Raw genomic sequence first — 46,221 nt, forward strand, 5'->3', positions numbered from 1 at the left:
GTGGAATTTAAAATAAAAGGGAGAAAAACCCCATGGCCGAGACCAAAGAAGTTAGCAAGAAGCAACAAGACGAGATCCTGCTGAAGTTCGGGGAAACGGGAAGCCTTGAGGAAATCAAGGAACAACGGATTTCCCTGCACCTCGCCCGCGGCCGGGTCTACGATATTTTGTCCAATGCGTTCAGCTACCCTTGGAACCGCAAGTTTTTCCGCCCCAAATCCCTGCTGGAACCGTTGGATGTCTTGTTGCTTAATGAAGAAGACTGGGGCACCGCCAAGGAAGCTGTCAATCGGTTCGGTAAATACCTGCCGCGCATGGCCCTCAAACAGGTGCAACAGGAATATGTCCGCGTTTTCGGTCACGCGGTCTCCCAGGAATGCCCCCCTTATGAAATGCAGTACGGCACCGAGGGTGGCATTCAGTCCCAAACCGACGTTTTGATCCAGTTGGGCGGTTTTTACGAAACGTTCGGCTTCGAGTTCCCGAAAAGCCGGGGCAAGGAGCGTGTGGACCATATTGCTGTCGAGCTGGCCTTCATGGGCTACTTGTGTTTCCGCGAGGCTTACGGTATCACTAATGACCACGATGAGAAAAAAATTGCCATCGTCCGCCAGAGCGTGAAAAAATTCCTGCGCAACCACCTCGGCCGGTGGACACCGCTGTTTTCCATCTTTACGGCCCGCAAGGCGGAACGGGGACTGTACAAGGACCTGGTCGATGTGCTGTCGCTTTTCATTCATAACGAATGTGTTCTTCTCGACGTGAAGCCGATCAAGGTGGAAGAGCCCGAATACCGTTCGTTGTCCTACAGCATGGAAAACGACCTTATCGCCAACGCTCCGGCGGAGTGTGAACCGGTCAAGTAAACCCGGTTATCCAAACCGGTGAACTGCCTATATACCATTCCCTCCGTCCGGAGAGGTTTATGGCAAGTTTGAAAGCCCTGGTGTGGGCATTTTGTTTTTTCCTTCTTCTGTTGATGGTCGCCCCGGCCGGGGCGGTCACCATAGAAGCCCTCCGTTTAAAAAAAGCCATCCCCCTCAACCCATCCGATCCGTTTTGGTCCCGAACCGGGGGCCAACCCAAGCCGGAAATCATCGACTTGATGCCCCAGATGATCACCAATCCCATGTGGCCGAATCCGTCCACCAAATGGGTCATGGTGCAGGCTGCGATTAATGAAGAGGATATTGCCATCCGGTTGGAATGGGTGGATGCCACCCGCAACGATATCCTCGTACAATCCCAGCAGTACCGGGACCAGGCCGCCTTGATGTTTCCTGTAGATCAGCAGGGGCCGGTACCGCCATTCACCATGGGTGCGGAGGGAGAGCCGGTCAACATCTGGCAATGGAAAGCAACGTGGGATAAAGAAGGTGCGGGCCAGGCCGGCAACGAGATGATGCAGGACATCGAGGACCAGTACCATTACATGGCTATGGGTTCCGGAAGTTATTACATCTATGAACCGGACGAGGGCTTGAAGCTTACCGACGAGCGCCACAAGCATTTCAGCGAACGGCAAACATTCATCGATTCGGGAATGGGTAAAAACGAAGGGGTTTACAATCCGGGGCGTGCAACGGGTAATATTCTTTCCGACAACACATTGCGCCATTCTCCGGTGGAAGACCTCAACGCCGAAGGCTTCAGCACACTCACCACGCAGGCGGAGCAGAACGTGGACGGCTACGGCAATTGGAGCAACAACCGATGGGCCGTGGTGTTCAAACGCTCGCTCAAAACCGGTGACACCAACGATACGCAGTTCGTGGGCGGCAAAACCGCTATCGCCTTTGCCATCTGGAACGGCCGCAACAAAGAGAGAAACGGCCAGAAAGGCGTCACTCCCTTCCATGACCTGGTTTACCGCTGACTATTTACAGCCCAAACGGGTTGAGCCGGCAGACCTTCCACGCAGGCTATTGACCCCGCCCCCCCGTTCCCGTGTAAAATTGAGATATGGGTGTTCATTCGACGTATAAAATGAACCTGTTGCGGATTTTTTGATAATCCGGCAAATAAAGAAATCCAGCTTGCATGGATTGCATCTTAATTTAAATGGGGTATGTGGCAACGCGGCACTATTACTTTGAGCGTGTTGCCCTTAATAAACTTTTCTACAATGCCTGTTTTGAATATTACGCTTCCTATTAAACTTTCGGCGACCTGGGATTTTTATTTTTCCTGCAACCGTTTGGAATTCCTGCAATGTGCATCGTCCCCAAAAAGAGTGAGGGGAAGGAACGGTTTTGCAGCAAGGTCGGTCATGAATGGAGGAAGGGTGATTTCCTGACGGGCCGGTAATGGCCACATGTTTGTATTCGATCCCCTCACCCAGGGTTTGGAGTTGCTTTCCAAACGCGATCTGCAACGCGCCGAAGCCCTGTTCCTGCGGGTCATCAATGACCCCTATGTTCAAGATGAAGAGCTTCGTCAGGCGCGCACCTACCTGAATGACATCCGCTCCTGTCAGGCGGGGTCAAAAAACCTCGACTTCGACAAATACAAAAAACTTTCCAGAAAAACAACGTTGTCGCTCGACAAGGTTTACGCCTTACTCGCAGACGTGTATTTCTCAGATGCGGAATCTTACACCGCGTTGGATGCGGAAATCGCGCGGCAGACACCGAACGTGATCAACCGCCTCAAGCAGATCAAGATCAGTGACATCATTGCCCGCGACAAGCTGTTCCAGCAGTTCGAAAAACAGGGAATGCTGGAAATCCGGCGACGTCTTTCCCAATTCAAGAACAACGGCAAAAACCAGACCCAGGTGGATCCCTACCGCTGGAAAACGATCTTCCGCAAGTTCGTCGAGGTGGTCAATCCGATCCTGCTCGAACGTCATCTGGAACTGCTGGAATACATTCTGGAGACCGGTGAGATACAACTTCTCGACGATCCCAAGCTTACAGTGCTGACGCCCAAATACAAATGGATCATCGAATCGACCATCAAGACAAAATGGTATTTACTGCGCAGTTATTTTTTCAAGGCGCGGTCGGAGATCGAAAACCAGTTCACCAAGAAAGAAGGAACTCGCAAGTATTGGGAGGAAGTCAAATACAAGAAGATCCGCATTTTCGAAAAGTGTGGCTTTCACGAGCGGCACATCCAGAAATTTCTCTACATCGACAAGCTGAATTTCAAAACCCTGGAGGAAATTCACCAGTTCGCACAATCGCTCAACCTCACGCTTGTTCCCCGTGACGTAAGCCTGGCCCTTCGTGGAGTGAGCAAGGCGAAAGACCATATCAAGGAACGCGGTGGTTACCTTATGGGGGCGCGACGCGAATTTCAGGATCAGTTGGTGGGTCTGGGGTTTTCCAAGGAAAATGCCTATAAAATTGCGAGGCAGGCCAAAAAGGCCAACAACCACCAGATCATCGAATCCTACAGGCAGGCCCTGCAAGTAGCGCGGGATGAAATTTACTGGTACCGTGTTCCGCCGCGTTCGGCTTCATTTCAACTCGATATCCAAAATCAATGTGTGAAGCATCTGAGTACGGTGCGCATCCACTTGTTTGATCGCGGCCGCCTCAACAAGCTTCTGCTCAAGACAGGAAAGTCTCTCATCCGTCGCTTCCTGGTGCAGGTTTACGGGCCTGAGGTGGAGGACCTGCACTGCTACTTCCGGCTGGAAACCATTCACCAGTACTACAAGCTGAAATTTTTCCAGTATCACCAGGAAAGCTATCCCAGTGTTTCCGAGCTCATCAAGATCAGCCGTAAGGAATTCAAGCCCATGTTGATCGATGGTTTCAATACCTTCCTTAAAAAACGGCGGCTCACGATACCCGACAAGCTTGTGCTGGGATTGGATAAGCACAAGTCGCAAACCGACTGGGAAGACGCCCAAACCACGGTGGAAGAGAAAATTTTACTGCGGTTCTGGTTTCTGATGGATCACGGGGTCAATATCACTCAGGGTCTTTTGAACAAAGGGGTGATGGAGCCGGGGGCCGATTTGCTGGAGTATCTGAATCTTCAGGATTCTGAGGAATGCCGAATCTGATTGAGGCGGTTCTGCATATCGCGAAGGGGCATGAGGTCCCCTTTCTTGGAGGCCGCGGCGATGCCCTGCTGGTACACTTCCGCGGCTTCTTCCTTCCTGGATAGTTTCTCAAGCGTTTTGCCGAGCAGAAGGTAGGCGGCGGAATAATCTTTGTAATGCTGGACCACGGTCTGGAGCGGTGGTACCGCCTCCTCGTACCGTTCGGTGTCGTAATAAATTGAGCCCAGCCCGAAGTTGGCGACCTGGTCTTCCGGATCGATGCCCAGAACCTTGATGAACATCTCCAGTTGACGCTCCCGTTCGGCTTGGTCGGCTTCCGCCTTTTTCTCTCGCGCTTTTTTGGCCTGACTTTCCTCGACCATTTTTTCGAACTGGAGTGCCGTTGCCTCCGCCTTTTCCTGTTCCGCTTCTTCAATACGCCCCTGTTCCATGTAGTAGATTGACAGGTTGGTGTGCGCCATGATCTCAGTGGGGTCGATCTCCGCCAGCCGTTTCATGAGCGAAATGGCCTCGTCGAGTTTTTTCTGTTTTGACAGCATGACACCCAGGGCCTCGTACCCCGCGGCGTACTTGGGGTCGAGCGCGATGGCCTGCCGTAAAAGTGCGATCGGCTGGTCCAGGTTTTCTTCTTTTTTGTAAATTTCGAGTGCCTGCTTGTGCAGGGCTTCCGCCCGTTCCGTCCGGCCTTTGGTCTGGTAAAACGGCAACAATGCGGTCTTCACCGTGTATGGTTCGCCGCCCAGAGTCACTTCATACGTCTGCCCCGGAGACCGGTGGTCTTTCTGCAGGTAGGCGAGCGCGATGTTTTTGTTGAGGTGCGGCGAGAACACGGCACTTTTGATTGTGCCGATCTTTTTATTGTTGAGTTTGATTTCCGCATTCAGGCTCGGCAGGGTGTCGCCTTCCAGGACCAGACCGGTCAGCGCGAACGCCGGGGAACCGTAAGTCTTGATGCGCGCGATGACTTCCTGCCCGGTATAGCATCCTTTGGAGTAACTCACCGCGCTGTGTTCCAGCCCCGTCTCCGGCAGAATCTGGCGGTCATCCATGTCTTTGCCGTAGGCGGGAATGCCCGCCTCGATGCGCAACACCTCGCGCGTTTCCGGGCCGATGGCCAGAATCCCGAATTCGCTTCCCACATCCTGCAGTTTGGCGACCAACTTTTCTTCGATCTCTTCAGGGTACGCCAGCACGAAGCCATCCTCGCCCGTCAGGCTGCGGCTGATGAGGCCGATTCTTTGGCCCTCAAACGACACCGTTTTGATGTCGTTGTGCTTCATCAGGTTGGTCACCTCGCCCGTCAAATCGTCCAGGACCACCGGGCTTTTGGGCCCCTGAACGGCGAGCAGGCGGTTCCATGCGATGTCTTTCGAGAATTCGACCTTTTCACGGATGTGGTAGGTTTCGAGGGTATCGATCATGCGATCGCGCTGGGAGGTTTCCACCAGCAGGAGGGCGGAGTCCTCCGAGTCACGGTGCACCGAGAAATTGGCAAGGAGTCTCGCCTTGCGGTCGGTGACGGCATTGTCCACGCCATCCCCCACCTCGATTTTCATCATGTCATTGGTGGTCTGCGTCTGGAGGAAGTTCAACGTGTCCGGGCCGGACGCCTTTACCAGACACCAGTCGTCCATCACAAACCAGGCGAGGGATTCGCGCAACTGTTTGTATTCTTCAGCTACGGAGACAGTGGTTTTCATAATAATGCGACTGGGTGGCAAGGTGAATCGGGAACCCGGCGTTTAGGGCCGCGGAGGCCATGCGCCTGGGGTCATTCTACAAGAAAAAAAGCGCATCGGCACAAACCGGATGCGCTTTGGGTGGACCGGTGGGTCCGGGAAACCTGGCTCAGGTCAGTGAGAACGACTCGCCGCAACCGCACACCGACTTGGCGTTGGGGTTGACGAACACAAAGCCCTTGCCTTGCAGGCCGCCCTGGTAGTCCAGTTGCATGCCTTTCAGGTAAATCAGGCTCTTGGGGTCCATGTACACATTGAAGTCCCCATGGTCGATTTCCGTATCCCCCTCTTCTTTCGGGGTGAAGCCCAGATCGTAAGACAGGCCGGAACAACCACCGCCCTTGACGCCGAGACGCAGCCCGATTTTCGGGTTGTTCTCGGCCTCGATCAGCTTCTTGACTTCCTCTGCCGCTTTCGGTGTAATGGATATGAATTCCGAGGTTTTGGTCATTTCCCCAAACTCCCTTTAAATTAAAAACCGGGTTTTAATATTAAGATTCTGAAACCACCCAATCGATTCATCATTATAGCAAAATGTGGCCGCCGGGGCCAACCGGCAGTTGGATTTTGTATGCACCCCGAAGATCCTGCAAAATATTGAATTTTAATCGATTATTGGCTGTGCTCCGGGGCGGTCCTGAAGCTTTCCACAGGGGGTGAAAAAATTAAATCTTTCGGGTATGATTTGAATCCAAAACACGAGCGTTAAAGCCGTAATTTCAGTAACTCATTTCCCTTAGGAAAGGTGGTTTCATGATTAGTGTTCCCGACCTGATCAAACTGGTGACCGATACCATTCCCGACGCCGAAGTTCAGTGCATGGACAAAACCGGAATGCGGGACCACTACATCATTCACGTGACCTCGAAGGAGTTTGAGGGCAAAAATGTGATGGAGCGTCACCGTCTGGTGCAGTCGTGCCTGAATCCTGCCATGCAGGACGGACGCCTGCACGCCGCGGAGATCAAAACTGCGACCCCGTGATACAATAAGCAACAGAAAACTTTTTATTCAACCCCCTCTCAGCACATTGGAGTTAGACGATATGTCGGACAATCTCGAAGAAGAAATCAAAGAAGAAATCGCAGAAAACAAAATCCTCATTTACGGCAAGGGCACCCGCCATGCGCCGCGTTGTGGATTCACCGTCGAGACGATCCAGTTTTTCGACAAGTACGGGTACCCGTTCGAGGTGATCGATGTACTCGACAACATGCCGAAAAGGGAAACTCTGAACAAATTGACCAACTGGCCGACTTTGCCAAAAGTGTTCATCGACGGCAAGTTTTATGGAGATACGGACATCCTCGATGAAATGGAAGCCAAGGGGGAAGTGGAGCCTCTGTTGAAAGAAGCGTTCGGCGAGAAGTAACTCTCCCGATTTTTGAAATTCCAACCAAAGAGGCGTTCATGGCTGACAAACTGGAGGTGGGAGACAGGGCCCCTAATTTTGAATTGCCCGCGGTTTACGGGTACAAGGCCGGGGCCACGAGCCCTTCCGCCGAGGAAGGCGTCACCATCAAGCTCAAGGACTTCGAAGGCAAGCAGTGGGTCATCCTGGTGTTTTACACCTTCGATGCCAGCCCCGAAGACACACGCCTGATGGTATCGCTCAACGGTTACAACCGCAAGTTCCAGACCAAGGAAGTGGAAATGATGGGCATCAGCTGGAACGGCGTCCAGTCCCACCGCCAATTCATCGAAGTTTACCAGTTGAACTTCACCCTGTTGTCTGATGAGAAAAAGGAAATGACCCAGAAGTACGGGGTGGTTTACGAAGAGGACGACATGGGCCAGATGGTCAAAAAGATCCGCCGCTCCACATTCGTGATCGACAAGACCGGCATGATCCGGGCCATCTGGGACGACATCGAAGACCTGCGCGAGCACCCGAAGGACGTGTGGGCCTTCATCCAGAAAGAAAAATCCTAAGCAGATGGATGCGGCGGATTTTCCGCCGCTTGCGTCTGGAAAGCGGTTTCCGGGGCATGGAGGCGGTAGTTTTCGCAGATGGTGTCGCGGATCGCCTCCAGCACCGATTCCTCCTTTTTAGCGGCAATTTCCTCATACTCCACCGGTTTGCCGATGATGATGCGGATCGGACCTGGGCGGATGATACCGCTGCCTTTACGGATGATGCGGCCGCTGCCGATGAGGGTCACGGGTACCATGGGGACTTTGGCCCGCACCGCCATCAGGTGTCCTCCCTTTTTGAAGGGACCGATCACCCCGTCGGGAGACCGCGTGCCCTCCGGAAAAATGACAATCGAATTTCCCTCTTTCAGTTTTTCGATTGAGGCCAGAAAAGCCTGGTGTGCTTTTTTTCGGCTTTCGCGCTCGACCGGGACATAGCCCGAGGCTTGCATCGACCATCCCACGAAAGGAATTTTGAACAGGCTCGCCTTCGCCACCCAGCGCAGTTGCAGGGGCAGGTAGCCGGACAGGCTGAAGATGTCGAAGAATCCCTGGTGATTGGCAATTAAAATTTGCGACTGATCGGACTTCAGGTGTTCCAGCCCTTCCACCTCGACGTCGATCCCGTTCCATCGGCACAGGAGGCGGCCCCACAAAGAAGAAACTCGATGCGACAGGTTCCCGGAGCGGTCCACCCAGCCCATCACAATGCAGGCCACACCCAGCATCAGGGAAAGCAGGACAATGACGACCCAGAATCGGATGGTATGATAGGCATGGCTCATGGGACTCCTTGTTGAATTCAGGGAAACAGTGGCATGAATAGGTTTAACGGGACAGGAAGGTTGGGGCTGTTCACCGGGATCCTCCTGACGGTAGCGGGGTTGGCGACGCCTGGTTGGGCGTGGGGGCCGGAGGGCCATCGTATCGTGGCCCATCTGGCGGAACTGCGGCTGGAACCGGATGTCCGCAATGCCATCCAACGCGAATTCAATATAAAGCATCTTGCCCCCATTGCCAACTGGGCCGATTACATCAAGAAAAAACCCGGTGCGCCGGACGTGCTCCACTACACCAATATCGCCGAGGGCGAACGGGAATACGTGCAAAGCCGTGACTGCCCGCGGCGCAATTGCGTTACTGAAAAAATCGGGGAATACCGGGGAATTCTGGATGACCGCACCCGCCCTCAGGACGAGCGGGAGGAAGCACTCCGGTTCCTGGTGCATTTGGTGGCGGATGTCCACCAGCCCATGCATCTTGGAAACGCGCGTGACCGCGGCGGCAACGAAATCGACGTCCACATCGGCAACCGCCACACCAACCTGCACGCGCTGTGGGACAGCAGGCTCATCGCCCTTGGTGGACGATCTCTGTTAGAATATGCCCGTTCGTTGAGTGGTGATGTGACGGCACAAGAAACCGCGCAATGGACCGATGGCGATCCCGTAAACTGGACCAATGAGTCGCGCGAGCTCGTCATCAAATATGGCTACGGCCTGTCATTGGACCCGCAAGGACGCCTGACCCGCCGCTATATTGAAAACGGCCGGGGGGTGGTGGCAATGCAATTAAAGAAAGCAGGGGTGCGTCTCGCTGCCTTGTTGAACCAGATTTTCCAATGAATCCGCAACCGGAGGTGATCCGTTGAGTGACAACAATCCATTTTATTTCCGGCAACTTCTTTCGGGGGTCGATTTCGCACGCTACGACAGCTCGGCACGCAGCATGGCCAATTTCGTTTACCTGCTGGGTGACGCCCAGACCCGCGAATGCGTGGTGGTAGACCCGGCGTGGGACATCGACACCCTCCTCGACATCGTCGCCGAAGACGACATGACCCTCAAGGGCGCGCTCATCACGCACTACCACCCCGACCATGTCGGCGGCCACATTTTCGGCATGGACATCCTGGGCCTGCCGGAGTTGATGGAACGCAGTCCGGTTCCCGTCTACGTCAACAAGCACGAGGCGGACGGCGTACGACAGGTGACGGGCATTTCGGACAGCGACATGAAGAAAGTGGACAGCGAGGACACGCTCAAAGTGGGTTCTATTGATATTTCCTTTCTGCACACGCCGGGTCACACTCCGGGCTCGCAGTGTTTCCGGGTGAAGGATTACCTGATTGCCGGGGACACGCTGTTTTTGCAGGGGTGCGGCCGGGTGGATCTGCCCGGTGGCGACAGTGAGGAGATGTACCGCACGCTCACCCAACGGCTCACTAAAATTCAGGACGAGGTGGTTCTGTACCCCGGTCACAATTACGGCGGCAAGGACAACGCTCCCCTGGGCGAGGTGAGGGAAACCAATACCTATCTTCAAATTGACAGCCTGGAGCAGTGGCGGATGTTGATGGGGTGAGAGCCTGTTGGACTGAAAACGGCGCATTGATCCGGCCGGGCCAAAATGATATAAGCTGTTAAGCAGTCATCAATCCTCCTTCTATAAAGGAAGTCTGCCATGCGTTCCATCCTTTCGATGTTCGCGAAGTCTCCGTTCAAACCCCTCGTCAGCCATATGGAAATGGTCCGCTCCTGCGTGGATCATGTCCACCCTCTGTTCAGTGCGCAGTTGAAAGGGCAGTTCGACAAGGTGGGGGAGATGTCGGAAAAGATCGTGCGCCTGGAGCACGAGGCAGACACCATTAAAAGCGATATCCGCAATCACCTGCCGCAGGGGATTTTTCTGGCTGTTGACCGGCGCGACTTCCTGCACCTGTTGTCCGCCCAGGACGACATCGCCGATGCGGTTGAGGATCTGGCTGTTCTGCTTCGTATCAAGAATCTCAAAACGACGGAGCCCATGAAGGAACCGCTCATGGAGTTGGTGGATCACGTCGTAAACATCGCCCAGAAAAGCTGTGACCTGATTCATGAATTGAACGCACTGCTGGAAGCCTCGTTCGGAGGGATGGAGGCGGAAAAGGTGGAAAAGGGCTGTCACAAGCTGGCTGAACTGGAATGGGAAGCCGACCGGAAACAGTTCCAGTTTGCCAAAACCCTGTTCGCGCAGGGTGAAGAGTTGAACTCCGCCGACCTCCTGTTATGGAACGAGGTCAGCAAAAAGCTGGGCGGGGTTGCCGACAGGTCCGAACAGATCGGCAAAGTCCTCCGTATTTTCCTGGCAAAATAACCCGTTCCGATTCATTCCAAACCCATAGGGGAGAGCCTTTTGGATTTAGGCACGTTCTTACTCGCCTTCGCCATCCTGGCCTGCGTATACATGGCCTGCAACATCGGCGCAAACGATGTGGCCAATGCCATGGGCACCAGCGTGGGCGCGCGTTCGCTCACGTTCCGGCAGGCGGTGCTGGTCGCTGCCGTCGCGGAATTCGCCGGGGCGCTGCTGGTGGGTGGCCACGTCTCCGACACCGTGCGCAAGGGGATGGTGGACCCCTCCCTGTTTGTCGATCAGCCCATGGACCTGGTGCTGGGCATGATCGCGGCCCTGGTGGCGGCGGCCATCTGGCTCCATGTCGCAAGCTACCTGGGATGGCCGGTATCCACCACGCACTCGATCATCGGCGCGGTGGTCGGGTTTGGCCTCGTGGCGCGGGGCATGGAGGCGGTCAAGTGGGCCAAGGTTAGCTCCGTGGTGCTTAGCTGGATCGTCTCGCCCGTAATGGGCGGTATTGTGGCCTTCCTGATATTCCGGTTTATTACCGTCAAAATTTTCGACAAGCACAATGCCGTGGCTTCCGCCAAGCGCGTTGTCCCTTTTCTCGTATTCCTGGTTTTTGTGATCCTCGCCAACTCCATGGTGTACAAAGGGCTCAAAAACCTCCATCTCAACCTGGGATTCACCCGGGCCCTCACGATTTCGCTGATCGTTGGCGCGATTGCTTTCGTGATCGCGAAATCGCTGGTGCAGAAAGTGGCGGTGCCTCCTGCCGATGACATCAACCGCCAGTTCCAGACCACGGAATACATTTTCAAATTTTTGCAGATCATCACGGCCTTCTACGTGGCCTTCGCCCATGGCGCGAACGACGTGGCCAATGCGGTAGGACCGCTCGCCGCAGTGGTGTCCATTTTGAACGACGGCGCAATCCACATGAAGGTGGAGATGCCCATATGGATTCTGGCGATGGGAGGGACGGGTATCGTTTTTGGGTTGCTGATCTGGGGGGCGCGGGTGATGGAAACGGTGGGCAAACGCATTACGGAAATCACTCCGTCCCGCGGATTTTCCGCCGAGTTCGGCGCCGCCACGGTGGTGCTGGTCTGTTCCAAGATGGGGCTGCCCATTTCCACCACGCACACCCTGGTGGGTTCGGTGATCGGCGTCGGGCTGGCGCGGGGCCTGGCCAGTTTGAACCTTAATATTATAAAGCAGATCGTCGTTTCCTGGTTTGCCACCGTTCCCTTCACCGCGGTGCTGGCGATGATGCTCTACGAAATCCTCACGATGTTCCTGGGCTGAGCCCTCCTCCCTCCCTGCGTCGTTCCTTTAAATCGTCTATAATTTAAGTATGGGGAGCAACCCCATCATCATCTTAAACAGGAATTTTCATGAAAGTTTCCGGACAACTTCGCAAAATGCGTCATGAAGTGGGCGACCCCATCCAGTATTTTCTCGATCTGGATGAAAGTCCCGTTGCCATCAACTCCGCACTCGACCGGCAGCTGACCCTCAGGTTCAGCGGGCGCCTCACCTGTGTCGAGTGCGGCCGGGTCATCAAGAAAACCTATGATGAAGGTTACTGCTTTCCCTGTGCCCGTGACCTTCCGGAAAACGCCATGTGCTCCGTGCGGCCGGAACGATGCGAGCACGAAAAGGGCAACGAACGAGATCGCGAGTTTTACCAAACGCACTGTAAGGTGGACCATTTCGTGTACCTGTCGCTGACCTCGTCCGTCAAAGTGGGTGTGACACGGCACTGGAATATTCCGTCACGCTGGATCGACCAGGGGGCGGTGAACGGACTGGTGATCGCCCGCACCCCGGAACGGAAACTGGCGGGACAGATCGAGGTGGCGCTTGCAAAAAACATGTCGGACAAAACCAATTGGCGGCGCATGCTGAAAGGGGAGGTGGATGAGGCGGACCTGGAAATCATGCGCAGCCAGGTGTACGACTGGTTTCCAGAGGATCTTCGTTCTTTTTTCCTGGACAGCGAACCGGTGCAATCGCTCACCTATCCGGTTCTGGAGGTTCCCGCTAAAATCGTGAGCCACAATCTGGACAAGGAAAACACCCTGTCCGGGCGGTTGACCGGGATCAAGGGACAGTACCTTATTTTTGACAGCCGGGTGATCAATCTGCGCAAATATGCTGGATACCACGTGGAGTTTGAGTGGGATGAATGAACGCTGAGCTTCGGGAGGCATGCGGCCTATGGACATCGAGTGGTGGATAGACGGAGAAGTTTTATTGCGGTTGCTGCTGGCAATTGTTCTGGGTGGTGTGGTGGGCATAGAACGGGAAATCCACGGCCGTCCCGCAGGGTTCCGCACGCACATCGTGGTGTGCCTCGGCGCGGCGATGATGATCCTCGGCACCGAATATTATTCGCAAAATATGGAGTCGGGTAACATTCTGGATGTCAACCGCATGTCGGCGGGCATCATCACCGGCATCGGTTTTCTGGGAGGCGGAGCCATTTTGCGGGAATCGGACATGGTGCGCGGGCTCACCACCGCCGGGTGTGTGTGGTTCGTCGCCGGGCTCGGTATTGTGATCGGGAAGGGCATCTACCCGCTCGCGCTTTGGGGAACCCTGTTCGTTTTCATCATGCTGTTCTTTTTCCGCTTTGTGGGCGACTGGATGCCGGTCGATCAATACAAGGCAATGGTTGTGCAAACCAGCCTGACGCAATACGAAAATGTACGGCAGAAATGCACGGAGGTCTTCCGACGCCATGGTTTTTCCGTGGAAGACATTCATTTCAAGCTGGACAACGAACAAAATGAAGCGGAGATCGATTACCGGCTGTCGTTCAGAAAGGGCGCCGATCGTGAAGCGGCGGTGGTCGGTGTTTCCAGGATTGAAGGAGTGAGGGAGGTGCGGGGGTGAAATCGGGCCTGGCCCGCAGGCGGCGTTACGCCGCCTGCTTGACCATTTCGCCCTGATAGTATTCGTCGGTTTCCGACTCCTTTGGCTGAAGCTGGACCACCTTCAGGTTGGTGGCGAGGCCCAGTTTCCGAAGCAGGCTGATGACCATCCACGTCGGGTCGATTTCCCATGCGTGCAGGCCGTGCCGTGCTGAGCTGGGGAAGGCGTGGTGGTTGTTGTGCCAGCCTTCACCGAATGCGAGCATGCCCACCCACCAGCAGTTGGTGGACAGGTCTTTCTGCAATTTGAAATTCTTGTAGCCGAACATGTGTGAGGCGCTGTTCACCAGCCAGGTCTGATGATAAACCAGAACCACGCGGACGAAGATGCCCCAGATCACCCACGGCAGGCCGCCGATGGCGAACAGCAGGCAACCGAACGCGATCTGGATCTTGATGAAGTGGTTATCCAGGAACTGGTAAAACTTGTCGTCGTTGAAATCCTTCGTGTAGTCCAGAAGCTTCTGCTTATCGTCAAAGTCGGAATGCACGTAAAACATCCAGGCCATGTGCGACCACCAGAAACCCCGCGCCGCGCTGTGCGGATCGCCATCGGTGTCGGAGTTGGCGTGGTGCATGCGGTGCTGGCCCACCCATTTGATCGGGCCGTTCTGGCAGGCCAGGGTACCGACGAACACGAAGAAGTAGGCCAGCCATTTGGGCATTTCGAAACTGCGGTGGGTCAGGTAGCGGTGAAACCCGAGGCAGATGCCGAGAGACGCCGTCATCCAGTTGAGCACCAGCATCACCGCCACGGCACTCCACGAAAAGGCAAAGGGAAAAACGGCAAGCAGCGCCATGGCGTGCAGGAAGCCGAAATAATAAACGTTGGCCATGCTGAACCGGTATTTGGGATTGAATTCTCTAATTTCGCCCATGAATTTCCTCTCCACCTGAGAATGCGTTAGAATGAAAATGAAATTGAATTAATGGAAAGCACTCTTGCGCTCCTATATAAGATATATTTAGTTGGTTTTATTGGGTGTAAAAGATTTGTAACATTTCAAAAAGACGCAATTTGAAGGACTTGCACACCCTGTTTCGGGGAATTTCTTACAGGGGTTGTTCCCCCAATTCTGGAGACGCAGTTTGGCCATCATGAGCAAATTGAGGACGCTGTTCCACCCCATCATGGTGTTCATCGGGGTGCAGATTGCCTGGGTGTTCCTGATGGCGATCTGGATCAACTGGTACCTGAAGAACCGCCAGGATTTTCAGGAGTTCGCCCAGCGTCTTCGGCCGGAGTTGTTCTCGCCCGACCTCAACTGGGTCATCCTCATTGAGGGGTGCGTCCTGATGTTGTTCATTCTGGGCGGGGTGATGATCATGTTCGTCTATTACAACAAGCAGGCCCGCCTGAACCGGATGCAAAGCGACTTCATTTCCAGCGTCTCCCATGAACTGAAATCGCCGCTGGCGTCGATCCAGCTATACCTGGAGACCATGAAATACCAGAAGCTGTCTCCGGAGGAGGCCCGCGATTTTGTGGAGACAATGCTCTCAGACACCGAACGCCTGTCGGCATTGATTGAAAATATCCTTGAAGCAAGCAGTCCGGAATCCAAAAACATGCAGTTGCAGTTGAAGCCGGTGGAAATGAAGCCGTTTCTCGAGGAACTGGTGCAGAGCCACCGCCGCCAGTTCGAGGAAAAAACTGTGCTGCGCATTTAGAGATAGAGGACGCGCCGACGTTGAACCTGGACAAACGGGCCATGCGCATGGTGTTCAATAATCTCATCGGCAACGCTCTTCGCTATTCCTCCTCTGGCAAGCAGTTCAAGATACGAATGGGGGTGGAAGGCAGGTATTGCCAGATTGATTTCATCGACCAGGGAATCGGAATGGATGAAAAGGACCGCAAAAAAGTATTCAAGAAATTTTACCGGGTGCGCAATCCTCAAACCCAGAACATCGAGGGGGCCGGGCTCGGGTTGTACATTTGCAATGAAATCGTGAAAAACCACAAGGGACACATCGAAGTGAAAAGTGAAGGGCGGGACAAGGGGTGTGTGTTCACTGTGCTGTTACCCGCAAATGGAAAGGCGCCGGAGTCCGACAATCATTCGTAGGAAGAGTTTTAGATATGGCAAATGGAAAGAAATTACTGCTGGTTGAGGATGAAAAACACCTGGCGAAAGGACTTGCTTTCAATCTGGAGAAAGAGGGATACCGGGTGACGATTGTCGAGGACGGGGAATCGGCTCTCAGGGAATATGAGGAAGGTTTCTACGAAATGATGATCCTCGACCTCATGCTGCCCGGGTTGGGCGGGTTGGAAGTGGCCCGCAAAATCCGTGAAACCGATTACCGCTTTCCCATTCTCATGCTGACCGCGAAATCGACCGACGACGACCGCACGGAAGGGCTGGAGGCGGGTGCCGATGATTACCTCACCAAACCGTTCCACCTGCCGGAACTTCTTTTACGGGTGAAGGGCATACTCCGCCGAAAGCAATGGTACCAGCAGGTTTCGCAAAGTGAAGATGTGTACCGCTTCGATGATATGTGGATCGATTTCAAGACTGGCAAGGCGCGAGGACAAAACGGTGAGTTTTATCTGACGTCGAAGGAAATCATGATCATGAACCTGTTGATCGCCAACGAGGGGCAGCCGGTGTCCCGTGAAGAGTTGCTGGAGAAAGTCTGGGGTTACGCGCCGGACACGGAGACACGCACGGTGGACAATTTCATTGCGCGTTTGCGCAAGCATTTTGAGAAGAAGCCGCAGAAGCCCTGCTTTATCCAGACCGTGCGTGAAAAGGGTTACCAGTTTGATGCGAAATGACAAATTCGACACGGATGAGGAACCGGAACCCGGTTTGTGGCCCCGCATCTGGGGCCCCGCCTCCGAGCCATGGAAGCCGGTATCGGGTTTGGGCCTTGGGTGCACCTCGGTTGCGTTTGCATATCTCCTGTACCTGATGGCCGCAGATCCGGGGATGATGGACCGCGCGGCCCTGCGCTTTCTTCACCAGGTCAACCTGGTGTTTCATGAATTCGGCCATCCGGCATTTGGAATTTTCGGAGAGACCATCGGCATTCTCGGCGGCACGCTCGGCCAGTTGTTGATCCCGTTGATCGTGACCATCGCTTTCTGGCGGCAACGCGACACCATCGGATTCGCCGTCGGCGGATTCTGGTTTTTTGAAAACTTTCTGGACATCGCCGTGTACATGGCAGACGCCCGGGCCCTGCGCCTGCCTTTGATTGGCGGACTGGGCGCGGAGGCGCACGACTGGCGCAACCTTTTTTTTCAATGGGGCCTGATCATGCAGGATACAAAAATCGCCGCCATCACCCGTACGCTTGGGTGGATCGGCATGATCTGGACCTGGATCTGGCTGGGCTGGCGCTGGCTCACCAGTGATCGCAAACCCTACCCGCGAGGCAAGTATGGATGAACAAATTGAAAAACTTCTGGTAGCACTGATGGTGATCATTGATAAGCAGGGTGGGGAGTACCGCCTGGATTCCACTGCGTTTGAAACCATGTTCGAGGCACGTCATCAAAAAGGAATCCAGGTGCAGGAGCGGGGAGAGGAAGGCATTTTCCTCAAGCTCGGAGACATGACCGTTCGTCCGGATGAAGCGCAGAATAATTGATTGCCCCAACCGGGGTTGGAGGGGAAACTCAAATACATTTAAGCGTGATCCTCACGCGGAAAGTAATTTATGGAATTGAGCCAGTTCATGGAAGGATTCGTCAAACGCAATCCCGGCGAACCGGAGTTCTACCAGGCCGTGCAGGAAGTCGCGGCTTCGGTCATTCCCTACATCAACGACCATCCCAAATACATCAAAGCCCGCATTCTGGAACGGTTGTCGGAACCGGACCGCATCATCATCTTTCGGGTCTGCTGGGAGGACGACCGGGGCAAATACCGTGTGAACCGCGGCTACCGCGTGCAGCACAGCAACGCCATCGGTCCGTACAAGGGCGGTCTGCGGTTTCACCCGTCGGTCAACCTGAGCGTGCTCAAGTTTCTCGCCTTCGAGCAGACGTTCAAGAACAGCCTCACCACCCTGCCAATGGGCTCCGCGAAGGGCGGGTCCAATTTCGATCCCAAAGGCAAATCCGAACGCGAAATCATGCGCTTCTGCCAGGCCTTCATGACCGAGCTGTGCAAGCACATCGGCAACAACATTGACATCCCCGCGGGCGACATCGGCGTCGGCACGCGGGAAATCAGTTTTTTGTTCGGGCAGTGGAAACGGTTGCGTAACGAATTCACCGGCGCGCTCACGGGCAAGGGATTGGAGTTCGGCGGCAGTCACATCCGCAAGGAAGCCACGGGCTACGGTTGTGCCTACTTCATGGAAAGCATGCTCAAACATCGCGGCGATACCATCAAGGGCAAGACCTGTGTCGTCTCCGGTGCCGGCAACGTGGCGGTGTTCACCGCCGAAAAATTAATGGATCTGGGAGCCAAGGTGGTGACGTTGTCGGATTCTTCCGGCACGATATACGACAAGGACGGACTCAATGAGGAAAAACTGGAGTTCGTCAAGGACCTGAAGTTGTTTAAAAAAGGACGTATTGCGGAGTACTCGGATAAATTCGACTGCGAATATCATGAAGGCAAAAAACCCTGGGGCGTGAAGTGCGATCTGGCGTTTCCATGCGCAACGGAAAACGAACTGTTCCAGGACGACGCAAAGGAATTGATAAAAAACGGTTGCATTGCCGTTGCAGAGGGTGCCAATATGCCCTGCACACCGGAGGCAATCCGTGTGTTTCAGGAGGAGCGCATGTTATACGCTCCGGGCAAGGCATCGAATGCGGGTGGTGTTGCGGTTTCCGGATTGGAAATGACGCAAAACACCACTTACATGGCCTGGTCCGGGGAGGATGTGGACCTGCTATTGAAGGGGATCATGGCGGACATCCATCAACAGTGCATCGACTACGGTGTTGTGGATGGCGGCTACATCGACTATGCGAAAGGCGCCAATCTGGCGGGATTCAAAAAAGTGGCTGACGCGATGATGGCTTATGGAGTTCTCTAACATGAAATACGAAATGAAGCGCTATGCGACAGTCAACTTGGATCTGGTGGGTGATTGCCACCCTGACACTCTACGTGACACCGGCCCTGGCGGCGAAAGAAGCCGACCGGCCTCCCTATAATCTTTCCCGGTATAAAGAAGACTATTCGTTTTTGCGGGACGCCTCCCGGCGGACCGATTACCTGGATCCCCTGAAGTTCATTCCTCTCGACAGGCAGGGAGATTTCTATTTTTCCCTGGGCGGCGAAACCCGCCAGCACTTCGAATACATCGACAACGAAAACTGGGGTGCGGGTTCGCAGGACGACAACGGCTGGTTCCTGCAGCGTTACCTGTTGCACGCCGATTTTCATGCCCGTGACAGCTTTCGCCTGTTCTTCCAGCTGCAAACCGGCACGGAGTCGGGGCGCGCGGGTGGACCCCGCGGTGTCGATGAAGACCGCATGGACATCAACCAACTGTTTGCCGATTTCAAAATTCCGGGAGCGGGTGCGTCCAATTTCACCCTGCGACTCGGCCGGCAGGAAATCATCTTCGGTGCGAGGCGGTTTTTCAACTACCGCGAGCGGCCGAACCTGCGCCTCAGCCACGACGCCGCCATGCTGACATGGCAGGGCGAAACGACCACCGTCACTGGATTCATCGCGCGGCCGGTGCAGATCTCACGCGGTTTCTTCGACAACAACTCCGGCAACGAGCAAAGCTGGTGGGGTCTCTACGGCGTGCACAAAACCGGCTGGAGGTTTCCCGCGAATTTCGATCTGTATTACGTTGGGCTCAATCACGAAGCGCACGCATTCGACCAGGGAATCGCCAACGAAACCCGCCACACCGTCGGTACGCGGATTTGGGGAAAGGAAGGCCCTCTCGATTACGATTTCGAATTTGTTTATCAGTTCGGCACGTTTGGCGACTCGACTATCAGTGCCTGGGCCGCCGCGTCCGAAACGGGGTGGAACATTCCTCTGGCGGGTGAACGTCTGCTTCGCTTCAGCGTGCGCGCGGATGTGTACAGCGGCGACAACAACGCCGCCGACGGCGATCTCAATTCCTTCAACCCGATGTTCCCGAAAGGCAAGCACATCAGCCAGAGCGCGCCGGTGGGACTCATCAACACCTACCAACTGCAACCGCGCGTCAGTTTCAAATTGGACCGCCACTGGTCGGCGACGGCGAGCACCCTGTTCGTCTGGCGCGAATCGTTGAACGACGGCGTGTATTCCATCGGAAACGGGATTTTGAGAACGGGGCAGTTGAGCAACACGCGTTACGTCGGCACGCAACAGGAGGTGGAGATCAAGTACACGTTTGACCGGCATCTCGACGTTCGCGCCATCTACAACCACTTCGAGGCGGGATCGTTCATCGAGCAGACGCTTCCTGCGAATGATATTGTGTATTGGAGCGGTCTGCTCACTTACCGGTTCTAGCGGGATTTGGTTTCGTCGCCTTCGTAAAACACGATGGTGACCTTTTCTTCGGTGATCAGTCCGGAGGTGACGACGCCTTCCAGCTTCGGCAGGACGCCTTCGATTTTCTCGCGCGTGTCCACCACTTCGAGGACGATCGGCAGGTCCGTTGACAGGCGCAGGATGGAGGTGGTGTGGTAGTGGCTGGTTTTGCCGAAACCGTCGATGCCGCGCAGGACAGTTGCCCCGGCCATTCCCTCCTTGCGGAACAGCTCGACCAGATATTTGTAAAGGGGACGGCCCTCGTGGCGGTCGTCTTCGCCAATAAATATCCGTAACAAGACCGCTTCGGTTTCTTTTTTCATGATTACAGGTTCACCGAGATGAGGCGTCCGAGGTATACACCAAGGAGTGCCAGGGTCACCGACCCCACGACGTTGAGGCTGAACAGGCCGAGTTCATTCTGTTCGAGAAGTTTGAACGATTCGTAGCCGAAGGTGGACATGGTGGTGAAGGAACCGAGCACGCCGATGGTGAGGAACACACGCGTCTCCTCGGTGAACACGCCCTTGAACTCCGACAGGTACATGACGAGGCTGAGCAGGAAACTGCCGATGAAGTTCACGCCCAGAGTGCCCAGCGGAAACGTAACGAACCCGTTCTGGATCCAGCCGCTCACCCAGAAGCGCAGGATCGCACCGGCGAATCCTCCCGCTCCGATCAACAATACCAGTTGCATGCCCGCGTGGCCTCCCGGTTTCGAAGTCTTCCGTTTGATGTCTCATTGCAGGACGAGGCATTTTAACACCCTTTGATTCCGTTCGGGCAACTTACGGGATGATTTGAGTTCCAGCTTTTTCCTCCACCGCCCGTTGCAAATCATTGAGATGGGCGATGATAACCCTCTTTCCACCGTGTTTTAAAAAGTAAACAGCCGCTTCCACTTTTGGCTTCATGCTTCCCTCGGCAAAATGCCCCTCGTTCAGCAGGGTTTCCATTTCACTGCAGGTTGCTTTCTCAATGGGTTGTTGTTCCGGAGTATTGAAATTCCGGTACACATTTTCCACCTGGGTGAGAATAAGGAGGATATCGATGCCAATCCCCGCACCCAAAAGAGCGCTGGTCCGGTCCTTGTCAATGACGGCTTCAATTCCTTCCAGGTTTCCATCCGGTTTTCGAACGACCGGCACCCCGCCTCCTCCTGCGCCGATGGCGATGATTCCCATTTCCAGCAGTCGGTGAAACAGGTCCTGTTCGACAATCTCCAGAGGTTGAGGGGAAGGGATCAACCGCCTCGAGCCCCGGCCGGCGTCCTCTTTCAGAACCCAGCCCCTTTCCTGTTCCAGGAACCGCGCCTCTTCTTCGGAATAAAACACACCAATGGGTTTCGTCGGGTTATCAAAGGCCGGGTCATTCGGGTCGACCACCACCTGGGTGATGACGGATATGCAACGCTGATCAATGCCGTTCTCGCGACAGACGTTGTCGAATACGTTTTGCAGGATATAGCCAATGCGACCCTGGCTGTCCGCGACACAAACATCCAGCGTCACCTGCCTTTTGATTTCATGGATGGTCAATTCCTGCTGCAGAAAAATCTGGCCCACCTGCGGACCGTTTCCATGGGTGAGAATGATTTTTTCAAACCCCTGTTGAAGAAGCGGTACTACCTGTTCCATGCTTTTGCGGGCGATGAGGAACTCTTCTTTTTGGAGAGGCTTGTGATTTCCGGGGATGTTGAGGGCGTTTCCGCCGAAGGCGATCAAGAGGCTGGGTTTTCGGCTGATCGCATTCATTGTGTAAAAGCTCCTCCCGGATCAAAGGCGGTGCTTTACGAGAAAACGGTCGAGAACCGTTTCCAGGTTGGGAGTTCCCCGTTCGGCCAGGTCGTACCGAACCCGCACAGCCGGTTTTTCAATGCGTACGATGCGCGTCAGGTCGATGGGTGTGCCGATCACCACCAGGTCGCACTCCACGGAGTTGATGGTTCGTTCCAGATCCCGGATCTGTTGCGGCCCATACCCCATGGCGGGAAGGAGCGCGCCGATGCCCGGATAGCGTTTGAAGGTTGCCCGTATTGTTCCCTGCGCCCATGGTCGGGGATCGACAATTTCGCGGGCTCCCTGTCGCTGAGCGGCGAGGGTGCCGGCTCCGTACTTCATTTCACCGTGTGTCAGCGTGGGGCCATCTTCCACCACCAGCACGCGTTTTCCATCCATGGACACGTTTCCTTCGACCGTGATCAGCGAGTCGGCCTCAATGATTTCTGCGCCCGGATTGTGAGTAGCGATCGATTTCCGCAATTGCCGGATTGCAGTCTCCTCGGCTGAATCGAGTTTATTGAGGATCACCACGTCGGCGCGTTTCAGGTTCACTTCACCGGGATGGTATTGCATCTCGTGACCCGTTCGATGCGGGTCGGCCACCACAATTTCCAGATCGGGCAGGTAAAATGCGAAGTCGTTGTTGCCGCCATCCCAAAGAATCATTTCAGATTCTTTTTCAGCTTGCCGCAGAATGGCTTCGTAATCCACTCCCGCATAAACCACCGCACCGAGATCGAGGTAGGGTTCGTACTCCTCCATTTCCTCGATGGTGCATTCATGCTGAATCAGGTCTTCGAGGCAGGCGAACCGCTGCACCTTTTGTTTTTCCAGGTCGCCGTAAGGCATGGCATGGCGGATGGCAACAACCCGTTTGCCGCGTTCCTTAAGAAGGCGCACGATTTTCCGGGATGTCTGGGACTTTCCGCATCCGGTGCGGACGGCACAAACGGAAATGATTTTGCGGGAGGACGTTAACATGGTGGACCCCGGACCCATCAGCCAGAAATCGGCGCCCGCCGCCAGGGCATCCGATGCCCGGTGCATGACGTGTTCATGACGCACATCGCTGTATGCGAACACGACGCGGTCGACGTGGTGCTGATCGATCAGGTCGGTCAGCTTCTCTTCAGGAAGAATGGGGATTCCCTTGGGGTATAGCTTGCCTGAAAGCCCGGGTGGGTAACATTTGTCCTCGATCCCGGGAATCTGGGTGGCGGTGAAGGCCACCACCTCGTATGCCGGATTGGCGCGAAAGAACACGTTGAAGTTGTGAAAATCGCGTCCCGCCGCGCCCATGATAATGACCCGCGTTTTCGCATCCGCCATCTTGTCACCGGTTTTCCATCCAGGAGAGGGGGAACACGTTCCGTGCCTTGAGGCCCCGCCTATTCTTCATGGTAGCGCCGGGCAGCGGGAAGTCAACCGGAATGGCGTGCGAGCGCTTTCATGATCTGGTGCGAAACCGGTGAGTTCCATTCCCGCGGACCGGATATGTAGCCCGCGAGTTTACCGTCGGATCCGACGAGGTAACTGGTGGGCAGTCCCATGATGAAGTACTTGCGGCGCACCTCCTGCCTCGGGTCGAGCAGGATCGGAAACCGCAGGCCGAAATCCTTCTGGAACTCTTCCACACGGTCCTTGTTCCAGCGATCGATGTTGATGGTCAGAATCTGCACCACCTCACCGCCCAGATTCTCGTGCAGTTTCTGGATGGTGGGCAGCTCTTCCTTGCATGGAACACACCATGTGGCCCAGAAATGAATGAGGATGGGTTTGCCTTCGTATTCCTTCAGGCTCACCTTTTTTCCCTCCAGCGTGGTCAGGGTGAAGTCGGGCGCTTCCTTGGCGGTGCGCGGCGGGGTGACGCCGAACTGCTCGAACAGTCTCTCCTTCGGCGGCAGGGATTCGGTTCCCGCGCCGATCAGCAGGAGCGTTGCCGCCAGCGCGAACAGCAATCGAGCTTTTGATTTGATAATAAAGTGTCTCATCGTGCATTCCTGTGAAGGTAGTTGCGTATGGTTTCTTTTTCGCTTTCAGTAAAAGCGATGTTCTTTTTTTCCATGTGGCCCTCCATCACTTTCAGGTAGTGGTCCCACTCTTCCGCCGTGTGGCGCTGAGGATGCGGCCAGCTGTGGCAGGTGGTGCATTTCGCACGGTACAACCTCTCATCAGCCGATCCCGCCTCGGGCAACGGGTTGCCACTGCATGCGGCAGCCAGAACCAGGGCGAACAGCGGTATGCCAGGCAGGAGGAATCCATTTCGAATAATGCCACTCATGTGTCCTCCCTAGAATCCAAGTTCCCTGGGTGCGGGCATGCCTTTGTAACGGCGGCTGTCTTTGGTCGGGATCTCGATGTAGTACGAGATCATGATCCGGTAATCCTCCGCCAGTTGCGGCCCGCGCAGATTCTGTGTCACCGGTGCCGACGCGGTGAGTTCCAGCACGTGCAACGGAATCGGCTGGTACTGGATGCCCGCGGTGACGTTCAGCTTCGTGCCGCCGTAGTTGTCCGGGTCGAACAGCGGACTGGTGAACGGTCCGTTGGGATTGAACCCGACGTGGCCGTGCCCCTGTTCCTTCGCCAGCCGCGGCCGGTCACTGTACCTGCCCTCATAAAATCCGTTCAACTGGAGGTGCACCACCGACTGCGGGTGGAACTGGTACATGCTGTAAAGATCCAGCCGCACCTCGTCGCCCTGCTGGTAATCCTGACTGTTGTCGTAGAAACGTCCTGTGTACAGCAGGTTCGCACCGTACCAGAACGGATCACGCGACCCCTGGTAGGTCAGGCCGACGATCGGATCGAACGTGCCGCTTCCCATCTGCATCTTGAATGGGAGGAGGGTGCCGTTCTGCCCGGCCGCCGGGTTTTCCGTGAACTCCTTTTTGATGCTCCCCGTCGGCAGGGACACCCCGAACAGCATGGAAACCTGTTGCGTCGGAGCCAGGTGATCGTCGGAATACAGCCGGTACTTTCCAATGAGTTTGGTGTCGCCGATGCCTGACGATTCCATGGTGAATCCCGACCGGCCCGTCGCGGCCTGAAGCGCCGCGTTGAAGCGCATGGGCATGGTGTTGTACCTGAAGCTGCTCATGAGGATCAGCGCAAAGTCGTCGGTGAACGAATACGCGCCGCCGAACATGGTCATCCACATGTTCATGGACTCCGGCACCGCCGGAAACTTGCCCATGGCGGGCATGCCGACGAGGTCGGAGGTTTTCAGGTCCTTCGTGCCGTCCCGCATGGGACCCATGCGCATGAACATCTGGCTGATCTTGAAGCGGAACTCCTTCGGCTCCGGGATGCCGCCGCCGAAAATATTGAGCGGCATGTTGCCGCCGCAGTGCGCACAGCAGAGACCGATGTAAGCCTGTGCGTTGGCGGGCAACAGCAGGAACAGCGCCATCAGGACGGCCAGTGCGCGGCGCATCCCGCGTTGACGGGAGCGGAATGGGCCGCTGTATTTATTTAGCAGTGGAAATCGAATTTCTTTAATGGCGGTCATGGTTCGCTTGAGTTCTTGATCGATGAACGATGCCCGGATTGCCGGAGGGGATGCGCCCGGGAGGGTGCCGCCGTTTCAAGGAAAGCGGACGAACCGAACCGGAAAAACCTCGTTTGCGTGCAACCGGGATTTAAAAACAGGAATCGATCAGAACGGTTTGGGAGGCGGGGAAGGCGGGGACGTCTCCCACATGACGAATGGGGAAGGGGTTTCGAAAAGAAATCTGCCGGATGCGAGGGAGGCCAGTCGAACGACACCTCCTGCCGGTCCAAAGATTTTGAGAACCGGGCTGGACTGCGCCGGCACCGTGCCCATTGGTGAACCACCGCAATCGAAACCGAGCTCCGTTCGCGGCGACCGGTAAGGTTTTTTGTGTGGACAGGGTTGGTTGGCGTGGACGTGCTGGTGGCCGTTCAATTCGCAGTGAACGGCTTTACCCGGCTTCAGGTCGAAGGGATTGACCCCGTGGTGCGCGTGGCCGGAGTCCGCCCCGGCAAACGCCGGCACGGAGATGCATCCTGCCAGTAAAAATGTCGCAAATACAAAGCGTTCCACGGCTATGACCCCATTGCTCCTCTTTTTTCCTACATTTTACGAATTTTCGGGCGCGAAAGTCAAACTCGTGTCCCGGAGCCTGTATTGGAAGAAAACGTGGTGGAAGTCACCGGCCGCCAGGCACGGGCGAACAGGTCCGCCAGGTAACGTGTGGTGTGGTGAAACGCGTTCTCTTTTCCCGGTACCGGCTTCACATGGATGAAGCGCATGCCGGCATCGATGGCGCCGCCGTCGGTGATGTAGTTGTCGCCGATCATCACCACCTTCGCCGGGTCGTCGAGTTTCAAATAGTCCCGCATGGCCGTGTGGAATCCTTGCGGGTCCGGTTTGGGCGGCACGTTGGTCACCACCGGGATGTCGCCGAACTGCTCGAAGCGGTCCTCGAAGGCGTTGGTGAACAGCGCCACCTCCAGCCCCACCGCCCGCATCAGCTTGACGTGCGTCACTACGGAATCGGAAAACGTGCGCGCGTGGTGCGGCCCCAGCGTGCCGTCCACGTCCAGCAGGACGCCCTCGATGCCGTCGGCGAGGAGGCCGTCGGCCGACACGTTTTCGAAGCGTTTCACGCGCCGGTAGGTTTTGAGCCGGTCGGGAGAAAAGGGCAGGGCGAGGAAACGCTGGACCTTCACCCACTTCAACCCCTCGCGCGGGGCGGGGGAACTTTCTTCAGCCATTGTGCCACCGTACGCCGGTCATCTGGCCGCTGATGTCCCACAGCCGGTCCTGCAGGCTGGTGTCGTAGGACACGGGCAGGGTGGGCACGGAGCGCTTGCGCACGAAGTAGGTGCCGGTGACGTTTTCCACCTGGGGAGACGCGGCGAGGTGGATGAGCGTGCGCGCCCCGTTCTGCGGGCGGATATAAAACGGCCGCGCGAACACCTTGGCCAGCTTGTACCACAACGGCCCCGCGTGGCCGAAGTTGGTCGCCACCACGCCGGGATGCATGGCGTTCACCGTGATGCCCGAACCCTCCAGGAGGCGCGCCAGCTTGTAGGTGAACAGGATGTTCGCCAGCTTCGACTGCGCGTACGCCGACATGGCGCGGTAGCTTTTCTTTTCGAAGAACGGGTCGTCGAAGCGGATGGACCCGATGAGGTGCACGATCGAAGAGACGTTGATGATGCGCGACGGCGATCCCGCTTTCAGCAGGTCGAGCAGGCGCAGGGTCAACACGTAATGCGCGAGGTGGTTGACGGCAAAGGTGGTCTCGTAGCCGTCCTCGGTCAGCTCCCTGCGCCCCTGCAGGAGCCCGGCGTTGTTGATCAGCACGTGCAGGACGTTGTGACGCGCGCGCACCTTCTCCGCCAGTTCCTCCACCTGGTGGAGCGAGGCGAGGTCGGCGATCATCAACTCCATGTCGTCGTTGCCCGTGCGCATGCGCAGGGAATCCAGCGCCGCCTGGCCCTTGTCCGGGTTGCGGCAGACGAGGATCAACTTCGCGCCCATGTAGCCAAGGGCGCGGGCGGTTTCGTACCCGATACCGGAGTTGGCGCCGGTGATCAGGCACGTGCGGTTCTTCATGGAGTTGGAAATCATCGCGATTTGGTTCCTGCCAAAAGCCCGGGATAACCGGGCCCTGTAGAGGATACAAGTATAAACCAAAGTCGGGTTGATTGCATTTCTCAAGGCACAATGATAAAGTATTCAGTTACAATAAGTTATAGGGTAACCGCGAAAACCGTAGAGAGCGGTGGACCAATTGCGAATCCAAAGGGGGCAATCCTGGGCCGGGCACACTTTCCGCCTTCCAGTAAAGGGAGGGGAACCCACCCGGCCGGTTTGGAGAATCGAGCCGTGAGAAAAACCATTGTGAACTGCTTCAAAAAATCGGTGCTTCTGGGCGCGGGGGTGCTGGCCTTTGTTCCGGCGCCTGCCGAGGCGGAGGTGTTTCGCTGGATCGATGATGCGGGCATGGTGCATTACAGCGATTACCGCTCGTCCATCCCGGTGCAGTACCGGGACCAGGTCAAGGGCAAGGTTCCGCCCCCGGTGGACCAGTTTGCACAGGAAGGCATCCAGCAGGCCAAACTGACCACGGGAGGGGAAGGGCAATCCCTTGCCACCGGTGAAGGGACGAAGAAAGAAGGAGCCGGTAAGGAAGGTGAGGGCGGCAAGGAGGGCGGCGGCGAAGGCGAAGAGGCCGGACCGTCCATCGACCCGGAACTGGCCAAACTGCTGGTTGAGACGCGCGACTACCTCGCCCACGAAAACGCCGTGTACCGCCGCTGGATCCGCGCCGCCAAGTTCGACAAGGAAGAAGGGCGGTTCTTCGTCATGCTGGTGCACAAACACCTGCCGCGCAAGGAAGAGCTGATCAAGAAAATCGAGATCACCGAAGCCGCGAAATCCGTCCCCGTCCTCAATACAGTGAAGTTCCACCTGGCCGACGAAGCCGCGGCGGACAAGGAAACGAAGGTCGGGGGCAAGGACTACCTGGAACGGCTGGCGGACATGGAACGGCGACTGAAAAGCGCGCTCATGGCCAAGGATGAATTCGTCGAGACCCTGAGCAAGGAACTGGAAAAAGCCAAGGTGGATGAAAAGTTGGTTGCCGAAATGCAGAAAGTCATCGAGGAGGAAGAAGAGATCGCCAAGCAGACCCGTCCTTCCTCCATCAAGGTCGAGGAAGTGGGGAAGAAGAAGCCGAAGCCGACCGGTCAGGTGCCTCCACCTCCCGGACAGTGAACTGGCGGGGCGTCCGGAAAATGGATGTCAGGTAAAAAACTGAAAGCCGGAATGATGCAATAAAAAAGGGCGGCCCGCGGGCCGCCCTTTTCTGTTACATGGGATCGGAAGTTGCGCCGGCGATCAGGCTCCGGTTTCGAACCAGTCAACCACGCTCACGTTGTCGTTGAACACCGCGTTGGCGAGGTTGATGCCCTCACAACTGTAGTTGATGGCAAAATTACCACGGATGTCGGCCTGTGCCTGGGTGCCGTTGCCCACCACCAGCGCGCCGTTGATGTTTCCGGAACCCACACCGGTGGTGTCGGTGGCCGTACTGCTGCAGGTGGTGCAGGCGCCGACCAGGATGACACCGTTCCAGTTCGTGGTACCTGCAATTTTCAAGTTGCCGTCCACGATCAGGATGCCGCTCCCGGTCAGGTTACCCGAAAGGTCCAAATCCCCTGTTACGTAAGTTACTTGGGGGTTGGCGTCGGTACCGTATGTGCCGCCGCTGAAATGCTGGTTGCCCGTGTAGTAATTGGTTACCAGATCCGGCGTGCCGTCGTTGTCGCCATCCGCGGTCAGCATCTGATGCAGTTCGGTACTGTCGGCACTGGAGAACGTGGTCTGGCTGGTCTCGAAGTCACGGGTGTTGGAGTTGACCCCGACGTAATTTCCGTCGTTTTTATTGGCATTGCCGCCGGGCACCTCAATGCAGGTGTTTGTGGCAGCGGTGGAACAGTTGTTCATGTTGCTGACTTCGGTCACAGGTCCCGATGATTCGGTGGCAATCGCGGCTTTTCCGGGGCAACTGGCGTCCGGGTTGCCGCTCAGGTCCAACCCGTTACCGCCTGCCTGGTCGGCTCCGTTGACCTCGAAGGAGTTACCGGAGATGTTGATGGCCGAAAGCGGGCCCACCATGGTCAACGCTGAGGGAAACGTGGACGGGGGCAGGTCGTACTTGTAAATGTTGGCGCGGATGGTTTTCTCCACACCGCTGTTGGACGTGCCCACGGCGGTGACCACCAGAACCTTATCCGTATCGGTGGTGGTGTCGCCATCCGGCTCGGTGTTGTCGTCCACGCGGATCTTGTACGTCCCATTCCCGTAGTTGTATTCGTTGTAGTTGGCTCCGTTGAAGGAAACCACGGTCCCGCCCGGTTCCAGCAGACCCGAGTTCGTGCCCAGGATGGTGTCCCGGCTCATGGTCTTGGTCATCCGGATGGCTTCCTGCACGCCCGCCTCGGAGATGTAGAACGCTTCCTTGGATTCCTGGTAGTTCGCGGTGCGCGTGTAGTCGTTGCGGGTCATGTTGATGGCGGCCGGAATGAGGCCGATCAAGACGACCATCATCAGGAGAACAACCACCAGAACCGCCCCGGATTCGTTCCGGTGGGACTGGGGTTCCCCGATGTTCCCTGTAAAGCTGTGTTCCTGGTGTTTGTTTGTAGTTTTCATGATCCCATGTTCCTCAAGTTGACATCGGTTTTTAGAATAATATCCTCCGCAAAGTCCTCGGGGTCTTCCATGGTCAGGGTGATCCCGATTTTGCGGATGGTGTGAATGTTGTTGGAGCCCGTGGTGTTGCCCACGGAGCTGGTCCAGCCGGAGTTGGACAACGGAACGGTCACGGCAGTGCCGGCGGAATTGGAGTAGGTGAAGGCGACGGATTTCACATTGTGGACCAGGGGCACCACAGGGTCTCCGTCGTCATAAAACTGGACGACGTTGGTGCCGGCATTGTGGGTGATCCGCTGGTATCTCATTTTGCTGAGCTGCACGGTATCCGTGGAAACTGAAAAGTCCTGGTTGGGGTACATGGACAACAGGTTCACGATGGTGCCAACCCCGGTACTGAAGCGGACCATGTTCCACTGGTCGGCCTGCTTGACGGTGCGAAGCATCAGGTAGCCGAACCCTCCGGTCTGCGTTGCCATAAGGCTTGCGTCCTGCACGTTGAGCAGCACGTCGCCGGAAGTCACATCCGCGGTCACCGCGGTGGTGGCCTCGTCGGTGTTGATCCACCAGTAAACGTAGTCGCTGCCGATGCTGTACAATCCGTGGCCGCGTGGCATGCCGTAGCCGATGCGGCGCAGTTCCTTTGCCAGTTCGTTGATCCCGGCCCGGCCTGCGGCGCGAATCTGTGCGGCGGACTGTTCGATGCGAATCACCTTTTCCTGCTTCATGAAGGTGTACATGGCCGCACCCATCAATACGGTGGTGATGCCCATGACGACGATCAGCTCGATCACCGAAAAGCCCTGTTGGTTTTTATTCATCCGGGTCCATGTACGCATGATGACCTCTATGGTTAATCCTGGTTCAACCGGGTTTGCAGGGTCCGGGATTCCGTGACCCCGGAACGGTTCCAACTGACGGTGACCACGACATCCGTCTGGGCCGAAGTGCCGGAGATGGTCCAGTTGCGCGTGAACTTGTTGCCGCCTGCGTTGCCGTTTTCATCCAGGGTGTCCGACCCGTTGTTGGAGCTGCTGAGCGTGGTGGTCAGCGCCTGGTTTTTAAGGTCTTCCAGTTTTTCCGCGGCAAGGGTGGTGGCCAGTGTGGCCGACTCCAGGTGGCCGCTTTTATTCAACAGATTGCCGAGAAAGAAATTGACCGTGAGCAGGCCCATCACAAGGATGGCCATGCCGATCAACAGCTCGATCAACGTGAAGCCGGATTCATTTTTGGTGTGTTTTTGTCGAGGTTCCATGATTCCCCCACTAGGTTTAATTATAAACCTCGTTTAAAGTTCGGCTCCGCTTTTTCAGCTTCTCCCCTCTAGAAAGCAATTTTTGAGCCGTTTTCGATGAAAATCGGGTTTCTTATATGACGATTCCCATAGAATGAGTTATTTTTCAACACTTAATAAGTTTCAAAAAATAATAAGACAAAATCAAAAATATCGGAAAACCTGAAGGAAAAGGACAAATTTTGTCCAGAATCCGTATAAAAATTTATAACCAGCCCCGATTTGGGCCCGATTTAGGCCCGAAGCCTCGAAATTTTATTATAAGTGATTTAAAAACAAATTCTTAATAAAGAATTGGGGGTCAAATAACAAGAAGCCAGGGTTAGCTGCCCGCCGGGAAGAGCGCAGCAAGAGGTGCAGGGGAAAGGGTGAACAAGCGGCTTTCAGGAAGTGTGTCGTTTTCAGAATGTCGGCAATTACGACCCCATGTTCCTCAGGTTGACGTCGGTTTTAAGGATAATATCCTCCGCAAAGTCTTCGGGATCTTCCATGGTCAACGTGATCCCGATTTTGCGGACAGTGTGAATGTTGCTGGAGCCGGTGGTGTTGCCCACGGAGCTGGTCCAGCCGGAGTTGGTCAATGGAGCCGCCACGGCAGTGCCGGCCGAATTGTAGTAAGTATAAGCGACGGATTTCACATTGTGGACCAGGGGCACCACAGGGCTGCCGTCATCATAAAACCGAATGACCTTGTTGACGCCATCGTAGTCGACCCGTTGGTATTTCATTTTGCTCACCAGCACGGTATCCGTGGAAACTGAAAAGTCCTGGTTGGGGTACATGGACGACAGGTTCAGGGTGGTGCCGCCGGTGGCACTGCTGAAATTGATCATGTTCCACTGGTCGGCCTGCTTGATGGTGCGGAGCATGAGGTAGCCATAACCGCCGGACTGGGTGGCCAGGAGGTTTGCGTCCTGCACGGTGATGGCCGTGTCGCCGGAAGTCACATCCGCGGTCACGGAAGTGGTGGCTTCGTCGGTGTTGACCCACCAGTAAACGTAGTTGGTGCCCATGCTGTACAGCCCGTGGCCGCGCGGCATGCCGTAACCGATGCGGCGCAGCTCCTTGGCCAGTTCGTTGATGCCGTTCCGTCCCGCGGCGCGAATCTGGGCGGCGGACTGTTCGGTCCGGATCACTTTTTCCTGCTTCATGAAGGTGTAGATCGCGGCACCCATCAATACGGTGGTGATGCCCATGACGATGATCAACTCGATCACCGAAAAGCCCTGTTGGTTCCGGTTATGCTGGTTCAAGGTAAGCATGGCGGCCTCTGTAAAATGTTCCGTTTCAGCCGGATTGAAAAGTCACTGCCACTTCAGTGCTGTTTGGTTTGCGGTCCATATGGATTTGCAATGTGCAATTTCTAAGCCACTCTGGGTGTAAATCTGTAGCCCATGATTTTAACTTATTAATTTATATAGGATTCAGGCAAAGAGATTTATATGGATCGGCCCTTAATTTAACCGAAGCGTTTCAAAATTGTAACCGGATTGACAAATTTTTGCAGCAAACTGTTCACATTATCAAACATTCCGCCGGCCCGCCTTTTACTGTTTACGGCCCGTCTGTTTGATGCATTTAAATTAATGGATGCTGGAATTTGTTATTTCTATCCTTCAGGGTGGTCATTTCCAGGGGACGTCGCCCTGGCCGGTAAAATGCAATACCCGGATTTCTCCTGAAGTTTTGAGAAATTGCAGGGCCCGCATGTTTTTTGCGGTGACGCCTGCGTCCTCTTTGGGAATCAGGTAAACCACCCCGTTGTCGCTGGTCTGCCCCATGGAGTTGAAGGTCAATTGCGTTCCCCCGCCAAATAATTGAACGGCCCGGTCGCCGACAGGCTTTCCGTTCCAGACGTTTTTCAGATCCGGCAACGACCCGTCGTAAAACTGCAGGTGATCGCCCAGCCCGAACTCCTCGTGAAATTCGCCCGTGTCCACGGTTCTGTTGCCGTTGATGTCTTCATGGACGCTGAAGGACTTGCGGTCCGGGAAGAAAGTTACGGTGACCTGTTTTCGTTTTTCAACCGCCGTGTTTTGGGCCATGGCAAGACGGTCGTAAAAGGCCACGACTTCCTGGTTGGTCTTGATGCCGTCCCACCAGTTGAGAAGCCGCGGGATGCCCATGAAAACGAGGATGAGGACGATCACCACGCCGGTCACTATTTCCGCGAGCGGCAGTTCTTTTCGGGGGCCGGTTTCCGGCTCGGGTTGGGGGGGCGGTCGCCGGGTAGGGCGATTGAGAGGGGATTGACGGGTTGCCATCCAGAGCGTCTCCCTTTAAGGGGTTCGAGGCTTGCGTTCCCTGTTGAGCCTCGAGGCTGTTAAAGGTAGTTGAAATTATTAGAGTTATTCTATTCTAACAGAAAACGGGAGAAACGGAAGGGTTTTCCTGCTGTCAAAGGTTTCCGGGAGGCGGGCGTCGGTTCCCCCGCTGGGGGGATTATTTGATACCGGGGCTGACCGGGATGAGCTGGATGTTCATCCGCTTTTCCTCGCAGAGGGCGTCGAGGGCCTTCTCCACGGGTTCGATTCCTTTCGAAAGGGTGCCTTCTATATGAAGGTAGAACGTGGGTTTCGGCGACCCGGGTTCCTCGTCAAAGTTGGAGTCCAGGTGCAGGATGTTGAGGCCGGCGTCAGCCAGCGCGGTGGTGACGTCCTCGACGATACCCTTGCGGTCTTCGGCATAGATGCTGACGCGGATGTCGGGCTGGCGATTGTGTTCCAGTTTTCCCGGAACCGGGTGGATGTTGAACGTGAGGCCCAGGTTGTCGCCAATGGGTTGAACCACCCCGGTCAGCTCCTCCTGCGTACCTTCCCAGTGAACCATCATCATGATGGTGAAATTGTCGCTGAGCGCTGCCATGGAGGATTCACCCAGGTTGCACCCCGCCCGGCATAAAGATGCGCTCAAACGGGCGACAATGCCCGGCCGGTCTTTTCCCACCATCGAAAGCATGAACCAGTTTTCCATTTGAAATCCTCGTGCCCCTTGGGTTATCTCTAAATCATTGTTTCAGAAAACGAATCTCCTGTAAAGCAAAACGCCCGGATAAATCGTTCGATGCAGGCGGTTCGCATTTCGGAATCAGGTGGAAGCGCGAAAACGCAGTTTTGAATTCGGGGTTTTGGCTTTAGAATACCAATGAGGGTTCATCATTCACACCCATCCCATATTTGTCCACCAGGAAAGAGGAATTATGAAAACAACCAAACTGGTATCGGCAGGATTGGTCGTGCTGGCAGCCTTGTTTCTGTTCGTCGAAAATGCCATCAGCGATGAGGATAAAGTCCGTGCCAAGATCGCGATCGAAATCCGTAGTGATGATGATTCAATCTGGGCCCGGGCACGCGACAACATCACCTCCCAGGACAAACTGCGCATCGTGGTGATCCCGCGCACCGACCTGCATGTTTACGTGATCTACTCGAATTACGAGAAGGCACAACTCCTTCTGCACGAAAAAGTTTCCGGCGAATCCGTGCTGAAACTGCCAGCTGGCAGCAATTTCTTCCAGATCGATGGCACGCGGCCGCAGGAAGCATTCTGGGTGGTGTGCAGCCCGGAACCGCTTGAGAGTATTGAAAACGATTTCTCCGGCCGGGAGGCGTCGCACGACCGCTGGGAAAAAATGGCGGAGGGGCTTTACGACAAGGGCGGGCTCGACATTGCCGAAAAAATGAAAAAACCGATTTCCATGGCCGGGGCGGTGCGCAGCCTGGATATGTCCGAGGATCAGTTGAAAGAGGACCTGCTCACCTTCACCGGCCAAACCGTCCTGATCAAACGCTTCGTGTTTGATGTTACGGAGTAAAAAGTTTTTAAAACTCATCCTGCTGCTCCATGCGGGGCTGGTGCTGGTCCTGATTGGGTTCTGGCTGGTGCGGGGAACGGTGTGGACCAGTTGGGATTTCCAGGTTCTGGACCGGTTTCACAAGCGGGCTCTGGAGGAGGGTAAAGGCCCCGTTGCCTCGCCCCGCCTTCTTTACCTGTTGATCACCGACGACGCCTACGAAGATTTTGGCCGGAACGCGCTGGACCGCGGGTACATGGCGCGGGTCAACCGCATCCTGTCCATGTTGCGCCCGGAAGCGGTGATGTTCGATATCATCTTTGCACGCGAAGGCAACGCGGAGATGGACAAGAAGTTCGCCCGCTCCCTGCGTCGCCTTCGCACCGCGTACCTGCCCATTGCCTTTCACATCTCGGATTCCCCCCAGCCGTTTCAATGGAAACCGGGGACGGTTTACGAAAAGAAGAACGAAAAAATCTCAGCGAAGCTTGAAGAGAGGGGAGAGGGTCTTCCTTTTTATGGGGACCAGCCGGTTCTTCAGAACGACCTGTTTGCCAGAAAGGCACGCGGGACCGGGCACATCAATGCGCATAACGACCCCGACGGGGTGTACCGTCATTTTCCTCTTGTGATTAAGCTGGGTGAGCGGTTTTTCCCTTCCATGCCCCTTCGAATCTATCTCGATTACGTCCGCGTGCCGTTTGACAGTGTCCATATCGAATGGGGCAGGGCGCTCACCATACCGGCTTTCAAGGGAAGCCTGCTGGATGAAGCCGTGGTGGTTCCCATCGACGAACGTGGGCAGGTGTACGTGCCCTATTCGGGCACGTGGGAAAACGATTTTCCCAAAGTTGCGGTCACCCGCCTGCGCGAGCTGTTTGCGGATGAGGACATGCAGGGGAACCTGAGCGAGTTTTTCGGCGGGCGTTTCGTGATGCTGGGGGATGTGTCGCAGGGAATCAGCGATATCGGCCAGACACCGCTGGAAGAAAATGTGCCGCTCATCGCCGTGCACGCCTCGGTGCTGAACGGGTTTCTGGAAAACCGGTTTTATGACCGCTGGCCGGACTGGCAGGTTTATGGAGTGGTCATTGGATTCAGCCTGCTGGTGGGAGCGGCGGCCTGTTTTCGCAGGTTGTGGATATATTACGTGACGGGGGCCGTGTCCTTTGCGGCGATTCTGGTTTTGGCGTGGTGGCAGTTCACCCGTTTCTCCCTGTTTCCGATCACCTCCGTCACCGCCGCCTGCCTGGTGGTGTTCGTGGGCCTGGTGGTGGGATTGCAGGTGTCGCTGGCCCGGCACGGGGCGTTCATCCGCACGGCGTTTTCACGTTACGTTCCCTCGCAGGTGGTGGAACAGCTTCTGGAAAATCCAGACCTCTTACGGCTCGGCGGTGAGGAGCGGGAGGCGACGGTGCTGTTTTCCGACCTGGAGGGGTTCACCACCGTCTCGGAAACCATGCCCCCTCCGAACCTGGCCTCCCTGCTCAATGAATACCTCACCGAGATGACCCGCATCGTCATCGAAAACGGTGGCATCATCGACAAGTACTTGGGCGACGGCATCATGGCGGAGTTCGGTATCCCGCTGGCGAGCCCGAATCACGCCGATCAGGCCGTGCGCGCGGCGCTCGCCATGCAGGTGGCGCTTCGCACCCTGAACGCGGAATGGGAAAAGCAGGGCCGTGTGCAGGTGAACTGCCGCATCGGCATCCACACGGGCATGCTGGTTGCGGGCAACCTGGGGTCGGACCAAGTGTTCGACTACACCGTCATCGGCGACTCGGTCAATCTTGCCTCGCGTCTCGAAGGGGTGAACAAGCTGTACCGAACGCAGGTCATCATCTCGGAAAAAACATTCAGCCTGCTCACGCCGGAGGTCTTCCGCGTGCGACCGCTCGATATCATCAAGGTCAAAGGAAAGAATGAGCCGGTGCGGATTTATGAAGTGTACGGTCACGAGGTGAAGCCCATCACCGAAGAGGATATTGAATACTACCGATTGTATGAAGAAGGATTCCAGGCCTACCTGAACCGGGAGTTTGCCCAAGCGGCCGAATTTTTCAACCGGGCGTTGAAGCTGCATCCTGACGATGCCCCCTGCCTGAACATGATCAGCCGCATCGATCGCCTGCAGGTTGAGCGCCTGCCCGCGGACTGGGACGGTTCCACCGCACTCGACTTCAAATAGAAAACGGCCCTCCGTCCAATGTGGTCAGCGCCGGTCCCGGCGGAGTTTTTTCACCCGTGACTTTACCCACAGTCTGGCGCGGCGGATCTGTTTCCGCGTCATGTGTTTCTCCAGCTTGCCGAGCGCATTTTTGGCGGCAGGATTTTTGTGCGAAGCGATCAGCATCCACTTGTAAGCCTCCACCACGTTGCGCCGTGTGCCCCAGGCTTCCACGTACATGCGGGCCAGCATCATCTGCGCCAGCGCATTGCCGCGCGCGGCCTGCACTTTGAGAATACGAAGCGCGGTGGCGTACCGTTTCAGCTTGATCGCATTGTGCGCGCGTTGCAAAGCGGTACCGGCCACGTTGTCCAGAGATTGCGGTACGTCATTGTGATCGGTGGTGTTCTGCGCCGGCGGGTCCAGCCGGGTTTCTTCCTGAAGTTTTGCGTTTTCTTTTTCAAGCTGCACCTTTTCCGATTGGAGGCGGGCGATGGTCGCCTCCAGTTCGCTCAACTCGGTTGCCGCATTCATGGAATCGGGCGTCGTTTCAGGTTCTTTGGGGTCCAGCCGGAACACGAAGTCGCCCTTGTCGAGAAAGGGGTTGCGGATGCGCCCGTATTGAGGGTGCTGGGAACCCTGCGAGTAATTCACCACCTTGGCCTGCAGAAACTCACCCAGCTCGACTCCCGTCAGGTAGCCGTCGCCGTCGGAATCGCCTTCCCCGTTCAATGCGGCGATGAACTGGTCACGGAAAATGCTTTCGTCCGGCACCGTTTCATCCGCGCTTCCGGCGGTCACGAATTGCCGCACCGGCTGGCTGGTTTTGTAACTGATGTTTTCCGGCACCGCGCGGGAAAGGGCGAAGATCGATCCGGAAAAGCAACTGTCGAATAAAAACAGCGCGTGCTTGGACTCGATGCGCTTGGCGTACACTTCGATTCGTTCCATGTCCATGGCCCGCGCCAGAAAGCCCTGCCGGTCGCGGTTGGGATTGGGCGCGTCTGCGGGAACGATGTAGCCCATGTCGCCGCCATAGGCCAGCTTCAATGTATGGCCGTGGCCGGCAAAATAAAACAGAAGACGATTGTCCACCCCGTGACCGTATCGGTTGATGAAATCGTTGAAGGCCTTCTGCATGCCCTCGTGGTTGGGATTCATGACCACCACCACATTGAAGCCCTGCTTCTCCAGTGCATTTTTTACCAGGTTCACGTCTTTGTTGACACCGGGCAGGTCCGGCCAGCCTGCGGTGTAATCGCTGACACCGACGATCAGGGCGTGGCTTTCCTGGTAAAGCCCGACCTGGTTGCCTTCCGCATCTTCGATGGGGACAACGCGGATGCCGCGTTCTTCCGCGAGAGTGATGGTGGGCAACGCCAGAGCGGCGGCGAAGAGTCCGGCCACCAGGGTCGAACAAATGGATTTGGTTTTCATGCGTCCAGGGCTCCTTAGAAAAATTTCAATATGTCTTCGTAGATCATAATGAGATAAACGGCGCAGCCGATGCTGAGCGCCGGCCCGCCAAACAGTTTCAGCCGCGTATGCAGGGTGAGGTGGCCCAGCACTTCCTCTTCTTTGCGGTTGCTGATGAGGAACAGCGAGGGTTCCGTCTTTTTGAACACCATTTTGGTGTTGGAATACAATTTGGCGAACTGGTCGCGGTTGTATTTGTCGACCATGCGCTGTCCGATCACCTTCGCCCCCCATTCCAGTTCATCGGGATCCAGCACGCCGTCTTTATCGCGGTCGAAGCGTTGTTTCAGTTTCGGGTGTTTCTGTACCAGCTTTTTGGCTTTTAGAAAGGTATGGAAGTCGAGTTTGCGTTGCGCCGCGAGTTTCAATCCCGAATCGGCGTATCCCAGAATGTAAACAATCTCCCCCGCCATGAATTTTTTTTCGGTCACACGGTATTTTCCGGACGTGCTGTCTGCGTCGTCCGTATCGAATTTTTTAAGCTCTTTCCGGTTGTTCGCCACGGCCTGTTTGAATCGCTGGCGCACCTCGTCGCGCAGGAAACGGTCGAGGTGCTGGACGAATCCCTTTCCCTTCTGGATGATCTGCGCGCCTTCAGCGAATACCAGCGCATTGGCGCCACTGCCGTCTTCCACGTAAAATCCCTCGTCGGAATGCAGGGTGTCGATGGTCACCCAACGGGAGGAGTTGCGACTCCGCACCAGTTTTTCGATTTCCAGAGCGTAGAAAACGCAGGCATCGCCGCTCATGGGCGCGGTCAGCAGGCGGTCGTCATCACATACGATTTTCCCGGAAATCTCGACGTCCGTTCCTACGGCGCCGGTGGCTATGCGGGAGGTGGGGATGTCTTCCACCGTCCTTTTGGTTTTGAGGTCGCGGAATCCCTTTAAGAAAAAATAAATCCCCGCGAAAAATCCCACCACCGTGTACACCACCAGCTCCAGGTCCACCCGGACCTCGCTGGATGTGGCGGACATAAGGATGTGGGCCGCATACCCCAAATTCATCAAATGCGCTCCGGTTCGTTAACTCATTAATAAGGATAACGGCTTGATCGAAAATTTGAACTGTTTTGTGGGTTGGTGTTTGTGGGGGAAACCGGTAAGACGGGAACGAGGGGGCATACGAAGTCGAAAAAATTTTGAAAACCCGCAGGTAAGGTCAAATTGGAGGCCCGGCCCGGAAAGGCAGACAGGGTCCGCCCCTTCGCGGGCCGGGTGTGGGAGATTGGGTTCGGTCAGGAATAATAGGCGCCGTAGCGGTAGATTTGGAGTTCGCGGCGAATCTCTTCCTGATCCGGCTGTAGAGCGGGTGTGGGTTGTTTGGACTGTGCATCGGTGAAACCACGGGTATCGGGCACGTGTTCGCGGCCGGGATCCCGGGTGGCCACCCAAGACAGGTTGTTGGCAAATTTTTCGTTTTCAATGGTTGGGGGCATAGGCAAAAACCTCCTGAATATTTTTGGAACGATCATGCCAGGGTTAATTTGGCCCGTTTTTGGGCAACAGGGTGAGCCCTGGGAAAGAGGTTATCCCATACGGGTAGAAAAAGATAAAACCGCTGGGGAAGGGAGGCAAGTTTTGCCTCAAAAATTATATGAAAAGTGGGACCCGTGGGATCAGGAGATGGGTTTCCAGCTGGCCACCCAGGCGTCGGCTTTTTGTTTCTTGGAGGTTTTGATGCGCGGGGTGATGAATTCCAGGCTCCTTTGGGCGTCCTTGTTGCCCCTGGCGGCAGCCAGCGAATACCACTGGTACGCCTGCACGATGTCCTTTTTCACCACGTCGCCGTTTTCGTACATCATTGCGAGGTTCATCTGGGCCAGCGGGTGCCCCCGCTCGGCGGCGGGTTTCAGGTAAGTGTGGGCCTTTTTATCATCGATGACCACGCTGGTGCCGTGATAATACATGTCCCCCAGGATCGCCTGCGAATCCAGGTGACCCTGGTCCGCCGCCAGGATGAGCCACTCGCGACCCTTGTTGATATCCTTATCGGTGCCGATGCCTTCCATGTAAGCCAGTGCGGCATGATATTGACCCATCACATAACCGCCCTTACCGGATTCCTCGAACCACTTGAGGGCCACCGGCGCGCTCCGCTTGAACCCGCCGGTGCCGTTTTTGTAATACCAGCCGATTTCAAACAGGGCCCAGGGTTGTTTCTCCTGGGCGGCTTTTTTGAACCATTCCACCGCTGTTGAAACATCCCGTTCCACGCCCCGGCCGTTTTGATACATGTTGGCCACATACCACATGGCTTCGGGATTTCCGCGTTTGGCGAGCACCATGAAATGCGCCATGGCGGTTTTGAAATCGCCTCGCATGAACGCCTGTTCCCCCAACCCGTAATCCACCTTGGCCCTGAACGGATTCGGAATGTAATCCAGGAACATGGCCGCCCCGGTGACCACGACGAGAAACAGTGTGGCGAGAGCCAGGGTCGTTTTCCTGTTCCGGGTCTTGTCAGGCGAAGAAGGTTTGGGTGTCTCTCGAGTTGGGGAGGAAACAGAACGCGTGGGTTTGCCGGAAGGGGAGGGGCTGGCATTGGAACCCTGTGCCGGGGGACGGGCGGCCGGACGTTTCTGCGGCGGTGGTTTCTGTGGAACGCCTTTGGGCGCCGGTTTGGGCGCGCCGCCCGTGCGGGGGGCGCTGGGCGGTGCCTGTCCTGCCGGATGACGCCGTGGTGGCGGATTCGGTTTCGCCTGTTCGGGCCTCTTGTTCTTTTCAGGTTCCTTGGGCATGATCCCCCCTCTGACCTCTCAGATTTTTGGGAAGTGAATTCCTTGAAAAATCCTCATTAATTATATCGGATTGCTGGAACTTTGCAAAAAAAGTCATAAAAAACAAGGGAGATTTCTCTTTCAGGGCCTGTCGAGGGAGCAGGGAAATGAAACACCGGGTGGGAAATCACTTTGAATTTTGCCGGATAAAAAAGCGGAGGAGGGAAGGATGGAGGGCCGGGAAAATTTTAAGCCGTCGGGCGGCTTGGAGATGAACTTGTCTGCAAAAAAAATCCACTTCCCGCTACTTTTCCCGCTACCTTGAGAAAAATGGAAATGATTCCAAATCCGTCAAGCCTGGGCTAAGATGAATCGTCCACAAATACAGCCCCTAATTCACGGACAGGTGGTGATCATGACGAAGGACAATCCGGTATCGTTGCCCACCGACAGTCAGGCGAACCCCACCCCGCTCTGGCAGTTCGTGCGCCCGGATGAATACAAGGTGCCTGTCACCGCGGTTGCGAGCACAGCCCTCCGCAAATGGACCGCATTCAAACAGCTTTTCATCAAAAACGGGGAAAACGGCGACAGCCCGTTCAAGGCCGAAGTCGAGTTGAAAACACTCCCGGAAGTGCGTTTGCGTCACCTGGTCCCGCCCATTGACTGGAATGAGGTGGCGGGTGCCCTGGACGCGGAACTGGAGGGGTGGCTGGATGAGTGCTCTCTGGAAGTTCCGGTTCAGTTTGTTGTGTTCCAGCCCCATTGCGGACAGGAGGACCTGTTGCGCCATTGGGCCGACCTCCATGATGCGCTTTTGTTGGAATCCCCGACGCCGGAACAAATCCTGAAAGCCGATCCCCACTGGCTGGGTGGGTGGCCCAATACCGACCGGGTTTGGGTCCTGCCGCACCTCGAACACTGTTTCCTGCGTCATGCGAACGGACTGGAACTGGTCCGCCGGTTTCTGGAATGGGCCGCATCCGGCAGGCTGGGCCGTGGTCTCATCGGCTGCGACAGCTGGGGCTGGGCCTACCTGCAACGCGTCGGCCCGCGTTCACAATGGAGCCCCCTGACGCTGCAGGCGTTCGATGGGGCACGGTTGTCGCGGTTGTTTTCAAGAAAGAAGGATACCGGAGACCGGAACGACCGGGTGCGTTTCCTGAATGCCAAAACGGGGAAAACCATCCTTTCCTGGCTGGAAGACGAGGGTGGAGCCAGTTCGGAATTGAACCAGCTTGCCGGCCGGTGCCGTGGTAATTTTGGGACCGCCCTCATTTACTGGAGCCAAAGACTGCGTGCCGAACCGGATGAAGAGGACACTGCGGCCGTGGAAGAGGAGAGCGATCGGAATGCGTCACAGAGAACGAAGGAAGAATCTGTATGGGTGGCCGAGCTTCCGGATGACATGACCCTGCCTGTGGAGAAGGACGAAAGCGTGGCTTTTGTGTTGCACTCCCTGCTTCTTCATAACGGATTGACAGAAGAGCTTCTCAGCAAATTGTTGTCCATTCCGGATTTTCGCATAGCATCTCTATTGCGCCGCCTGCAGGCTTCGGGTGCGGTGGTTGAGGAAGCAGGACGCTGGGAGGTGACTGCTCAGGGCTATTCCGCCGTCCGGGAATACCTGAGTGCGCGGGATTATCTGCTGGATGGGTTTTGAGGCGGGATATGGATAAAGAGCAAATGTCTAAAGTGTTCAAGACGCTCGATACGGCCGTGATGATTGAGCTGTTTTTGATTGTTGCCGGTACGGTCGTTCTCATACTGATCACGCAGAGCCTGCTGCCCTGGGTGGCCAACCGCCTGCATGGCAGGTTGCGATTGTTCCTGCTGGCCATGACACCGCTGCTGCGGCTGGTATTCATCCTGACCGCGTTCATCCTGAGCGTTCCGCGTGTCATCGAGCCGTCCCTGCAGAACATGGTGGCGGTGCTGGGTTCAATCGGTCTCGCGCTGGGGTTCGCGCTCAAGGACTACACCAGCAGTCTGATCGCCGGGGTGGTCGCAGTTGGCGAGCGGTTGTACCGCAACGGCGACTGGATCGAGGTGAACGGGGTGTATGGCGAGGTGACGCACGTGGGGGTGCGCACGGTGCGTATTGTCACCCCGGACGACACGGCGGTGTACATTCCGCATCACAAGCTTTGGACCGAATTGATCTCCAACGCCAACAACGGTACGCCGCACCTGCAGTGTGTGGTGCATTTTTATCTCCATCCTCAACACGATGCCGTAGAGATCCAGCGGATCCTGCATGACGTGGCGCTGACCAGCCCTTACCTGTATTTCGATTTACCGGTTTCGGTGGTGGTGCAGGAAAAACCGTGGGGCACGCATTACCGCCTGAAAGCGTATGCCGTCGATCCGCGCCATCAGTTCCGGTTCATCACCGACCTCACCGTGCGTGGCAAAACCGCGCTGATTGAGCGCAACGTCCGTTTCGCCCTGGCCCCGGGGCAGGGCGGGCAGGATGCCCCCACAGCCACCGGTTGAACGGGGTTCACCCCATCAATCCCTTGCGGTAATCTTCGAACGCCTGCATCAGTTCCGCCTCTGTGTTCATCACAAACGGTCCTTCCCCGGCGATGGGCTCGGCAATGGGTTCTCCGGAAAGCAGCAGCAACCGGGTTTCTTCCTGCGCGGATAGATGAATGGCCTCGCCTTCGCGAGAGAACCGCACCAGCTGCGCGGCCCGGGCGGTTTCGCTCTGGTTGGCTTCCACCGCGCCCGTCACCGGCACCACGGCGGTGGTGTGTCCGGCGGGCAGGGCCAATTCCATCTCTCCCCCCGCCCGGAGGGTGATGTCCCAGATATTGATCGGTGTGAAGGTGAGCGCCGGGCCGCGTGTTCCGTCGTGCTCTCCGGCAATGACGCGGAGCGTTCCCCCGTTCACTTCAACGGTTGGAATGCGTTTGGATGGAATATCCTGATAGCGCGGCGGCGACATCTTGTCCTTCGCCGGCAGGTTGACCCACAACTGCACGGCATGGAACGTGCCGCCTTGTTCGGTGAAGGACTGGGAGTGGAATTCCTGGTGGACGATGCCGGAGGCGGCGGTCATCCATTGCACGTCGCCGGGCTCTAGGTGGCCGCTGTTGCCCGCAAGGTCCTTGTGATCCACCTCGCCTTCATAGACGATGGTGACCGTCTCGAATCCGCGGTGCGGGTGCTGGCCCACGCCACGGGGTTTGGACGCCGGCGGGAACTCCGCGGGGCCGGCGAAGTCGAACAGCAGGAACGGGCTCATCGCCTCGCCGTGGCTGTCGTAAGTGAACAGGGTGCGCACGGGAAACCCGTCGCCCACCCAGTGTTGACCGGGTGTGTTTAAAATTTCCTCAATCTGTTTTTGTCGGGCCATGACGCCTCCTTCGCGTGAATGAAAGCCAGCCCCCTCGTCAACAGATTATCATTGAAACACCCGTTCGAAAAATTCCTGCATGGATTTCCAGGCGCGTTCGTCCGCCTGCTTGTCGTACACCAGGCTGTCGATGTTGAACTTCTGGCGGAACTCGTCGGCCTGCGGGTTGGTGTAACTGTGTTTGACGCCCTTCAGGTTGATGTAGGTCGCATCCACGTTGGCCTCGAACATTTCCTTCATGAACCCGGCCACCCGGTCGGCGGGCAGAAAGCCGTCCTCCGAACCGTTGATGACGAGGATCGACGCCTTGACGTCGCCCTTGCTCACCGGAGGCTGGTCCGGCAGGGCGCTGTGGAACGCGACCACGGCGTCGAGGTCCGCGCCGCCGCGCGCCATGCGGATGGACACCGCGCCGCCGAAACAGAACCCGATGGCGCCGATGCGTTCCCCGTCCACCGTCGGCTCCGATTTCAGGATTTCCAGGGCGCGGTTGAACTTCGCCTGACTGCCTTGCCAGTCCTGGAACGCGGCGTTCATGAACTCACCGGCTTTTTTCGGGTGATCGGCCAGTTTGCCGTCGCCGTACATGTCGAGCGCGAGCGCCGTGTAGCCCAGCTCCGCCAGCATGGTGGCGCGGTTCCGCGCATGTTCATTATGGCCCCACCACTCGTGCACGACGAGGATGCCGGGGCGTTTGTCTTCGATGGCGTCGTCCCACGCGACAAAGGCTTTCAGCTCGACGCCGTCCAGCTTGTGAGTGATCTCCTTGGTTTGGACGTCCGCGTGGGCGGGCAGGGCGGCCACCACACAGGCCAGCGCCAGCGCGGTGAGAAGAATCGTTTTCAGGAAACGTTGAGTTTGGAATCGGAACACGTTATCTTGCCTCCAGAAGAGATGATTGAAGGCCCCCTTCCCCGAAGACCGTGGGGAACGAAAACGGATGGCTTGGTGTAAACCGGGTTCCTTCTCATTGGGAGGAGAAGGAGTAGCCCCAAGGGGAATCGAACCCCTGTTTCCGGCGTGAGAGGCCGGCGTCCTAACCGCTAGACGATGGGGCCACGTTTTCAGATACCGCCGCCGTCCCTGTTGATGAGGGGCGGCCCACTGCTTTTTCGCTGTTTCTTTTTCTCTTGCCGGACGCGTTCCTCGGCTTCCAGGTCTCGCTTGTTGAGGCGGCTGACCAGGTACACCATCAGGAAGTACGAAGGTACGCCCATCACCACCCAGGTTATGAAAAACTTTCCCGCGGGG

50 protein-coding genes, 1 tRNA gene and 1 pseudogene are annotated in these 46,221 nt (G+C 56.2%); 24 read left to right on the forward strand and 28 right to left on the reverse strand.

The features are described from left to right. The first annotated feature begins 32 nt into the window (after positions 1-32). The 3 genes from TX82_RS08205 (at position 33) to TX82_RS08215 (ending at position 4,018) form a co-directional block, all read left to right on the forward strand. Entirely contained in the window at positions 33-866 is an 834-nt protein-coding gene (locus TX82_RS08205; protein ID WP_005009265.1) for a TorD/DmsD family molecular chaperone, read from the forward strand. 59 nt (positions 867-925) lie between these two features. Beyond that, positions 926-1,876, forward strand: coding sequence for an ethylbenzene dehydrogenase-related protein (locus TX82_RS08210; protein ID WP_005009266.1), 951 nt, complete (start codon positions 926-928; stop codon positions 1,874-1,876). Positions 1,877-2,314: 438 nt separating this feature from the next. Further along, entirely contained in the window at positions 2,315-4,018 is a 1,704-nt protein-coding gene (locus TX82_RS08215) for a hypothetical protein (RefSeq protein ID WP_005009271.1), read from the forward strand. On the opposite strand, the gene ygfZ is transcribed toward TX82_RS08215, so the two are convergent. Beyond that, the gene (gene ygfZ, locus TX82_RS08220; protein ID WP_005009272.1) at positions 3,991-5,718 is read right to left on the reverse strand and encodes a CAF17-like 4Fe-4S cluster assembly/insertion protein YgfZ; all 1,728 of its coding nucleotides are present in this window, start codon (positions 5,716-5,718) and stop codon (positions 3,991-3,993) included. The genes TX82_RS08215 and ygfZ overlap by 28 nt on opposite strands. A gap of 148 nt (positions 5,719-5,866) precedes the next feature. Beyond that, positions 5,867-6,208 carry a HesB/IscA family protein gene (locus tag TX82_RS08225; RefSeq protein WP_005009274.1) on the reverse strand — a complete coding sequence of 114 codons (342 nt, stop codon included), beginning with the start codon at positions 6,206-6,208 and terminating at the stop codon, positions 5,867-5,869. A 302-nt stretch (positions 6,209-6,510) separates the two neighbouring features. On the opposite strand from TX82_RS08225, the gene TX82_RS08230 reads away from it, so the two are divergent. The 3 genes from TX82_RS08230 to TX82_RS08240 all read left to right on the forward strand — a co-directional run bounded on the left by TX82_RS08230 (position 6,511) and on the right by TX82_RS08240 (position 7,689). After that, the gene (locus TX82_RS08230) at positions 6,511-6,741 is read left to right on the forward strand and encodes a BolA/IbaG family iron-sulfur metabolism protein (RefSeq protein WP_005009276.1); all 231 of its coding nucleotides are present in this window, start codon (positions 6,511-6,513) and stop codon (positions 6,739-6,741) included. Between the two features lie 61 nt (positions 6,742-6,802). Further along, the gene (locus TX82_RS08235; RefSeq protein WP_005009277.1) at positions 6,803-7,129 is read left to right on the forward strand and encodes a glutaredoxin family protein; all 327 of its coding nucleotides are present in this window, start codon (positions 6,803-6,805) and stop codon (positions 7,127-7,129) included. 38 nt (positions 7,130-7,167) lie between these two features. After that, a complete protein-coding gene (locus tag TX82_RS08240) occupies positions 7,168-7,689 on the forward strand; it encodes a peroxiredoxin family protein (protein WP_005009278.1) in 522 nt (173 codons plus the stop codon). Here TX82_RS08240 and TX82_RS08245 read toward each other — a convergent pair. Next, positions 7,686-8,456 (reverse strand): lysophospholipid acyltransferase family protein, encoded by a 771-nt coding sequence (locus TX82_RS08245; RefSeq protein ID WP_005009279.1) that lies wholly within the window; start codon positions 8,454-8,456, stop codon positions 7,686-7,688. The two genes, TX82_RS08240 and TX82_RS08245, sit on opposite strands and share 4 nt — an antisense overlap. Positions 8,457-8,489: 33 nt before the next feature. Here TX82_RS08245 and TX82_RS08250 point away from each other — a divergent pair, with 33 nt between their 5' ends. From TX82_RS08250 to TX82_RS15225, 6 genes are all read left to right on the forward strand, one after another. After that, positions 8,490-9,296, forward strand: a complete 807-nt coding sequence (locus TX82_RS08250; protein ID WP_005009283.1) for a S1/P1 nuclease — start codon at positions 8,490-8,492, stop codon at positions 9,294-9,296. A 22-nt stretch (positions 9,297-9,318) separates the two neighbouring features. Then, entirely contained in the window at positions 9,319-10,035 is a 717-nt protein-coding gene (locus TX82_RS08255; protein ID WP_005009285.1) for an MBL fold metallo-hydrolase, read from the forward strand. A 99-nt stretch (positions 10,036-10,134) separates the two neighbouring features. Further along, entirely contained in the window at positions 10,135-10,806 is a 672-nt protein-coding gene (locus TX82_RS08260) for a TIGR00153 family protein (RefSeq protein WP_005009287.1), read from the forward strand. A gap of 39 nt (positions 10,807-10,845) precedes the next feature. Next, positions 10,846-12,096 (forward strand): inorganic phosphate transporter, encoded by a 1,251-nt coding sequence (locus TX82_RS08265; protein WP_005009288.1) that lies wholly within the window; start codon positions 10,846-10,848, stop codon positions 12,094-12,096. 89 nt (positions 12,097-12,185) lie between these two features. After that, a complete protein-coding gene (locus TX82_RS08270; RefSeq protein WP_005009292.1) occupies positions 12,186-12,983 on the forward strand; it encodes a DUF2797 domain-containing protein in 798 nt (265 codons plus the stop codon). Between the two features lie 28 nt (positions 12,984-13,011). Continuing rightward, positions 13,012-13,689: an MgtC/SapB family protein gene (locus tag TX82_RS15225; protein WP_005009294.1), complete on the forward strand. Its 678-nt coding sequence runs from the start codon at positions 13,012-13,014 to the stop codon at positions 13,687-13,689. Positions 13,690-13,714: 25 nt separating this feature from the next. On the opposite strand, the gene TX82_RS08280 is transcribed toward TX82_RS15225, so the two are convergent. Beyond that, on the reverse strand, positions 13,715-14,605 hold the full coding sequence (locus TX82_RS08280; RefSeq protein WP_005009295.1) for an acyl-CoA desaturase: 891 nt from the start codon (positions 14,603-14,605) through the stop codon (positions 13,715-13,717). Positions 14,606-14,825: 220 nt separating this feature from the next. On the opposite strand from TX82_RS08280, the gene TX82_RS16735 reads away from it, so the two are divergent. The 7 genes from TX82_RS16735 (at position 14,826) to TX82_RS08310 (ending at position 20,164) form a co-directional block, all read left to right on the forward strand. Then, positions 14,826-15,398, forward strand: coding sequence for a sensor histidine kinase (locus tag TX82_RS16735; RefSeq protein ID WP_244875014.1), 573 nt, complete (start codon positions 14,826-14,828; stop codon positions 15,396-15,398). Between the two features lie 20 nt (positions 15,399-15,418). Beyond that, entirely contained in the window at positions 15,419-15,796 is a 378-nt protein-coding gene (locus TX82_RS16740; protein WP_244875015.1) for a sensor histidine kinase, read from the forward strand. 14 nt (positions 15,797-15,810) lie between these two features. Further along, a complete protein-coding gene (locus tag TX82_RS08290) occupies positions 15,811-16,512 on the forward strand; it encodes a response regulator transcription factor (protein ID WP_005009297.1) in 702 nt (233 codons plus the stop codon). Continuing rightward, on the forward strand, positions 16,502-17,128 hold the full coding sequence (locus TX82_RS08295; RefSeq protein ID WP_005009299.1) for a hypothetical protein: 627 nt from the start codon (positions 16,502-16,504) through the stop codon (positions 17,126-17,128). The genes TX82_RS08290 and TX82_RS08295 overlap by 11 nt, the downstream gene beginning before the upstream one ends. After that, entirely contained in the window at positions 17,121-17,330 is a 210-nt protein-coding gene (locus tag TX82_RS08300) for a hypothetical protein (protein WP_042250915.1), read from the forward strand. The genes TX82_RS08295 and TX82_RS08300 overlap by 8 nt, the downstream gene beginning before the upstream one ends. Positions 17,331-17,399: 69 nt before the next feature. Next, entirely contained in the window at positions 17,400-18,734 is a 1,335-nt protein-coding gene (gene gdhA, locus TX82_RS08305) for an NADP-specific glutamate dehydrogenase (protein ID WP_005009303.1), read from the forward strand. A 23-nt stretch (positions 18,735-18,757) separates the two neighbouring features. Then, entirely contained in the window at positions 18,758-20,164 is a 1,407-nt protein-coding gene (locus TX82_RS08310; RefSeq protein WP_005009305.1) for an alginate export family protein, read from the forward strand. On the opposite strand, the gene TX82_RS08315 is transcribed toward TX82_RS08310, so the two are convergent. The 10 genes from TX82_RS08315 to TX82_RS08360 form a co-directional block, all read right to left on the reverse strand. Continuing rightward, positions 20,161-20,508 (reverse strand): DUF190 domain-containing protein, encoded by a 348-nt coding sequence (locus TX82_RS08315; RefSeq protein ID WP_005009307.1) that lies wholly within the window; start codon positions 20,506-20,508, stop codon positions 20,161-20,163. The genes TX82_RS08310 and TX82_RS08315 overlap by 4 nt on opposite strands. Before the next feature lie 2 nt (positions 20,509-20,510). Then, a complete protein-coding gene (crcB, locus tag TX82_RS08320; protein ID WP_005009309.1) occupies positions 20,511-20,882 on the reverse strand; it encodes a fluoride efflux transporter CrcB in 372 nt (123 codons plus the stop codon). A gap of 91 nt (positions 20,883-20,973) precedes the next feature. After that, on the reverse strand, positions 20,974-21,939 hold the full coding sequence (locus TX82_RS08325; protein ID WP_005009312.1) for a carbamate kinase: 966 nt from the start codon (positions 21,937-21,939) through the stop codon (positions 20,974-20,976). A gap of 21 nt (positions 21,940-21,960) precedes the next feature. Further along, the gene (locus TX82_RS08330) at positions 21,961-23,295 is read right to left on the reverse strand and encodes a cyclic 2,3-diphosphoglycerate synthase (RefSeq protein ID WP_005009314.1); all 1,335 of its coding nucleotides are present in this window, start codon (positions 23,293-23,295) and stop codon (positions 21,961-21,963) included. 92 nt (positions 23,296-23,387) lie between these two features. Further along, complete coding sequence (locus TX82_RS08335; protein WP_005009316.1) at positions 23,388-23,957, reverse strand: TlpA family protein disulfide reductase; 570 nt, start codon at positions 23,955-23,957, stop codon at positions 23,388-23,390. Beyond that, a complete protein-coding gene (locus TX82_RS08340; protein WP_005009317.1) occupies positions 23,954-24,247 on the reverse strand; it encodes a putative Cytochrome c in 294 nt (97 codons plus the stop codon). The genes TX82_RS08335 and TX82_RS08340 overlap by 4 nt, the downstream gene beginning before the upstream one ends. A 9-nt stretch (positions 24,248-24,256) precedes the next feature. Further along, complete coding sequence (locus TX82_RS08345) at positions 24,257-25,477, reverse strand: transporter (RefSeq protein ID WP_005009320.1); 1,221 nt, start codon at positions 25,475-25,477, stop codon at positions 24,257-24,259. A 147-nt stretch (positions 25,478-25,624) separates the two neighbouring features. Next, positions 25,625-26,032 (reverse strand): hypothetical protein, encoded by a 408-nt coding sequence (locus TX82_RS08350; protein WP_144079137.1) that lies wholly within the window; start codon positions 26,030-26,032, stop codon positions 25,625-25,627. A 59-nt stretch (positions 26,033-26,091) separates the two neighbouring features. Further along, entirely contained in the window at positions 26,092-26,706 is a 615-nt protein-coding gene (locus TX82_RS08355; RefSeq protein ID WP_005009322.1) for an HAD family hydrolase, read from the reverse strand. After that, complete coding sequence (locus tag TX82_RS08360; protein ID WP_005009323.1) at positions 26,699-27,568, reverse strand: SDR family oxidoreductase; 870 nt, start codon at positions 27,566-27,568, stop codon at positions 26,699-26,701. Before TX82_RS08360 ends, TX82_RS08355 begins: the two co-directional genes overlap by 8 nt. Before the next feature lie 258 nt (positions 27,569-27,826). On the opposite strand from TX82_RS08360, the gene TX82_RS08365 reads away from it, so the two are divergent. Further along, a complete protein-coding gene (locus TX82_RS08365) occupies positions 27,827-28,717 on the forward strand; it encodes a DUF4124 domain-containing protein (protein ID WP_005009324.1) in 891 nt (296 codons plus the stop codon). A gap of 123 nt (positions 28,718-28,840) precedes the next feature. On the opposite strand, the gene TX82_RS08370 is transcribed toward TX82_RS08365, so the two are convergent. The 6 genes from TX82_RS08370 to TX82_RS08395 form a co-directional block, all read right to left on the reverse strand. After that, entirely contained in the window at positions 28,841-30,157 is a 1,317-nt protein-coding gene (locus TX82_RS08370) for a hypothetical protein (protein WP_005009327.1), read from the reverse strand. Then, complete coding sequence (locus TX82_RS08375) at positions 30,154-30,996, reverse strand: PilW family protein (RefSeq protein WP_005009328.1); 843 nt, start codon at positions 30,994-30,996, stop codon at positions 30,154-30,156. Before TX82_RS08375 ends, TX82_RS08370 begins: the two co-directional genes overlap by 4 nt. Before the next feature lie 14 nt (positions 30,997-31,010). Then, complete coding sequence (locus tag TX82_RS08380) at positions 31,011-31,412, reverse strand: type IV pilus modification PilV family protein (RefSeq protein WP_005009331.1); 402 nt, start codon at positions 31,410-31,412, stop codon at positions 31,011-31,013. Positions 31,413-31,867: 455 nt separating this feature from the next. Further along, positions 31,868-32,713, reverse strand: coding sequence for a PilW family protein (locus tag TX82_RS08385; RefSeq protein WP_005009334.1), 846 nt, complete (start codon positions 32,711-32,713; stop codon positions 31,868-31,870). Positions 32,714-33,076: 363 nt separating this feature from the next. Further along, positions 33,077-33,715 carry a GspH/FimT family pseudopilin gene (locus TX82_RS08390; protein ID WP_005009336.1) on the reverse strand — a complete coding sequence of 213 codons (639 nt, stop codon included), beginning with the start codon at positions 33,713-33,715 and terminating at the stop codon, positions 33,077-33,079. A gap of 178 nt (positions 33,716-33,893) precedes the next feature. Next, positions 33,894-34,424, reverse strand: coding sequence for a glycine cleavage system transcriptional repressor (locus TX82_RS08395; protein ID WP_005009338.1), 531 nt, complete (start codon positions 34,422-34,424; stop codon positions 33,894-33,896). Positions 34,425-34,650: 226 nt separating this feature from the next. Between TX82_RS08395 and TX82_RS08400 the strand changes: the two genes are divergently transcribed. Both TX82_RS08400 and TX82_RS08405 read left to right on the forward strand, forming a co-directional pair. Continuing rightward, the gene (locus tag TX82_RS08400) at positions 34,651-35,265 is read left to right on the forward strand and encodes a hypothetical protein (protein ID WP_005009339.1); all 615 of its coding nucleotides are present in this window, start codon (positions 34,651-34,653) and stop codon (positions 35,263-35,265) included. Then, entirely contained in the window at positions 35,252-37,435 is a 2,184-nt protein-coding gene (locus TX82_RS08405) for an adenylate/guanylate cyclase domain-containing protein (protein WP_005009341.1), read from the forward strand. The genes TX82_RS08400 and TX82_RS08405 overlap by 14 nt, the downstream gene beginning before the upstream one ends. A gap of 24 nt (positions 37,436-37,459) precedes the next feature. Here the strand turns inward: TX82_RS08405 and TX82_RS08410 are convergent, their stop codons facing one another. The 4 genes from TX82_RS08410 to TX82_RS15230 form a co-directional block, all read right to left on the reverse strand. Beyond that, entirely contained in the window at positions 37,460-38,851 is a 1,392-nt protein-coding gene (locus tag TX82_RS08410) for a caspase family protein (protein ID WP_005009343.1), read from the reverse strand. Between the two features lie 14 nt (positions 38,852-38,865). Further along, positions 38,866-39,897: a hypothetical protein gene (locus tag TX82_RS16265; protein WP_005009344.1), complete on the reverse strand. Its 1,032-nt coding sequence runs from the start codon at positions 39,895-39,897 to the stop codon at positions 38,866-38,868. A gap of 230 nt (positions 39,898-40,127) precedes the next feature. Continuing rightward, complete coding sequence (locus TX82_RS08420) at positions 40,128-40,328, reverse strand: hypothetical protein (RefSeq protein ID WP_005009345.1); 201 nt, start codon at positions 40,326-40,328, stop codon at positions 40,128-40,130. A 180-nt stretch (positions 40,329-40,508) separates the two neighbouring features. After that, a complete protein-coding gene (locus TX82_RS15230) occupies positions 40,509-41,630 on the reverse strand; it encodes a tetratricopeptide repeat protein (RefSeq protein WP_005009346.1) in 1,122 nt (373 codons plus the stop codon). A 394-nt stretch (positions 41,631-42,024) separates the two neighbouring features. Here TX82_RS15230 and TX82_RS08430 point away from each other — a divergent pair, with 394 nt between their 5' ends. Continuing rightward, positions 42,025-43,272 carry a hypothetical protein gene (locus TX82_RS08430; RefSeq protein WP_005009348.1) on the forward strand — a complete coding sequence of 416 codons (1,248 nt, stop codon included), beginning with the start codon at positions 42,025-42,027 and terminating at the stop codon, positions 43,270-43,272. An 8-nt stretch (positions 43,273-43,280) separates the two neighbouring features. Then, entirely contained in the window at positions 43,281-44,105 is an 825-nt protein-coding gene (locus tag TX82_RS08435; protein WP_005009350.1) for a mechanosensitive ion channel family protein, read from the forward strand. A gap of 7 nt (positions 44,106-44,112) precedes the next feature. Here the strand turns inward: TX82_RS08435 and TX82_RS08440 are convergent, their stop codons facing one another. From TX82_RS08440 to TX82_RS16270, 4 genes and pseudogenes are all read right to left on the reverse strand, one after another. Further along, positions 44,113-44,970, reverse strand: a complete 858-nt coding sequence (locus TX82_RS08440; RefSeq protein WP_005009356.1) for a pirin family protein — start codon at positions 44,968-44,970, stop codon at positions 44,113-44,115. 48 nt (positions 44,971-45,018) lie between these two features. Next, positions 45,019-45,843, reverse strand: coding sequence for a dienelactone hydrolase family protein (locus TX82_RS08445; RefSeq protein WP_005009358.1), 825 nt, complete (start codon positions 45,841-45,843; stop codon positions 45,019-45,021). 113 nt (positions 45,844-45,956) lie between these two features. Continuing rightward, positions 45,957-46,028, reverse strand: a tRNA-Glu gene (locus tag TX82_RS08450). A 6-nt stretch (positions 46,029-46,034) separates the two neighbouring features. Next, positions 46,035-46,221, reverse strand: a pseudogene (locus TX82_RS16270) (hypothetical protein); the annotation flags it as partial.

The organism is Nitrospina gracilis 3/211 (assembly GCF_000341545.2).
GTDB classification, from domain to species: Bacteria; Nitrospinota; Nitrospinia; order Nitrospinales; family Nitrospinaceae; genus Nitrospina; species Nitrospina gracilis.

What these genes read in the sequence shown, in the direction of transcription:
- TX82_RS08290 (WP_005009297.1), top strand. Translation starts at nt 15,811, where the DNA reads ATGGCAAATGGAAAGAAATTACTGCTGGTTGAGGATGAAAAACACCTG.
- TX82_RS08330 (WP_005009314.1), bottom strand. Translation starts at nt 23,295, where the DNA reads ATGGCGGATGCGAAAACGCGGGTCATTATCATGGGCGCGGCGGGACGC.
- TX82_RS08245 (WP_005009279.1), bottom strand. Translation starts at nt 8,456, where the DNA reads ATGAGCCATGCCTATCATACCATCCGATTCTGGGTCGTCATTGTCCTG.
- TX82_RS08375 (WP_005009328.1), bottom strand. Translation starts at nt 30,996, where the DNA reads ATGCGTACATGGACCCGGATGAATAAAAACCAACAGGGCTTTTCGGTG.
- TX82_RS08335 (WP_005009316.1), bottom strand. Translation starts at nt 23,957, where the DNA reads ATGAGACACTTTATTATCAAATCAAAAGCTCGATTGCTGTTCGCGCTG.
- TX82_RS08430 (WP_005009348.1), top strand. Translation starts at nt 42,025, where the DNA reads ATGACGAAGGACAATCCGGTATCGTTGCCCACCGACAGTCAGGCGAAC.
- TX82_RS08260 (WP_005009287.1), top strand. Translation starts at nt 10,135, where the DNA reads ATGCGTTCCATCCTTTCGATGTTCGCGAAGTCTCCGTTCAAACCCCTC.
- TX82_RS08385 (WP_005009334.1), bottom strand. Translation starts at nt 32,713, where the DNA reads ATGCTTACCTTGAACCAGCATAACCGGAACCAACAGGGCTTTTCGGTG.
- TX82_RS08360 (WP_005009323.1), bottom strand. Translation starts at nt 27,568, where the DNA reads ATGATTTCCAACTCCATGAAGAACCGCACGTGCCTGATCACCGGCGCC.
- TX82_RS08400 (WP_005009339.1), top strand. Translation starts at nt 34,651, where the DNA reads ATGAAAACAACCAAACTGGTATCGGCAGGATTGGTCGTGCTGGCAGCC.
- TX82_RS08205 (WP_005009265.1), top strand. Translation starts at nt 33, where the DNA reads ATGGCCGAGACCAAAGAAGTTAGCAAGAAGCAACAAGACGAGATCCTG.
- TX82_RS08210 (WP_005009266.1), top strand. Translation starts at nt 926, where the DNA reads ATGGCAAGTTTGAAAGCCCTGGTGTGGGCATTTTGTTTTTTCCTTCTT.
- TX82_RS08310 (WP_005009305.1), top strand. Translation starts at nt 18,758, where the DNA reads ATGCGACAGTCAACTTGGATCTGGTGGGTGATTGCCACCCTGACACTC.
- TX82_RS08410 (WP_005009343.1), bottom strand. Translation starts at nt 38,851, where the DNA reads ATGAAAACCAAATCCATTTGTTCGACCCTGGTGGCCGGACTCTTCGCC.
- TX82_RS08215 (WP_005009271.1), top strand. Translation starts at nt 2,315, where the DNA reads ATGTTTGTATTCGATCCCCTCACCCAGGGTTTGGAGTTGCTTTCCAAA.
- TX82_RS08345 (WP_005009320.1), bottom strand. Translation starts at nt 25,477, where the DNA reads ATGACCGCCATTAAAGAAATTCGATTTCCACTGCTAAATAAATACAGC.
- TX82_RS08225 (WP_005009274.1), bottom strand. Translation starts at nt 6,208, where the DNA reads ATGACCAAAACCTCGGAATTCATATCCATTACACCGAAAGCGGCAGAG.
- TX82_RS08295 (WP_005009299.1), top strand. Translation starts at nt 16,502, where the DNA reads ATGCGAAATGACAAATTCGACACGGATGAGGAACCGGAACCCGGTTTG.
- TX82_RS08405 (WP_005009341.1), top strand. Translation starts at nt 35,252, where the DNA reads ATGTTACGGAGTAAAAAGTTTTTAAAACTCATCCTGCTGCTCCATGCG.
- TX82_RS08440 (WP_005009356.1), bottom strand. Translation starts at nt 44,970, where the DNA reads ATGGCCCGACAAAAACAGATTGAGGAAATTTTAAACACACCCGGTCAA.
- TX82_RS08300 (WP_042250915.1), top strand. Translation starts at nt 17,121, where the DNA reads ATGGATGAACAAATTGAAAAACTTCTGGTAGCACTGATGGTGATCATT.
- TX82_RS08370 (WP_005009327.1), bottom strand. Translation starts at nt 30,157, where the DNA reads ATGAAAACTACAAACAAACACCAGGAACACAGCTTTACAGGGAACATC.
- TX82_RS08355 (WP_005009322.1), bottom strand. Translation starts at nt 26,706, where the DNA reads ATGGCTGAAGAAAGTTCCCCCGCCCCGCGCGAGGGGTTGAAGTGGGTG.
- TX82_RS08240 (WP_005009278.1), top strand. Translation starts at nt 7,168, where the DNA reads ATGGCTGACAAACTGGAGGTGGGAGACAGGGCCCCTAATTTTGAATTG.
- TX82_RS15230 (WP_005009346.1), bottom strand. Translation starts at nt 41,630, where the DNA reads ATGCCCAAGGAACCTGAAAAGAACAAGAGGCCCGAACAGGCGAAACCG.
- TX82_RS08395 (WP_005009338.1), bottom strand. Translation starts at nt 34,424, where the DNA reads ATGGAAAACTGGTTCATGCTTTCGATGGTGGGAAAAGACCGGCCGGGC.
- TX82_RS08390 (WP_005009336.1), bottom strand. Translation starts at nt 33,715, where the DNA reads ATGGCAACCCGTCAATCCCCTCTCAATCGCCCTACCCGGCGACCGCCC.
- TX82_RS08380 (WP_005009331.1), bottom strand. Translation starts at nt 31,412, where the DNA reads ATGGAACCTCGACAAAAACACACCAAAAATGAATCCGGCTTCACGTTG.
- TX82_RS08230 (WP_005009276.1), top strand. Translation starts at nt 6,511, where the DNA reads ATGATTAGTGTTCCCGACCTGATCAAACTGGTGACCGATACCATTCCC.
- gdhA (WP_005009303.1), top strand. Translation starts at nt 17,400, where the DNA reads ATGGAATTGAGCCAGTTCATGGAAGGATTCGTCAAACGCAATCCCGGC.
- TX82_RS08250 (WP_005009283.1), top strand. Translation starts at nt 8,490, where the DNA reads ATGAATAGGTTTAACGGGACAGGAAGGTTGGGGCTGTTCACCGGGATC.
- TX82_RS08340 (WP_005009317.1), bottom strand. Translation starts at nt 24,247, where the DNA reads ATGAGTGGCATTATTCGAAATGGATTCCTCCTGCCTGGCATACCGCTG.
- TX82_RS16265 (WP_005009344.1), bottom strand. Translation starts at nt 39,897, where the DNA reads ATGAATTTGGGGTATGCGGCCCACATCCTTATGTCCGCCACATCCAGC.
- TX82_RS08325 (WP_005009312.1), bottom strand. Translation starts at nt 21,939, where the DNA reads ATGAATGCGATCAGCCGAAAACCCAGCCTCTTGATCGCCTTCGGCGGA.
- TX82_RS08435 (WP_005009350.1), top strand. Translation starts at nt 43,281, where the DNA reads ATGGATAAAGAGCAAATGTCTAAAGTGTTCAAGACGCTCGATACGGCC.
- TX82_RS15225 (WP_005009294.1), top strand. Translation starts at nt 13,012, where the DNA reads ATGGACATCGAGTGGTGGATAGACGGAGAAGTTTTATTGCGGTTGCTG.
- crcB (WP_005009309.1), bottom strand. Translation starts at nt 20,882, where the DNA reads ATGCAACTGGTATTGTTGATCGGAGCGGGAGGATTCGCCGGTGCGATC.
- TX82_RS08270 (WP_005009292.1), top strand. Translation starts at nt 12,186, where the DNA reads ATGAAAGTTTCCGGACAACTTCGCAAAATGCGTCATGAAGTGGGCGAC.
- TX82_RS08235 (WP_005009277.1), top strand. Translation starts at nt 6,803, where the DNA reads ATGTCGGACAATCTCGAAGAAGAAATCAAAGAAGAAATCGCAGAAAAC.
- TX82_RS16735 (WP_244875014.1), top strand. Translation starts at nt 14,826, where the DNA reads ATGAGCAAATTGAGGACGCTGTTCCACCCCATCATGGTGTTCATCGGG.
- TX82_RS08280 (WP_005009295.1), bottom strand. Translation starts at nt 14,605, where the DNA reads ATGGGCGAAATTAGAGAATTCAATCCCAAATACCGGTTCAGCATGGCC.
- TX82_RS08315 (WP_005009307.1), bottom strand. Translation starts at nt 20,508, where the DNA reads ATGAAAAAAGAAACCGAAGCGGTCTTGTTACGGATATTTATTGGCGAA.
- TX82_RS08420 (WP_005009345.1), bottom strand. Translation starts at nt 40,328, where the DNA reads ATGCCCCCAACCATTGAAAACGAAAAATTTGCCAACAACCTGTCTTGG.
- ygfZ (WP_005009272.1), bottom strand. Translation starts at nt 5,718, where the DNA reads ATGAAAACCACTGTCTCCGTAGCTGAAGAATACAAACAGTTGCGCGAA.